52 protein-coding genes (2 of these 52 only partly in view) are annotated in these 57051 nt (G+C 56.9%); 19 read left to right on the forward strand and 33 right to left on the reverse strand.

Features of this window, described 5'->3' with window-relative positions:
* On the forward strand, window positions 1–1109 hold the 3' portion of the coding sequence (locus VJ369_RS11475; RefSeq protein WP_324092203.1) for a hypothetical protein. The gene continues 49 nt to the left of window position 1, outside the view; only the last 1109 of its 1158 coding nucleotides appear in the window; the start codon falls outside the window, past its left edge; the stop codon is at window positions 1107–1109.
* A gap of 131 nt (window positions 1110–1240) precedes the next feature.
* On the opposite strand, the gene VJ369_RS11480 is transcribed toward VJ369_RS11475, so the two are convergent.
* Together VJ369_RS11480 and VJ369_RS11485 are read right to left on the reverse strand one after the other, a co-directional pair.
* Window positions 1241–1948, reverse strand: a complete 708-nt coding sequence (locus VJ369_RS11480) for a FadR/GntR family transcriptional regulator (RefSeq protein WP_096254866.1) — start codon at window positions 1946–1948, stop codon at window positions 1241–1243.
* Between the two features lie 28 nt (window positions 1949–1976).
* On the reverse strand, window positions 1977–3689 hold the full coding sequence (locus VJ369_RS11485) for an L-lactate permease (RefSeq protein ID WP_324092204.1): 1713 nt from the start codon (window positions 3687–3689) through the stop codon (window positions 1977–1979).
* 110 nt (window positions 3690–3799) lie between these two features.
* On the opposite strand from VJ369_RS11485, the gene VJ369_RS11490 reads away from it, so the two are divergent.
* From VJ369_RS11490 to VJ369_RS11500, 3 genes are read left to right on the forward strand one after another with little or no spacing between them, the layout of a single operon-like run.
* On the forward strand, window positions 3800–4564 hold the full coding sequence (locus VJ369_RS11490; protein ID WP_324092205.1) for a (Fe-S)-binding protein: 765 nt from the start codon (window positions 3800–3802) through the stop codon (window positions 4562–4564).
* A gap of 17 nt (window positions 4565–4581) precedes the next feature.
* Window positions 4582–6033 (forward strand): LutB/LldF family L-lactate oxidation iron-sulfur protein, encoded by a 1452-nt coding sequence (locus VJ369_RS11495; protein WP_414652654.1) that lies wholly within the window; start codon window positions 4582–4584, stop codon window positions 6031–6033.
* Window positions 6030–6662, forward strand: a complete 633-nt coding sequence (locus VJ369_RS11500) for a LutC/YkgG family protein (protein ID WP_324092207.1) — start codon at window positions 6030–6032, stop codon at window positions 6660–6662. The genes VJ369_RS11495 and VJ369_RS11500 overlap by 4 nt, the downstream gene beginning before the upstream one ends.
* An 87-nt stretch (window positions 6663–6749) precedes the next feature.
* On the opposite strand, the gene aztD is transcribed toward VJ369_RS11500, so the two are convergent.
* The 4 genes from aztD to aztB are packed head-to-tail and all read right to left on the reverse strand — an operon-like array spanning window position 6750 to window position 10966.
* A complete protein-coding gene (gene aztD, locus VJ369_RS11505) occupies window positions 6750–7916 on the reverse strand; it encodes a zinc metallochaperone AztD (protein WP_324092208.1) in 1167 nt (388 codons plus the stop codon).
* 21 nt (window positions 7917–7937) lie between these two features.
* Complete coding sequence (locus VJ369_RS11510; RefSeq protein WP_324092209.1) at window positions 7938–8849, reverse strand: metal ABC transporter substrate-binding protein; 912 nt, start codon at window positions 8847–8849, stop codon at window positions 7938–7940.
* 12 nt (window positions 8850–8861) lie between these two features.
* Complete coding sequence (locus VJ369_RS11515) at window positions 8862–10115, reverse strand: ABC transporter (RefSeq protein WP_324092210.1); 1254 nt, start codon at window positions 10113–10115, stop codon at window positions 8862–8864.
* A complete protein-coding gene (aztB, locus tag VJ369_RS11520; protein WP_324092211.1) occupies window positions 10112–10966 on the reverse strand; it encodes a zinc ABC transporter permease AztB in 855 nt (284 codons plus the stop codon). The genes VJ369_RS11515 and aztB overlap by 4 nt, the downstream gene beginning before the upstream one ends.
* A 53-nt stretch (window positions 10967–11019) precedes the next feature.
* Between aztB and VJ369_RS11525 the strand changes: the two genes are divergently transcribed.
* A complete protein-coding gene (locus VJ369_RS11525; RefSeq protein ID WP_324092212.1) occupies window positions 11020–11664 on the forward strand; it encodes a metal ABC transporter ATP-binding protein in 645 nt (214 codons plus the stop codon).
* Window positions 11665–11712: 48 nt separating this feature from the next.
* Here VJ369_RS11525 and VJ369_RS11530 read toward each other — a convergent pair whose 3' ends face one another.
* From VJ369_RS11530 to VJ369_RS11545, 4 genes are all read right to left on the reverse strand, one after another.
* Window positions 11713–12348 carry a GntR family transcriptional regulator gene (locus VJ369_RS11530; protein ID WP_324092213.1) on the reverse strand — a complete coding sequence of 212 codons (636 nt, stop codon included), beginning with the start codon at window positions 12346–12348 and terminating at the stop codon, window positions 11713–11715.
* Between the two features lie 81 nt (window positions 12349–12429).
* Entirely contained in the window at window positions 12430–13920 is a 1491-nt protein-coding gene (tcuA, locus tag VJ369_RS11535; protein WP_324092214.1) for an FAD-dependent tricarballylate dehydrogenase TcuA, read from the reverse strand.
* 154 nt (window positions 13921–14074) lie between these two features.
* Window positions 14075–14845: a response regulator gene (locus VJ369_RS11540; protein WP_324092215.1), complete on the reverse strand. Its 771-nt coding sequence runs from the start codon at window positions 14843–14845 to the stop codon at window positions 14075–14077.
* Window positions 14842–16407 carry an ATP-binding protein gene (locus VJ369_RS11545; protein WP_324092216.1) on the reverse strand — a complete coding sequence of 522 codons (1566 nt, stop codon included), beginning with the start codon at window positions 16405–16407 and terminating at the stop codon, window positions 14842–14844. The genes VJ369_RS11540 and VJ369_RS11545 overlap by 4 nt, the downstream gene beginning before the upstream one ends.
* Window positions 16408–16606: 199 nt before the next feature.
* Here VJ369_RS11545 and VJ369_RS11550 point away from each other — a divergent pair, with 199 nt between their 5' ends.
* From VJ369_RS11550 to VJ369_RS11560, 3 genes are read left to right on the forward strand one after another with little or no spacing between them, the layout of a single operon-like run.
* A complete protein-coding gene (locus VJ369_RS11550) occupies window positions 16607–17590 on the forward strand; it encodes a Bug family tripartite tricarboxylate transporter substrate binding protein (RefSeq protein WP_324092217.1) in 984 nt (327 codons plus the stop codon).
* The gene (locus VJ369_RS11555; protein WP_324092218.1) at window positions 17587–18249 is read left to right on the forward strand and encodes a tripartite tricarboxylate transporter TctB family protein; all 663 of its coding nucleotides are present in this window, start codon (window positions 17587–17589) and stop codon (window positions 18247–18249) included. Before VJ369_RS11550 ends, VJ369_RS11555 begins: the two co-directional genes overlap by 4 nt.
* Window position 18250: 1 nt before the next feature.
* Window positions 18251–19795, forward strand: a complete 1545-nt coding sequence (locus VJ369_RS11560) for a tripartite tricarboxylate transporter permease (RefSeq protein ID WP_324092219.1) — start codon at window positions 18251–18253, stop codon at window positions 19793–19795.
* A 64-nt stretch (window positions 19796–19859) separates the two neighbouring features.
* On the opposite strand, the gene VJ369_RS11565 is transcribed toward VJ369_RS11560, so the two are convergent.
* From VJ369_RS11565 to VJ369_RS11575, 3 genes are all read right to left on the reverse strand, one after another.
* Window positions 19860–20654, reverse strand: a complete 795-nt coding sequence (locus tag VJ369_RS11565; RefSeq protein ID WP_324092220.1) for an IclR family transcriptional regulator — start codon at window positions 20652–20654, stop codon at window positions 19860–19862.
* A 93-nt stretch (window positions 20655–20747) separates the two neighbouring features.
* Window positions 20748–22325: an MFS transporter gene (locus tag VJ369_RS11570; protein ID WP_324092221.1), complete on the reverse strand. Its 1578-nt coding sequence runs from the start codon at window positions 22323–22325 to the stop codon at window positions 20748–20750.
* 298 nt (window positions 22326–22623) lie between these two features.
* Window positions 22624–23223 carry a TetR/AcrR family transcriptional regulator gene (locus VJ369_RS11575; RefSeq protein ID WP_324092222.1) on the reverse strand — a complete coding sequence of 200 codons (600 nt, stop codon included), beginning with the start codon at window positions 23221–23223 and terminating at the stop codon, window positions 22624–22626.
* 146 nt (window positions 23224–23369) lie between these two features.
* Here VJ369_RS11575 and VJ369_RS11580 point away from each other — a divergent pair, with 146 nt between their 5' ends.
* Together VJ369_RS11580 and VJ369_RS11585 are read left to right on the forward strand one after the other, a co-directional pair.
* Window positions 23370–25292, forward strand: a complete 1923-nt coding sequence (locus VJ369_RS11580; protein WP_324092223.1) for an FAD-dependent monooxygenase — start codon at window positions 23370–23372, stop codon at window positions 25290–25292.
* Between the two features lie 129 nt (window positions 25293–25421).
* Window positions 25422–26585: an MFS transporter gene (locus VJ369_RS11585; RefSeq protein ID WP_324092224.1), complete on the forward strand. Its 1164-nt coding sequence runs from the start codon at window positions 25422–25424 to the stop codon at window positions 26583–26585.
* On the opposite strand, the gene VJ369_RS11590 is transcribed toward VJ369_RS11585, so the two are convergent.
* Window positions 26582–27241 carry a LysE family translocator gene (locus VJ369_RS11590; RefSeq protein WP_324092225.1) on the reverse strand — a complete coding sequence of 220 codons (660 nt, stop codon included), beginning with the start codon at window positions 27239–27241 and terminating at the stop codon, window positions 26582–26584. The two genes, VJ369_RS11585 and VJ369_RS11590, sit on opposite strands and share 4 nt — an antisense overlap.
* 99 nt (window positions 27242–27340) lie before the next feature.
* Here VJ369_RS11590 and VJ369_RS11595 point away from each other — a divergent pair, with 99 nt between their 5' ends.
* Entirely contained in the window at window positions 27341–27670 is a 330-nt protein-coding gene (locus VJ369_RS11595) for a DUF4190 domain-containing protein (RefSeq protein ID WP_324092226.1), read from the forward strand.
* A gap of 58 nt (window positions 27671–27728) precedes the next feature.
* Window positions 27729–28160 (forward strand): DUF4190 domain-containing protein, encoded by a 432-nt coding sequence (locus VJ369_RS11600; protein WP_324092227.1) that lies wholly within the window; start codon window positions 27729–27731, stop codon window positions 28158–28160.
* A gap of 112 nt (window positions 28161–28272) precedes the next feature.
* Here VJ369_RS11600 and VJ369_RS11605 read toward each other — a convergent pair whose 3' ends face one another.
* A complete protein-coding gene (locus tag VJ369_RS11605; RefSeq protein ID WP_324092228.1) occupies window positions 28273–28830 on the reverse strand; it encodes a YceI family protein in 558 nt (185 codons plus the stop codon).
* Between the two features lie 224 nt (window positions 28831–29054).
* On the opposite strand from VJ369_RS11605, the gene VJ369_RS11610 reads away from it, so the two are divergent.
* Window positions 29055–29213 (forward strand): hypothetical protein, encoded by a 159-nt coding sequence (locus VJ369_RS11610; protein WP_324092229.1) that lies wholly within the window; start codon window positions 29055–29057, stop codon window positions 29211–29213.
* A 195-nt stretch (window positions 29214–29408) separates the two neighbouring features.
* Here VJ369_RS11610 and VJ369_RS11615 read toward each other — a convergent pair whose 3' ends face one another.
* Genes VJ369_RS11615 through VJ369_RS11630 form a run of 4 tightly spaced genes read right to left on the reverse strand, consistent with a single transcriptional unit; the run spans window position 29409 to window position 33001 of the window.
* Window positions 29409–30386: a glycine betaine ABC transporter substrate-binding protein gene (locus VJ369_RS11615; RefSeq protein WP_324092230.1), complete on the reverse strand. Its 978-nt coding sequence runs from the start codon at window positions 30384–30386 to the stop codon at window positions 29409–29411.
* Complete coding sequence (locus VJ369_RS11620) at window positions 30383–31111, reverse strand: ABC transporter permease (RefSeq protein ID WP_096254852.1); 729 nt, start codon at window positions 31109–31111, stop codon at window positions 30383–30385. Before VJ369_RS11620 ends, VJ369_RS11615 begins: the two co-directional genes overlap by 4 nt.
* Window positions 31108–32310 carry an ABC transporter ATP-binding protein gene (locus VJ369_RS11625; protein WP_414652655.1) on the reverse strand — a complete coding sequence of 401 codons (1203 nt, stop codon included), beginning with the start codon at window positions 32308–32310 and terminating at the stop codon, window positions 31108–31110. The genes VJ369_RS11620 and VJ369_RS11625 overlap by 4 nt, the downstream gene beginning before the upstream one ends.
* A gap of 49 nt (window positions 32311–32359) precedes the next feature.
* A complete protein-coding gene (locus VJ369_RS11630) occupies window positions 32360–33001 on the reverse strand; it encodes an ABC transporter permease (protein ID WP_324092232.1) in 642 nt (213 codons plus the stop codon).
* 216 nt (window positions 33002–33217) lie between these two features.
* Between VJ369_RS11630 and VJ369_RS11635 the strand changes: the two genes are divergently transcribed.
* Both VJ369_RS11635 and VJ369_RS11640 read left to right on the forward strand, forming a co-directional pair.
* The gene (locus tag VJ369_RS11635; RefSeq protein WP_324092233.1) at window positions 33218–34069 is read left to right on the forward strand and encodes a fumarylacetoacetate hydrolase family protein; all 852 of its coding nucleotides are present in this window, start codon (window positions 33218–33220) and stop codon (window positions 34067–34069) included.
* 206 nt (window positions 34070–34275) lie between these two features.
* Window positions 34276–35790, forward strand: coding sequence for a sodium:alanine symporter family protein (locus VJ369_RS11640; RefSeq protein WP_324092234.1), 1515 nt, complete (start codon window positions 34276–34278; stop codon window positions 35788–35790).
* Window positions 35791–35940: 150 nt separating this feature from the next.
* Here the strand turns inward: VJ369_RS11640 and VJ369_RS11645 are convergent, their stop codons facing one another.
* From VJ369_RS11645 to VJ369_RS11680, 8 genes are all read right to left on the reverse strand, one after another.
* A complete protein-coding gene (locus tag VJ369_RS11645) occupies window positions 35941–36786 on the reverse strand; it encodes a CoA ester lyase (RefSeq protein WP_324092235.1) in 846 nt (281 codons plus the stop codon).
* Between the two features lie 229 nt (window positions 36787–37015).
* Window positions 37016–37423 carry a DUF4262 domain-containing protein gene (locus VJ369_RS11650; protein WP_324092236.1) on the reverse strand — a complete coding sequence of 136 codons (408 nt, stop codon included), beginning with the start codon at window positions 37421–37423 and terminating at the stop codon, window positions 37016–37018.
* Window positions 37424–37569: 146 nt separating this feature from the next.
* Window positions 37570–38967 carry an LLM class flavin-dependent oxidoreductase gene (locus VJ369_RS11655; protein ID WP_324092237.1) on the reverse strand — a complete coding sequence of 466 codons (1398 nt, stop codon included), beginning with the start codon at window positions 38965–38967 and terminating at the stop codon, window positions 37570–37572.
* On the reverse strand, window positions 38964–40175 hold the full coding sequence (locus VJ369_RS11660; RefSeq protein WP_324092238.1) for an acyl-CoA dehydrogenase family protein: 1212 nt from the start codon (window positions 40173–40175) through the stop codon (window positions 38964–38966). Before VJ369_RS11660 ends, VJ369_RS11655 begins: the two co-directional genes overlap by 4 nt.
* Window positions 40176–40524: 349 nt before the next feature.
* Window positions 40525–42222 carry an ABC transporter ATP-binding protein gene (locus tag VJ369_RS11665; RefSeq protein WP_324092239.1) on the reverse strand — a complete coding sequence of 566 codons (1698 nt, stop codon included), beginning with the start codon at window positions 42220–42222 and terminating at the stop codon, window positions 40525–40527.
* Window positions 42222–43115, reverse strand: a complete 894-nt coding sequence (locus tag VJ369_RS11670) for an ABC transporter permease (RefSeq protein ID WP_324092240.1) — start codon at window positions 43113–43115, stop codon at window positions 42222–42224. The genes VJ369_RS11665 and VJ369_RS11670 overlap by 1 nt, the downstream gene beginning before the upstream one ends.
* 49 nt (window positions 43116–43164) lie before the next feature.
* On the reverse strand, window positions 43165–44163 hold the full coding sequence (locus VJ369_RS11675) for an ABC transporter permease (protein WP_324092241.1): 999 nt from the start codon (window positions 44161–44163) through the stop codon (window positions 43165–43167).
* On the reverse strand, window positions 44160–45887 hold the full coding sequence (locus VJ369_RS11680) for an ABC transporter substrate-binding protein (RefSeq protein WP_324092242.1): 1728 nt from the start codon (window positions 45885–45887) through the stop codon (window positions 44160–44162). The genes VJ369_RS11675 and VJ369_RS11680 overlap by 4 nt, the downstream gene beginning before the upstream one ends.
* A gap of 321 nt (window positions 45888–46208) precedes the next feature.
* On the opposite strand from VJ369_RS11680, the gene VJ369_RS11685 reads away from it, so the two are divergent.
* Window positions 46209–47624, forward strand: a complete 1416-nt coding sequence (locus VJ369_RS11685; RefSeq protein WP_324092243.1) for an NtaA/DmoA family FMN-dependent monooxygenase — start codon at window positions 46209–46211, stop codon at window positions 47622–47624.
* A 118-nt stretch (window positions 47625–47742) separates the two neighbouring features.
* On the opposite strand, the gene VJ369_RS11690 is transcribed toward VJ369_RS11685, so the two are convergent.
* The gene (locus VJ369_RS11690) at window positions 47743–48918 is read right to left on the reverse strand and encodes an NADP-dependent malic enzyme (RefSeq protein WP_324092244.1); all 1176 of its coding nucleotides are present in this window, start codon (window positions 48916–48918) and stop codon (window positions 47743–47745) included.
* A 380-nt stretch (window positions 48919–49298) separates the two neighbouring features.
* On the opposite strand from VJ369_RS11690, the gene VJ369_RS11695 reads away from it, so the two are divergent.
* On the forward strand, window positions 49299–49712 hold the full coding sequence (locus VJ369_RS11695) for a helix-turn-helix domain-containing protein (RefSeq protein ID WP_324092245.1): 414 nt from the start codon (window positions 49299–49301) through the stop codon (window positions 49710–49712).
* Window positions 49713–49846: 134 nt separating this feature from the next.
* Window positions 49847–51094, forward strand: a complete 1248-nt coding sequence (locus tag VJ369_RS11700) for a PLP-dependent aminotransferase family protein (protein ID WP_324092246.1) — start codon at window positions 49847–49849, stop codon at window positions 51092–51094.
* A gap of 15 nt (window positions 51095–51109) precedes the next feature.
* On the opposite strand, the gene VJ369_RS11705 is transcribed toward VJ369_RS11700, so the two are convergent.
* Complete coding sequence (locus tag VJ369_RS11705; RefSeq protein WP_324092247.1) at window positions 51110–52039, reverse strand: LysR substrate-binding domain-containing protein; 930 nt, start codon at window positions 52037–52039, stop codon at window positions 51110–51112.
* Window positions 52040–52110: 71 nt separating this feature from the next.
* On the opposite strand from VJ369_RS11705, the gene VJ369_RS11710 reads away from it, so the two are divergent.
* A complete protein-coding gene (locus VJ369_RS11710) occupies window positions 52111–53172 on the forward strand; it encodes a YeiH family protein (RefSeq protein ID WP_324092248.1) in 1062 nt (353 codons plus the stop codon).
* Between the two features lie 11 nt (window positions 53173–53183).
* Here the strand turns inward: VJ369_RS11710 and VJ369_RS11715 are convergent, their stop codons facing one another.
* The 4 genes in view from VJ369_RS11715 to VJ369_RS11730 are tightly spaced (at most 5 nt apart) and all read right to left on the reverse strand, a layout consistent with a single transcriptional unit that may run on beyond the window.
* A complete protein-coding gene (locus VJ369_RS11715) occupies window positions 53184–54101 on the reverse strand; it encodes an alpha/beta hydrolase (protein ID WP_324092249.1) in 918 nt (305 codons plus the stop codon).
* Window positions 54086–54865: a 3-hydroxybutyrate dehydrogenase gene (locus VJ369_RS11720; protein WP_324092250.1), complete on the reverse strand. Its 780-nt coding sequence runs from the start codon at window positions 54863–54865 to the stop codon at window positions 54086–54088. The genes VJ369_RS11715 and VJ369_RS11720 overlap by 16 nt, the downstream gene beginning before the upstream one ends.
* Window positions 54866–54870: 5 nt before the next feature.
* Entirely contained in the window at window positions 54871–55509 is a 639-nt protein-coding gene (locus tag VJ369_RS11725) for a TetR/AcrR family transcriptional regulator (protein WP_324092251.1), read from the reverse strand.
* 2 nt (window positions 55510–55511) lie between these two features.
* On the reverse strand, window positions 55512–57051 hold the 3' portion of the coding sequence (locus VJ369_RS11730; RefSeq protein ID WP_324092252.1) for a class I adenylate-forming enzyme family protein. Its footprint extends 17 nt past the window's final position; the window shows 1540 of its 1557 coding nt (coding positions 18–1557); the start codon falls outside the window, past its right edge; its stop codon occupies window positions 55512–55514.

Consider the following 57051-nt stretch of genomic DNA (forward strand, 5'->3'; position numbering starts at 1 on the left):
ATCGCCGTGCGTTGATCGAAGTTTTTCACGAGCGATTTCCTGGATTCCCTGAGTCTCGTCTTCAGACAATGGCTCGACAGCAAATCATCAGTCTGATTTTGGAACAGGAAGGATTTAGCGCACCCGAGACTGATGGCGGAGACCTTTCTGCTGCTGTACCCATCCACCGACTTCATTCAGCTAAGGACTACGACCTACCAAAGTCTTTGGCCCCTGCTCAGTCCATGTACTACTGCTGGGAAGATGAGATTTCCACGATTGGTGCAGCAGTGTCACTGGCCAAGGGCGATGTGAGCACTCGCGAGTGGAACCTCGGTGAAGATGTTCTTCCTGGTTCACTTCTGTTGACGGTCTTGAATACGACACCGCCGTTAGTAAGTGCTTTGGAAACTGTCACGCACGTCGACGAGGAAAAAGTTTGGGTCGACCAACTTGCGGTCTTTTCAGATCCCATTTCACTCTATGAGCTTGAGTCCATGATTGATTCCGGACTGCCTCGCTCCTCCAAAGCACTGAGCATCTCCACCGCCAAACGGGTGTTAAAATCTCTCATCAAGCTCACCAAAGTTCCCCGGCCCATGGTTGTCAGTGCAGGACGGTGCGACCCGGACTCTGTTGTTGATGCGAATGACGCGGTTCACGTACTTGCTCTGTTGCAGAGGGACTATGACGACGTGACACTGTGCGATGGATGTGGCCGTGATGTTGACGCGAAAACCAGCATTCATTTCTTCCGTCCGCCTGGGGAGAATCTAAACTGGGACATTCAAGATCATGTGGACGCTGCAGGGCTGCTTTGCGGCCAATGCCATGATTTAGTGCACGGGCCATCTAAGACCCGACTACGACAGATACTTGCCGTTGCTCCACCCTGTCCAGAGTGCGGCGAAGGCAATCCTCGAAAAGCTCTGTGGGGCATGCCTTCCAGTGCCCCTGGCGATGATGAAGTCGCTATGGGATGCGTAATGCCCGTAGGCCCGATGACAGAGTGGATCTGTCGCCACTGCGATACTCCGTACGCGGTGGTTGCGCATCCGGAAAAGTTTATGTCCGAGGAACGAGTTAATTCCATTCTTGAGCAGAGGAACCAGCCGGACCGTACCCAGTGAGTATCGCGAGCAGTAGTCTCGGCTGGCACCCGGGAAATGAGTACTAAATTTTCCAAAAACGCATAGTCGTTACAGCGAAAGCCGTAGCCCTCGATTCGACAGAGTCGAGGGCTACGGCTTTCAAAGCGGTCTTAGCGCGTCTGCGAGTAGAACCAGGTGATGTGTTCTTCTATCAGCTGCGCAGCACGTTCGCGCTGGTTAGTGGCGAAAGCGTGATGGATCGCCTTGTGCTGGCGTCGAAGCACACGCACGACAGGCTGCCAAGATTCATCGTTGGGAATCGATTCAGCAACATAATGGCTGATCGAATGTCTCAAGGATTCCATCATTGACTCCACCACGGTGTTTCCCGCCATGGAGGCTAACAGCACGTGGAATTCTGCATCGATGCGGTGAAATTCCTCGCGAGATAGCTGCGCGTCATCCATGCGCATAATCAACACCGCGGTTCGATCAATGACCTGCTGCGCATGGAGCGGGTTACGTGGAGGCATCTGCGCGGCCCACGTTTCCAACAAAATACGCGACTCAACGATCTCGCGAACGTTGATCCCTTTGGCAGCCAGGTGCATTCGTAGGGCCTGCGAGATTCCGGCGGCAGGGTTGGAGATGATGACGGCACCCGAATTTGGTCCGGATCCCGTTGAAGTCTTCACCAATCCCAGCACATCGAGAATTCTGATGGCATCACGTACCGAGGCACGAGAAATCTGATGCTGCTCCGCGAGCGCACGCTCGCCGGGGAGCTGGTCCCCTAAGGCAAGTTTTCCCGAACGCAGGTCAGACTCGATTGAGTCGAGGACAACTTGGTACGCACGCGGAGCTGGATTTATAGACATCAGTAGACCATTTTAGCCTTTAACTCAATTATGGAAGCATCCAGGACAACACCGGGGTGGACTGCAGGTAAACCAGGGTGCAAAGCACCAGCAGCATACCGACGGACCAGCCAGCGACCTTCTTCAGGATGACCGACTCTTGGCCCTCCATCTTTACCGCGGTGGCGGCGATTGCCAGGTTCTGTGGCGAGATCAGCTTGCCGACCACGCCGCCGGAGGTATTTGCAGCAACCAGCAGAGTTGGGTCGATTCCGGCATTTACGCCGGCGGTCTGCTGTAGCTTGGCGAACAATGCGTTAGCCGAGGTGTCGGAACCGGTCACTGCGGTACCAATCCAGCCCAAGATTGGCGAGAGGAATGCGAAGAATCCTCCGGCGCCAGCAAGCCAGGTACCTACGGTGATTGTCTGTCCGGAAAGGTTCATGACGTAAGCCAGGCCCAGAACCGACAGGATGGTCAACGCTGCGTAACGCATGTTGTAGATGGTCTTGCCAACTTCGGCCAGCCCTTCGCCAAAGGTCATCGCATATTCACCATTGCCGGTATTACGCGAGTAAACAAAGGCAACAATCACGCCGGTAATCAGCAACAAGGTGCCAGGCGATGATAGCCACTGGAAGTTGTAAATCGTGGAAGACACTGGTTCGCCAGCGGCATTCAGGATGTTGCCATCCAGTCCTGGCCAGCCGAACTTGATGTCGGTGCTTGACAGCCATTTAGGAATATCAACGCCCAGTTTCCATAGCTTGGCCACACCGAAGATCACGATGACCAGCAGGTAAGGGAACAATGCCATCCAGGTGTTGGCTCCATGAAGCTTCTGGTTACGCTCAACAGGTTCTGCGGCGGCTTCAGGTGTCAGTACCCGCTGGCGCGCCTCATCGGCACCCTTTGGAGTCCAGAAACGAAGCAGTACAACGGCAGCGGCCAAACCAACGAGCGAGGCAACGATGTCGGTCAGTTCGTAGGAGAAGTAGGTCGCGCAAAGCCACTGGGCGATACCGAAGGAAAGACCAATGGTCAGGGTTGCTGGAAGCGTCTGACGCATACCGCGCCAGCCATCGATAACCAAGACCAAAATCGAAGGAACAAACAATGCCAGCAGCGGTGACTGGTGACCAACAACGGCGCCAATGTCTGCGGCCGGGATTCCGGTCAGTGCACCGGCGGTGGTGATCGGGATAGCAACGGCGCCGAAGGCAACCGGAGCGGTATTAGCGATCAGTACCGCGCAGGCTGCACGCAGTGGGGCCAGACCAAGAGCCAGCAGCATGGTTGCGGTAATTGCCACTGGGGCACCGAAACCTGCCAGCGCTTCAAGCAGACCACCGAAGCAGAAGGCAATCAATACCGCTTGGATGCGAACGTCTCCGCCGCCGATTACGTCAAAGACGCGGCGCAGATCCTCGAACCGACCGGATTTAACCGTCACCTGGTAGAGGAAGATTGCCATGACAACGATCCAGACGATCGGGAAGGCACCGAACACCATGCCCATCACGCCGGAGTTCAGCGCCATCCCGACCGGCATCTGCCAGCCGAAAATTGCGATGATGATGGCAACTACTAAGGAGCCAAGACCGGCAACGTGCGCCTTGGTCTTGATTACTGCCAGCAAAACAAAGAAGGTGAGAAGTGGGATCAAAGCAATAAGTGCCGAGATCGCAACACTTCCTGCTACAGGATCCGTTGTTGGTGTAAACACGGTGTGGGCGTCCTTACTCGAAGTTGGTCTGACCATATGTGGTCCGACCACCTAGCGTACAAGGTGAGGGCCATCACAACAAGTCTTGACTTATAGAAAGTTCAACGCATAGTATGGTCAGACCACACTTCGAAAGAGTTATTACTATGCGGATTGCTCTCTTTGCCACATGCATCGTGGATGCCATGTACCCCGAAACCGCCAAGTCGACCGTGAAAATCCTGGAACGCTTGGGCCATGAAGTCGTATTTCCCAAGGCTCAGGCCTGCTGTGGGCAAATGCACATCAATTCCGGATATATGCCTGAAGCCCTGCCTGTGGTGGAAAACCACATCAATGCCTTTGATACCGATGATTATGATGTCGCGGTGGCCCCGTCCGGTTCCTGCGTCGCTTCGGTCAAGCACCAGCACCCCCGACTAGCCGAACGCCTGGGCAAACCCGAGCTGAAGGAACGCGCGGTCGCGGTGGGCAAACGCACCTATGAACTCTCTCAGCTTCTCGTTGACGTTTTGGGAATAACTGATGCAGCGCAGCAGCTGGGCAGTTACTTGCCGGAGACCATCACCTATCATCCTTCCTGCCACGGCATGCGTTCACTGCAGCTTGGCGACCGTCAGCTAGATCTGCTGAAGACCGTAGGCGGAATCAACGTCGAGGTCCTCCCGGAAGCCGACCAGTGCTGTGGCTTCGGCGGCACCTTCTCGATCAAGAACGCCGACGTGTCTTCGGCCATGCTCGATGACAAGGTGAAGAACATCTGTTCCACCGGTGCTTCGGCCTGCGCCGGCGGCGACGCCTCCTGCCTGATGCACATCGGTGGCGGACTCTCGCGCACCGGTGCCAAACCCAAGACCCTGCACCTAGCCGATATTCTGGCTAGCACCATGGAAGAGACGGTGACACTGTGACTCAGGTATTCCTCGGCATGCCAGCACCCGGACATGGCAACCTCTTCGAAGAAGAGCCATTCCCGCAGGCAGCACACCGCGAACTGGGCAATACCCAGATGCGCAAAAATCTGCGCCACGCGACCCACACCATTCGCGACAAACGACTAAAAGTTGTTGGCGAACTTCCCGACTGGGACGATCTCCGCGACTCCGGTTCGGCCATCAAGAACAACGCCATGGCCAATATCGAAGAGCTGCTACTGCAGTTCGAAAAGAACTTCACCGCCCGCGGCGGCATCGTTCACTGGGCGCGAGATGCGTCCGAGGCGAACAAGATCGTCACGGAACTCGTCAAAGCAACCGGGTCCACCGAGGTGGTCAAGGTCAAGTCCATGGCCACCCAGGAAATCGGCCTGAACGAGCATCTTGAAACCGAAGGCATCGAAGCCTTCGAAACCGACCTCGCCGAACTTATTGTTCAGCTGGGCCACGATAAACCAAGCCACATCCTGGTACCCGCAATCCACAAGAACCGCACCCAGGTGCGCGATATTTTCTTGAAGGAAATGCCGGGGGTGGATCCAACCCTCACCGATGAGCCAGCCAAGCTGGCCGAGGCGGCCCGCTCCCACCTCCGCAGGAAATTCCTCGCCTCCAAGGTTGCGATCTCCGGAGCAAACTTTGCGCTGGCGGATACCGGAACGCTGGGAGTAGTGGAGTCCGAAGGCAACGGCCGGATGTGCCTGACCCTTCCAGAAACCCTCATCACCGTGATGGGTATCGAAAAGGTTCTGCCTCAGTGGGAAGATCTGGAAGTCTTCATGCAACTGCTTCCACGTTCATCCACCGGCGAGCGCATGAACCCTTACACCTCGCTGTGGACCGGTGTCACCGAAGATGACGGCCCACAGAACGTGCACATCGTCTTGCTGGATAACGGACGCACCCGCGCTCTGTCGGATCGTTTTGGACGCACCGCATTGAACTGCATCCGTTGCTCGGCATGTATGAATGTCTGCCCGGTCTACGAGCGCACCGGTGGCCACGCCTACGGTTCAACCTACCCAGGCCCAATCGGCGCGATCCTCTCCCCCCTGATGACAGGCATCGAAGCCGAGGATAACGGCTCACTGCCCTACGCTTCGTCACTGTGCGGCGCCTGCTATGACGCTTGTCCGGTGAAGATTAACATCCCAGAGATACTCGTTCACCTGCGTGGTGAAGATGTGGATGCCAAGCGTGAAACCCATAAACTTCCGACCCAAATGGATCTGCTGATGAAGGGTGGTTCCTGGGCACTGGGCAAGGGGAAGAATATTGGTCTGCTTGAAAAGGCACTTCCGCTGGGCCGCTTGATGGCAGGCAAAGACAAGAAGATCAAAAAGCTTCCGGGCATTGCAGCGGGCTGGACCCAGAGCCGCGATGTTCCTGCCCCGCCAAATAAGTCTTTCCGCGACTGGTGGAGTGACGAGAAGGAGTCCAAGTGAGCGCCAAAGAAGAAATCCTAGGCCGTATCCGCTCGGCACTATCCGACGCACCGGTAGCCGAGCAGACCCCGCGCGAGTACCGCAAGAACTCGGAGATGTCAGAAGAAGAACTCATCGAGATGCTCGTTGACCGCCTGATTGATTACAAGGCCGGCGTTGAGGTGATTGAGTCCGCACAGATTCCCGAAATGGTGGCGGCAAAACTCAAAGACGCGAACTCGGTGGTCTACCCGCACGGGCTGGAACAGCGGTGGTTGTCTCAGCTTCCCACGGGCATTACGGCTATTGCCGATGCACCGGGTGCACGATTGAGCGTTGCCGAGTTGGATCAAACCAGTGCGGTGGTAACCTCCTCGCAGGTTTCCATCGCCGAGTCGGGAACCATAATTCTTGACGGTGAACCAAATCAGGGTCGCCGTGCGATCTCGCTGGTTCCGGATCACCACCTGTGCATCGTTCCGGTCTCCAGCATTGTGCAGTTGCTTCCCGAAGCAATGCCACGGCTGACCATTACCCGTCCGCTGACCTGGATCTCTGGCCCTTCGGCCACCAGCGATATCGAGCTGGAACGCGTTGAGGGTGTTCACGGTCCACGCACCTTGGATGTTTTGCTGGTGCGCGGCCTGTAACTGCCAACTGTATGAAAGCCTTCATGGCCGGATCCCGTTCCTAAACTTCCAAGGGGATCCGGCCGCGAGTCTTTTAATTCTCAGTACCTACTTGCCGGTGAGTGCCATTTCATTCGGCGCGTGTTCTAACTTCACCGAGGACTTCTTCTCACCGGTAGCCAGATCTACCGCATGAATAGATTTGGTTGCCGGGTCAGCCACGTAGGCAGTATTTCCATCGATACGCAGGGAGGGGTGTGGATCCTGCCATTGGGCAGGATCTTCCCAAGGCTCGATGACCTTGAAGTCACGGGTAATCTTCCCGCTGCGCGGATCGATCACGTGAATCTTGCCGTCCATGCCCAGCAAGTAACCCAGATCTTGTGGCCCACGCGCTATCCCCCGCCAGGTGTATTCTGCGCCTTGAGGCAAGTCGACTACCTTGAAGGTTTGCTTGGCGGCATCAATCAGGACGATCTGGTCAAGCAGTGTTCCTTCCGCGTCGGGGTCATCCTTATAATCCCCGATGACCAGTTCGCTAGTCGGCGACACGTAGGCGTTGCCCATCCGCCCGTAGGCATCTGCTGCTTTCAACTTAGTGAACTTAGCATCCGCGTAAAGCAGGGCTCCGTCTTCGCAGCCAAAGACCGCGCGGCCCTGCCCCGTCATTCCTTCACCATGCACGTTCGGGCAATCGGTGTTCCTTGCAGCCTCCTCGCCATTCGCATCTATGAGTCTCACCCCGCTGCGTGAGCTGGCATCTCCGATGGTGGTAAGCAACGATCCATCACCAAGGGCCACCGAAACACCATGATGCGCAGGTGAAGTGATGGTTTTGGTTTCGGGAAGTTGATCTTTGCGCTGGGACAGCGACGCAGTCTCAAAAATCGTGGTGGTACCCGTACCATCGTCAAAGAGCGCTGTCTTTCCTGCATGTGGGACCACGTGTCCGGCGGCGCTTGCGCCGAAAACAGTCTCCCGCAGTGCAGGTTCCACTGCGTCCAGAACTTGGAATCCGGCCGAGGTGGTCAGCAAGAAGTTGCGTCCGTCTCCTGCTGAATTCAGTCGGGTGAATTCCTCGGTTTTAAAGCTTTCGATGACCTCTAGGGTTTCCCCGTCCAGTACCGACACCCCGTTGGCGTATCCCACGGCAACACGAGGCGCGTTAAGTTCTTCCCGTGCGGCGTCACTCTGGGCCCCGCAAGCCGTTGCGCACAGGCCCAGAACCGCCAGCATCACGGTACCGGGCAAGAGGTGATGATTTTTCTTTTTCATTTTTCCCTTCTCGGCTACGCGTTAGCCGCGCAGCGCTTGGCTGATTTGTTCGGTATTCGACTGCATCATCTGCAGGTACGACTCGGCTCCTTGGCCAGCCATGGACAGCGATTCGGTGTACAGATCAATGATTTCCACCTCGATTTTCGTTTCGCCGGCGAGGGCGCGGGCTAATTTGTCGGGCTGAGCCGACTCCACAAAGATTGCGGAGACCTGAGCTTCGCGGATCGCCCCGCTGAGCGAAGCCAAGTCAGCGGCGCTCGGCGAAGCGAGGGTGCTACCCGAGGGGATCACCGCGCCAATAACTTTGAGGTTGAAACGGTCTGCCAGATAGCCGAAAACATGATGGTTCGTCACGAGCTTGCGCTGAGCTGAGGGGATCGCGGAGAACGCGTTGAGCATCTGCGCGTCGAGGTCAACAAGTTTCTGGCGGTAAGTTCCCGTGGCCGCATCAAGTAGCCCGGTTGAAATTCCAGTGATCTGTTTGAGGTCCTGTTCCAATGCGTCAACTACCTGCACAACCCGTGCCGGGTCAGTCCAGAAATGCGGATCCTCTGCTCCGTTCGCCCCGGGCACGCTCAGTAGCTCGATGTGTTCGGTCGCCACAAAGTGGTTGACTCCGGCCTCGTCAACGGCCTTGAGCTGTCGACTTAGCCCTTCTTCCAGGTTCAGGCCATTGGAGACCACAAGATCCGCGTCCTGCAATTGAGCTGCCTGTTGGGCGGAGATCTCAAAGGAATGCGGATCAACGTTGGGCGGCATCAAGGTGTGCACTGTTGCTTGCTCACCTACCAGATTTCTCACCACGTCTGCCAAGATATTTGTGGTCACCACGATGCTCGGTTTTTGTTCTTGTTGTCCTTGGCCTGTACATCCGGTGAGCAATAAAAGCCCGGAAAGTACAAGTGCGATTAGCTTAGTTACGTTTGCCATCTTTTTGATCTTTCAATTTCCGACCTGGGTCATCCAATGCGGTGAGGTTGCAGGTGTTAGGGTGCGTGAGATGCGTGCCGAGTCCGTGAAGTCGATTTCATAGACCTTCTTTTCGCTCGGCGCATTAACATAGGCGCGCTGTGCATCGATGCTCAGGTTAACGCCGCGTAGCGCGTCGGGGTCCTTCACGGTGTGCGCCAGCAGTTCTTTGGTGATGCCCACGCGCTGACCGGATGTTGTTGAATAGACCAGCACTCGTCCGCGATCGTCAAGAGCCACAATGTGCCCCGGTGAATCCCCCACCGCGGAGACTCGTAACAGCTTGTACTCGCTCAATATCCGTTGCAGCTGTAGTGAACGCGTATTCAGTACCCACGCTCCGTGATCTCCTGCCAAGCCCGCAACAGCGGGGCGGGCTTTGCGGTGTTCCAGAGACTCTGCGCGGTCACCGGCCTTGGTCCCTGCCGGGTAGGGAACCAGCTCAAATTCCGCCGAATCATTCGGGGTCTCCGTGGCGACTAAAAACCCCTGGTCGCAGGCGATCACCAACCCGGCAACCGTGGAGGTGGCCCCGGCGGGCTCAGTGCATTGAGCCGAAGCACCGGCGACAGGTTCACCGGTAGCATCTAGATACTGCACGCGCATGTCTGCCGGTTTCTTCCCCGGCCAGCTGGAAATCGCTCCGTCGCCTAGAGGAGCCAGCAAACCCCGGTGAGGATCGTGGTGGGTGGTGAAGCGTTTACTGATTTCACCGTCTGCGAGCCGGGCGTTATCCAGCAATATTCCTTCACCGGTGGCAGGGACGTACACTCCTGTGCTGCCCGCGGTGGAGAGTGGCCCGCCTATGACCACGGCCTTGGGTGCGATATCCAGAGTTCCGATTTTCCGTTCGGTTCCCCGATAGAAATGGAAATGATCGGTGTGGTTCCAGCTCCACACTCCGCTGTCTAAAATCGCGAGCCCTTCACCCGTGGAAACGAAGAGGTACCGCCCATCGCTGTGCAAGGCACTGACCTTGTCCAGCGAGTCGAGGCGTGACTCGGTCTCGTCGAGCAGGTCAAACATCCCGGTAGATCCGTGCTCGTCGATCGTCGCCAGGTGCAGGGGCGCTTCGGGAACCTCACGGGCGCCTGCAACAGCTCCATGCCCGGCCGGTGGTTCGTTGCTCGTTGTTTGAGTTTCTTCAGGGGCACCAGAGGAGAGGCATCCGGTGAGTAAGAGGCTGGCAGCCAGCCCAAGAACTACCGTGCATTTTTTGGATTTCATCGGGCACTTTCTAGTTTCTTGATCGCGGGTACGGTCCTGGCCTGATGCTTGGTTGCCCGGCGTAGCAGTGCAGAGAGGCCGGCAAGGAGTATGGCCGTGCAGGCTATAGAGGGGCCGGCCGCGCTTTGCGCATACCAGGAAATTAACAGGCCGCCGAATACCGACAGCACCCCGAAGACGGCGCCGAGCACCATCACTGCCGGGATTCGAATCATCCATTGTTTAGCCGCAACCACTGGTGCCAGCAGCATCCCAACCACCAGCAGGGTCCCAACGGCGCGGAATGATGCGGTGATCGCCAGGGCAACCAGCCCTACCAACATGATCTGGGCAAGTTGCGGCCTTAACCCCAAGCTCTGCGCTATCCGTGCGTCGAAGGCTGCGGCAACAAAATTCCGGTGGAACAGTTTAGCGATGACTATGCTCACCGCGAGCGCCGCGGCGAGCATCCACAGGTCCGCTGTTCCGATGGCCAAAATATCTCCAAAGAGCATGCTCGTGGCATCTGTGGCGAAACTTTTCGAATGCGATACCACGATGATGCCTACCGAAAGCATTCCTACAAAGACCAAGCCGATGCTGGTGTCATAAGATAATTTTCCTCGCCGTTGCAGCGCGCTCAGCATACCGGTCATGACCAGCGCGCTGGCTCCGGCACCGAGCATGACTGGGAAACCTAGAACAGTAGCCATAGCGACTCCTGGAAGCAGCCCGTGACCGATTGCTTCACCCAAAAATGCCATGCCCCGAATAACCACCCAAGTACCGGCGATGGCACAAATGATAGCCACTAAACTGCCGCCGATGAGGGCACGTTCCATAAAGTCAGAAGAGAAAGGATTTGTCAGCACACAGAGAAGACTAACCTTAAATGAGAATCATTATCAATTGCTATACTCGGAACATGACATGCTCCGATACCCGATTACTCGCTCATTCCCTTTATTTCTCTTACGAAAACCGTGAAATCCTCTCAGACGTGTCGCTGTCGATTCGGGCTGGAGAATTGGTGGCGATCACTGGCGAAAACGGGTCGGGAAAATCCACCCTGCTGGAACTTTTGGCTGGGATTATGGCGCCGGATCGCGGACTGGTTGAGCGATCTTGTCCCGTGTCTCTGGTCGTCCAACGCCCAGCGGTCCCGGACGGACTGCCACTGACGGCGGGGGATGTCGTAGCCATGGGCACCTGGCGGTCAAAAATTACTCGAAAACAGCGGCAGCAAGAGGTAAGCCGCACCCTCGCACACGTCGAACTCCCGGGATTTGAGACGAGGGATTTTACTGAGCTCTCCGGCGGCCAGCGCCAGCGAGTTTTAGTAGCACAAGGACTGGTACAACACACCGGCATCCTGCTGCTTGATGAACCACTGGTTTCCATGGATTCCCCCAGCCGCACGCTGATCCACGAGATCCTGCGTTCCGAAGTACGCCAGGGATTGGCCGTAGTGCTGGTAACCCATGATGAAGATTCCAAGATGCTGGCTGATCGCATCGTGGAGCTGCGTCATCCAGATATAGTGGAACCTGACTTCTTGGCGGCGACGTAGCCTTAAACTCAAAAACCACCGCCGAGGCGGGGGTTTTGAGGTATGTGGCTAGAGGTAAGAGAACATCTTCAGACGCATCGACTTCGCGGTCGCCATATGCGCACGAATCAGCTCTTGGGCATCTTCTGCACGGCGCTCCCTGACCGCAGTGACCACGTTTTGATGTTCATCCAAAGACTCGGTCCATCGTGATCCCACGGACAGCGTCGAAGTGGGTGCGTGCAAATGATGCGTGGCCAACCGCTCCAGAAGATCTTCCAGGACGGTGTTGTGCGCGGCGCGCCAAAGCGCTCGATGGAACTCGATGTTTGTGGTCAGCCGTGTTGCGTCATCCGGTTCGGTCAGTGCGCGGTCGCGGTCAACCAATGCCTGAAGGCGAGTGAGGTCAACCTCCGTGCGTACCGCGGCTGCTTCTTGTGCCGCCTGGCCTTCTAACAGAATCCGCAGATCATAGACCTGCATAATCTGTTCTGGGTCGATCTCGCGGACAAACAGTCCGCGCGCACGGCGCTCAAGCAGCCCTTCGTGGAGCAATCGGGTTAAGGCTTCGCGCACCGGGGTGCGCGAGACGCCAAAGCGTTCAGCCAGCGCGACCTCACGCAACGGGTCACCTGGCGCGAAGGCGCCACTCAGCAAGTCTTCCTTCAACCGCTCGTGAATCGTTTGAGAATCGATCTTTGCCATGCCCCGCCATCCTGCGTTCAAAACTATTAATATGCACTTCCCCCGCACGCGGTGCCGCGTGCGGGGGAAGTGCACTTTGCCTTAGGCCAGATTACCGGCTCGGCGGCCGAATACGACACCAGCGGCAAGACCCGAACCACCTGGGTAGTTGGCCGAGAACAGTCCTCCGAGCATCTCGCCGCAGACGAACAAGCCCGGTACCGGCTGTCCGTCTTCGTTTAAGGCGCGGCCTTCGGTATCGCCCTTCAACCCGCCGAAGGTGAAGGTGATACCGCAGGTGACCGGGTAGGCGTAGTACGGACCGGTGGCCAACGGCGAGGCCCAGTTGCTCTTGACCGGGGTGACCTTGGAGGCGCGTCCGTCCAGCACGTTAGGGTCGAAGGGGATGCTGGTATCGATGCCGGCGTTGAACTCCGTGATGGTCTTGGCCAGCGACGCGGGGTCGACATTGATCTTTTCGGCCAGCTCTTCTACGGTATCGGCAACTACCTCGGAGATTTCCGGCATCTCGTACTCTTCACTGCGCAGCATCGGACGCAAATTTGCGTCGAAGATCTGGTAAGCGACGGAATCGGGCTGTTTCAGGATTTCGCGGCCGTACTTCGCGTAGGTCAAATTGCGGAAATCCGCGCCTTCGTCGAGGAAGCGGTTGCCGAGATTGTTGACGATAATGCCCAGCGGGTAGGACTGGCGGGTCAGGCGGTTGGTCAGTTCGCGGTTCGATTCGTTCTTCGCGGTGAACGCGTCCCACTGCACCGAGTGGCAGGTGCTCCAATCGCCGCCCTTGGCAATGCCGATATCCAGACCGGCCTGGATCATGGCTCCGTGGTTGTACGGGGTGCCGCGAACCTTCGCGTTCTCCCAGCCCTCACCCAAGTGCTCCTTGCGCATCTCGGGGTTGGATTCGAAGCCGCCGGAGCCCAGGACGACCGACTCGGCACGCAATTCCTGAACGCTGCCGTCGGCCTGGCGGACCTTGACTCCCTTAACCGCGCCGTCTTCAACGATCAAACCGAAGACATCCTGCTCGAAGCGGACCTCGGTACCCAACTTTTCAGCCACCGCAAGGTGATCCTTCATCAGGCCTTCTCCGCCGTCCACGTTTCCGACATGCAGACCGCCCCAGAAGAGGAAGGTGCCATCTTCGCGGGCATAGGCCTGGCGCTCGTACATGAGGCGGTACTTCAGCCCCAGGGACTGCAGCCAGCGCAAACCAGGGGCGGCTTCGGTGACAAGAACCTCGGTCAACTCCTTGTCGTTGCGCCCTTCGGTGACCTTGGCCAAGTCACTGGCATAGTCTTGTGCACTGTAGGGCGGAACCTCGGAGACCGGGTGGCGCTCGTCAAATTCAATGAAATCCTGCAGGTCTTCCAGACCGTTGTGCGCAATACGGGTGGCGCCTGCGGTGTAGTAGCTGTTGCCGCCGAACTGGTCGCGTGGAGCTTTCTCCAACAAGAGGACCTTACGGCCACGGGTAACGGCTGCGTGAGCCGCAGTGAAGGCGGCGTTGCCACCGCCTACGACGATGACATCTGCGACTTTGGTGTCTTTTTCCTGGACTGGAGTAGTCATGAGTGGTGACCTTTCGGAATTCACGAATTCGGATGAGCAAAACGTGTGAGACCCACACGAGCCGGCCCCGAATTTGACGTCGGAACGTTGCTTCCTAATTAGTGTATACACAAAAGAACATTAAAAACCACATGTGTGCAGAATATTTTTAAGGTTACCTCCAGCGGTACCTGTGCTCGGGTCTCCCAGCAGCACCGTACCGGGGTTTCAGCTCAGCGAGCTTGCGCTCTACCAGGAAATCCAGATACCGGCGCGCACTTACCCTTGAAATTCCGCAGCCCTCCGCCAGTTCCTTCGCCGAGATTGCTCCGTCCCCTTGCGGCAGGGCTTCGCGCAGGGTCTGGCTGACCAATGCCATGGTCGGCGCGGTAAACCCCTTCGGTAAGCTCGTGGTTTCGGAGGCCGGAGCAGCACCTGCCTCTAAACGTACGGTGGCCCCGGAAGGAACGGGAGCTCGTCCAGTCGCAGCGGCCAGCAATCGGTCCACCTCTGATTGGCCCAGCACGGCCGCCTGATCGGAGGAATGGCGGCGGGCGCGTTGCGCGTAGGCAGCAAGCCGGGCTCGAAAGTCCTGCACGTTAAACGGCTTGACCAGGTAGTCCTCAACACCATGTCCTACCGCTTTGCGTACCGATTCACGCTCGCTATCCGCGGTGATCATGATGATGTCCACAGCAATATTCAATCCACGCACCACCTCGAGCACTTCCAAACCAGTCAGATCCGGCAGGTGCACGTCAAGCAGCACCAGATCCACCTGATGCTCCATGAGGTAGGGGGCGACCGAGCTCCCGCGTTCAAGCACTCCGACCACTTCAAAGCCTTCCATGGTCGCCAAATACCGCCGATGCAGACCGGCCACCGCAAAGTCATCGTCGACGACCAGTGTCCGGATAGCTGGTTCGATGGGAAGCTCATTGCTCATTTTGTCTCATCTCGTAGCGGCCAGCCAGATGGCTGGGGCCGTAATGGCCATGCGGCAATAACTCTGGCACCACCGAGATGCGAATCTTCAAAATGCAAGACTCCTGCACGGCGGTGCACGATACGGTCAACCAAGGTTAATCCGATACCTCGCTCATGTACCGGATCCTGGGGACCGCGCTTGCTGCTAAATCCAAGCTCTAATACTTTAGTTTGCGCCGCCTCGGAGATTCCAGGTCCGGTGTCCTCGACTACTGCTCGCAGTCCCCTACCGTCCGCATTAACCTGGATCAGCACGGTTCCACCATCACCGGCGGCTTCGATGGCGTTGGAGAGGAGGTTTGAAATAACCGTGACGGTGTCTTCGTCCGACACCCAGTCGCGGCCGGTATGCGATCCTTCATGCACCCGCAATTCAACACCTGCCTCGTGCGCCACCGCCAGCTTGGCGCTGAGCAAGGCACCCAAGGTGGGGTCATCCAACAACTGCACCCCGTCGCTTTGATGGGGGCCAACAAATCTTTGAATATGCTCCTCCGCTTCATCCACTTCCCCGATGGACAGCAGACCCGAAATGAGGTGGAGCCGGTTAGTGAATTCATGGGCTTGAGCCCGCAAGGTGTCGGTCAAACCGCGTTGGCCACGCAGTTCACGCAGGGTATTTTCAAGCTCGGTCCGGTCCTTGAGCGTCAAGGTAGTGCCGAAGTGCTGCCCAGAGACTGCGGCCTCACGGCGGGTTGCGATCAGCACCCTCTCGCCGGAGAGTACGTTCTCTGTCAGGTCCCGGTCGTTGCTCGTGTTGCGCAGAAATTGCACCAGGGAGGGCTCAAGAACCTCTTCGATCATTTGCCCTTCGTAATCCCCGGGCAACCCGAGCAAACGAATCGCTTCCTGATTTGCAAGGGTCAGCGTGCCATGCTCATCAACGCCGATGACGCCATCGCCCACCGCATAGAGCACCGCTTCGCGGGCTTGGAGCATTCCATGGATCTGGTCTGGATCAACCCCGTAGATTTTGCGCACCTTGCGCGACGCCAAGCCGGCACCAACAGTTCCCAATGCGCCCGCCAGCAGAATCCACGGAGCGAAAGCCCCCACCATCTCTGCGAGCTGCATGCGGGTCTTACTCTGCAAAATGCCCACCGAGACGGTGCCGACCACTGTCCCGTGATCCCAAATAGGTTGTTTCACTCGAAGCGTCATCCCCAGGGTTCCATCTTCAATTCCGCGGAACGACTGCCCGTCCTGAACCAGTTCGTGGTTGGAGGAAACATGCTTGCCGATCATCTGCGGATTCGGGTGGGCCAGGCGGATGCCATTCATATCGGCAACCGTCACATAGTCCACCCCCGAAACCTGCTGGGCCATCTTGGCCATCGGCGCAATGATCTTTTCCGGGTGCTCGGTTTCAAAGGCGTTCTGGATTTCGGTCAGTTCCACCAGCTCGCTGGCCACGGTTCCGACCTCGTCAAAGGCCGCATTCTGCACCCTGCGCATTTCCACGGCCATCACGCACGCGGCCACCAGCAGCAGGGTGCCAACCACAATCCCCAGCTGCAGCAAGAGAACCTGCGCCCGCAGGCGCTTAGCCGAAGGCCTTCTACGTTGAGAAATTCGAGTTCACCGTTTTCTTTATTTTCTTTATTGCCAGTTATGAACAGAACCCTATTTTAGCTGTGCTCCACGTCACTGCGCCTGCGATGGTTGAACCTCCTCGCCGATCCGGTGAGGCATGTCACTAACAACGAGGTTACGGAGCATCGTGAGTAAACGCATAACGGGCAAGATCGCCTACGGTGCCGTGGTCGCTGTCATCGCTGGGCTTGCCTTCACCAACGCCGCAGCATCTGGCGGCGAATCTTCTGCACGTAGCAAGCTGGTTCTCATGGCCCCCGCAGCTCCCGGCGGTGGCTGGGACGGCTTCTCACGTGAAGCTCAGCAAGCCATCAAATCCATTGGCGGGGTCAACAACGTTCAGGTTACCAACGTCCCGGGTGCCGGCGGCACTATTGGTCTAAGCCAGTTCGCTCAGATGACGGGCCGCCACGACATGCTGATGACAACCGGTGGGGTGATGATCGGCGCGACCGAGCTAGCCAAGAGCGAAACGTCGCTTAAAGACGTGGTTCCCATCGCCCGGCTAGCCGACGATTACGCGGTGCTGGTGGTTCCCTCCAAATCTGATATCAAAACCTTGGACGACTTCGTTGAGCTATGGAAGAAAGATCCAGGCGGAACCTCCATCTCCGGTGGTTCACTGGGGTCTATTGACCACTTGCTCACCGGATTAGTCGCGCAGAAAGTCGGAATTGATCCGGCAGAGACTAACTACATCGCTTATTCCGGTGGCGGCGAGGCTCTGACTTCGATGCTCGCCGGGACCACCGTGGGCGGAATGTCCGGTTACAACGAAGTAGCCGACCAGATCGAGGTAGGCACATTGCGCGCACTGGCGATCTCCTCCCCCGAGCGGCTCGAAGGCGTGGACGTCCCCACCTTCAAGGAACAGGGTGTTGACGCCGAAATGGCGAACTGGCGTGGTTTTGCTGGAGCCCCTGGCATCACCGAAGAACAAGAGCAGGAATTCGTGGAGATCATCACCGAATTCCGTGAATCAGAGCACTGGCAAAGTGCACTGGAACGCAACAGCTGGACCGATAACTTCATGATTGGCGATGAATTCGACAAGTTCATCGACAACGAAACAGCAGTCACCGCAGAAATTGTTAAAGGACTAGGACTATGAGTACCCTCAACGACCAGGAGGCCGGCACCTTGCCCGATGGCACTTCACCGGTCCAACCTGCCGCAGCCCCGCAGAGCTTCTGGACCGGACGAAGCGAATTTGTGGTTCCCGGACTCATCCTTGCACTGGCAATATTCCTGACTTACCAGACGGCCACCATGGAAGTCATGGGCAGCTCGGTCCCGGGACCGCAGTTTTTCCCCACCATCGTGTGTGTACTGCTTTACCTAGTGGCCATCGTGCACATCGTGCAGATCATTCGCCACCCTCAGCCAGCTGACCCCACCAACGACTCGTCGAATCCGGATTTTTCCGCTGAGATGCTCGGAGATCTGGCTTCAGCCACCGACCGCGGCCGCAGCAAAATTGAAGGCCGCACCCCGGATGCAAAACTTCCGCAGAACTGGAAGACCTATTCGGACTGGAAAACGGTGGGCGCAATCGTCGCAGCCGTTGCCGGCTTCGCCCTCTTGCTGAAGCTGGTCGGTTGGATCCTCTGCGCTTCGGCCCTGTTCTGGGTGGTATCCCGCGCGCTGGGCAGCAAACGCGCCATCTTCGACATCAGCATCGCGCTGCTGTTCGCTTCCCTGATCCAGCTGGCGTTCAACGCCGGCCTGGGACTGAACCTGCCAGGCGGCTTCTTGGAAGGACTGCTCTAAAATGGAACAGCTGAATTTACTCTTTGAGGGCTTCCAGCATGCGCTGACGCCCATGAACCTGCTCTGGGTTCTGCTTGGGGCCATCTTGGGCACCGCAGTTGGCGTGCTGCCTGGTCTTGGTTCCTCTATGGCTGTGGCACTCTTGCTGCCCATCACCTTTTCGCTGGACCCTACCGCGGCGTTCATCATGTTTGCCGGTGTTTACTACGGCGGGCTGTTTGGCGATTCGACTTCCGGCATCCTGCTGAACACCCCGGGCAACTCCTCGGCGATCGCTTCGACCTTCGAAGGCCACCGCATGGCCCGCAACGGCTTGGCGGCCAAGGCCTTGGCTACCGCGGCGATGGGCGCATTCATTGGCGGACTGCTGGCCACCACAGTTGTGGTGTTCTTCGCTCCGACACTGGTCAAGCTGGCCACCGCTTTTGGTCCGGCAGAGTACTTCGCGCTGGCTGTATTCGCCTTCCTCGCAATTTCCTCCGTGGTCTCAGAATCAATCGTCAAGGGCCTGATGTCTCTGGGTGTTGGCTTGGCGCTGGCCATGGTAGGAGTCGATGGGCCCAGTGGCACCGTGCGCTACACTCTGGATATTCCGCAGCTTTTTGATGGCATGTCCATCGTGGTTATTACCGTGGGCCTGCTGGCTCTGGGCGAGGTCCTGCACATCGCCTCCCGCATCCACCGCGATCCGGCCGCCGAACGTGTCAAGCCAAATGGACGTCCACGTTTACGCAAGCACGACATCAAGAAGGCAATGCCAGCGTGGTTGCGCGGCACGGCATTTGGGCTGCCTTTCGGCATCATTCCCGCAGGCGGCTCGGAAGTCCCAACTTTCCTGGCCTACGGCACCGAAAAGCGGCTGGCAAAGCGTCGTGGTGATATCGAGTTCGGGCAGATCGGCTCGATTCGAGGCGTAGCTGCTCCCGAAGCCGCGGCTAACGCCACCGCAGGTACCGCAATGGGTGCGCTGCTCGCTCTGGGACTGCCAACCAGTGCCACCGCTGCCATCATGCTCGCTGCATTCCAGCAGTACGGCATGCAGCCAGGCCCGTTGCTCTTCGAACGCAGCGGCGATATGGTTTGGGCTCTTCTTGCCTCACTGTTTATCGGCTTGGTCATCCTGCTCATCTTGAATATGCAGTTTGCGGTGCTCTGGGCGAAGCTGCTGATGGTTCCGCGCCACTACCTATATGCGGGCATCACGGTCTTCTCGGTGCTTGGTGTCTACGCTATTAGCTCTTCGACTCTTGACCTGTGGGTACTGCTCGGTATCGCCTTGATCGGTTTTGTGATGCGCCGCTACGACCTGCCTCTGGCACCCGTACTGATCGCGGTGATCCTTGGCCCACTGGCAGAGACGGAACTACGCCGCGCTTTGACGGTCTCCGAAGGCGATGTGACCGCATTGGTCTCCAGCCCGACGACGATCATCCTGTACGGCATCTTGCTTGCTGCACTGCTCTTCAGCGGTGCAAAGCACCTGCACCGCCGAGCACGTCAACGCACTGATGACAGTGAAGGAAATAAAGAACTGATTGACGCTTAGCGGTTACTGCACTGCCAATGGATCGGATCTGGGACTGTTCCCCAGGTCCGATCCATTTTTGTGCTCAGTGCCCTGCCACGAAGTCTGCGAGCACTGCCTCGATGTTCATTTTGGATTCAAAGACCGCGGCTACCAGACCGGCGTCGAAGCGCTGGCGAAAACGCACCGGCGGAATCGAAACGCTCAACCCAGCGATCACCTCACCGGCGCCATCGCGCAAGGCCACGCCCAGTGCGTTGGTTCCGGCTTCGGTCTGCTCAAAGTTCACCGAAAAACCAACATTCCGCGCCGCCATGAGATCCTGCTCCAGACCAGCGAACCAGCTTTCATTAAGCGGCTTCTGCGAAATCCTTGATTCCCGTACATATAGTTCCCGCACCGTCGTTTCGCCTAGCTGAGCGAGGATGGCTTTGCCTGCCGAGGCCGCGTGCGCGTCCATTACCTCCCCTTGGCGATCTCCCACCCGCAATGGCCTTGAGCCTTGAACGGTAGCCAAGAACCTGACCTGTGTTCCGGCGCGCACCATCAGGTTGACCGTTTCATCGATCTCCGTGGAAAGTATTTTCATCTGCGGCACAACTCGTTTGCGTAGTTCAGCAGTCCAGGACATGCCTGCAGGTGCAACCCCGAGGGCCGGGCCTGGAATGTAACGCTGCGCAGTATCTTGGGCTGCAAATCCGCGGTAGACCAGCATGGACAGTAAACGGTGCGCGGTAGACCGGGAAACGCCGAGTTCCACGGCAGCATCGCTCAACCGTACTGCCCCAAAGTCACGCAGCAACTCGATTAATGCCAGCGCGTTGTCCACCGATTCGATGGGATACGCCGGCGGCTTACGTCGAGGTTTATTAGGCTGCATAGCTTGAATTTTACGACGGAACCTCGGGCATCACGAAAGGGCGAGAGGTACAAGCCTCTCGCCCTTCTGCGGAGCGTATTAGATTACCTGATGTCAGTCGACGAGCTGCTCCGTTTGTTCTTTCGATCCGTGCAGACCAATGAATGCGAGTAATGCTGCTGCGAGTGCTGCAATGGCAATCACCAGATAAGCCGAGGTGAATCCCGACCCCAGAGCTTGCATGGCCAATTCCCCTGCCGCCGATCCAGGTGCACCCTCCGGCAAAGAATTTACCGCCAAGGGGCCGCCGAGTTGAGCGATCTGCGTAGCTGCCCCGAGCTGCTCGGCGGCCAGACCTGATCCTGGCAGCGCCGCAAGCAAATGGCCGCCCGCCGAACTGAGCGCCACCGCGCCGACGATTACCGGACCCAATGCGAAGCCGAGGTCACGCAGCATATTTGTGGTTGCGCTGGCCATCCCTGCCTGCTGACGTGGCACTGCGTTCACCGCCATCGCGGTCATCGGGCTCAACGTCAAAGCGAATCCGAGGCCCACCAGCAAGGTCGGCACGACGAAAGGTGTTATTGAACGGTTAGTGACATCAAATCCAGACATGATCCAAGCCCCCACGGCCATCAGCAGGAATCCTGCGGTAAGCAGCCAGCGCGAATCAACACGTGCCTGCAGACGGCCAACTACACCACTGAGCACAAACGTTGGTCCCTGCAGCAGCAAGAACAGCAGCCCAAGATAGAGCGCGTTCTGATGCTGGACCGGCCCCAGCCACATGCTCGTGGAGAAGCAGGCTCCGAGGAAAGCAAACATTCCGACCACGGCGACGATCGACGAGACCGTGAAACGGCGGTTCAGGAACAACCTCAGATCAAGCAGTGGTTCTTCGACTTTTAATTCAATGATGATGAAAATTGCCAAAAGCGCCACCCCACCAATGAGTCCAGCCAAGACGTATGGCGAGCTCCATCCGGCTTCCGGTCCCTGGACCAGCCCAAAGAGCAACGCGATCAGGCCCACCGCAAAGGTGATCTGACCCCACAGATCTGGGCGGCGGCTCGCAGCTTTCTCGGTTTCTACCGCACGCAGCACGGCTACTAGCAGGGCAGCCAGGGCGAACACAGCGACCGCCAGATAGGCCGGACGCCATGAACCGAAGCCCGCAAAAAGTCCGCCAAGCAAGGGTGAGAGCGCCGAACCAGCGGAGAGGAACCCTGCCCAGATCGCGATGCCGCGAATTCGCTCGGCCATCGTTTTCGAGGTTGCCGCAATCAAGGCCAGAGAGGCCGGGTAGATTGCGCCTGCGCCCAGTCCGTTGAGTGCCGAACCGATCCACATCATCATGATATTCGGAGCTGTGAAGCAGATCAGCGAGCCAATCACGATAAGACCCGCACCGCCAAGCACGAGCTTGCGGTGGCCAAATTTGTCGCCTAATACCCCGAAGGTGAGCTCAAAGACGACTACCGGAATCATGAAGGCTGCGGTAATCCAGGTCAGTTGGGATCCAAAGGCATTAAAGGTGATTTGGAATTCACCGTTCAGCGCGCCGGGCAAGGCATTGGCGATCTGTGCAACCATCACCGCCAGTGAGGCCGCAAGCAATGTTCCGCTCAGTTTGCGGCGCGGTCGTCTCGCCGAAGCCTGTCGGGATACAGCTATCCCCTGCTGGTTGGTCATGGGTACTCCTAGTAACAAGTGTGGAGGCGACTGGGCGTCGGGTGCGAGTGTGTGTTCGTTGCGCTTCTTCGACATTTGCTGTGGCGTGAATCACTGGCGAACGACTCAAGCATGCACTTGGGTATACAGGGTGTCAAGTGAGTTCCGTCGAGTGAATTGAACATAATGTTATGTTAAAGTCTCAGAAAATCCTTGAGTTTTCAATGATTTCATGGCGCTGGATTCACGAGAATTTTCAGCCAAAAAATTATTTAAAGTCTGATTTATTAAGTGACTAGGAGTCGCAATTCAAACGGAATTAGGATTCGCTGCGGTCACATAGAAGCTGGCACCAGGCGTCCGCCATCGTTTCAAGAGCCACCCGCTCGGAGACCACCCAGCCTAAACGAATCCAGCGCATGGAAAAGAACTCAAGCTGCCCAAAAGCCAAGGTGCAACGAATGCGCCTGCTGTCCGCCTCGAACCTTTCGGTGCGTTCCAATCCTGACTGCATCTGACCAATCGCCACATCAAACCAGCCATCGAGCATCGCTTGGATCTCCGGCTCCACCGAAGCAGCCTGGTGAATCACCACAAGGTGCGATTTGATCTGTGCCCATTGATGAAACTTTCGTGCGATCCACGTACGGATGATCTCCCGATCATTGGAAGCAACGACCTCATCTAATGGTGGCTGATCTGCGGCAACAAGCACCGTATCCGCATGCTCCACCAAAGAGCGCACCAACTCCGCCTTGGAAGAAAAGTGCAGATAAAAGGTGGCTCGGGTAGCCCCTGCCGCGCGTGCAATCCGATCCACTGACGTGGTGGCATAACCGTGTTCCATCATGCATGCCAGACCGTTATCAATTAGCAGCTGTCGAGTCATCTGTTTTTGGGCCTGCCGCAGGTTGGTCATCCATTCACTGTATCCAGTCTGCCGAGCCGGCAATCGGGGCGACACTCAGGATTCTGTTCCGCAAGGCAGAACTCCATAGCTAGATTGTGCCTTGCAACACTATGGTCGGTAGAAGTCCAGCACGCCAAAACCTCAGGAGTTGCACCATGCAGTACTACGAAAATGGATACCACCCCGGCGACCCGGAACTCCAGCCAGCTAACCCGGCGCGGGACCACTCGGAGACGATCCCCGAACAGGTAGATGTTCTCGTAGTAGGTACCGGCCCGGCCGGTGCGGTGCTTTCCGCTCAGCTCTCCGAATTCCAGGAAATCTCTACCCTCATCGTGGAGCGTAACGCCGAACCGCTTAAGCTCGGGCACGCCGACGGCGTCGCATGCCGAACGGTGGAGATGTTCAACGCCTTCGGCTTGGCAGATCGGCTGATGCGTGAAGCCTATTCGGTGAACGAGACCGTCTTCTGGCGTCCGGATGAAAATGAACGCGAAAATATCTCGCGCAGCGGCAGAGTGAAAGACGTTGCCGAGGGACTGAGCGAATACCCGCACCTGATTGTTAATCAGGCTCGCCTTCAGGAATTCCTCTTCGAGAAAATGGCTAAAAATCCGAGCCGTCTCGCGCCCCACTATGGTGTCGAGCTGCTTAGTGTCGAAGACACCGAAGAGGGTGACTACCCGCTGCGAGCACAGCTTCGCCGTGGCGGCGAACAGGGTGAAGAATTTACCGTGCAGGCCAAATACGTTGTTGGTGCCGACGGCGCCCGTTCAAACGTACGCCGTTCCATGGGCATTAAGCTCGAAGGCGACGCTAAAAACCATGCGTGGGGCGTGATGGACATTCTTGCCACCACCACTTTTCCCGATATCCGCTTCAAGGCTGCCATTCAATCGGCAGACGGTGGCAATATCTTGTTGATCCCACGCGAGGGTGGACATATGGTCCGCCTGTACGTGGATCTTGGAAAGCTTGACCCCACCGACCGCGAGGCGCGTAGTCGCTTCACCTCGGATCAACTCATCGATACGGCACGTCGCATCATGCACCCGTACACCTTGGACGTTAAGGAAATCGCCTGGTGGTCCGTCTACGAGGTAGGTCAGCGGCTAGCTGGCCGATTCGACAATTTGACCGCCGACTCGCCCAAGGATGCCGAGCCTCGAATCTTCATCGCCGGGGACGCTTGCCACACGCACTCGGCCAAGGCAGGCCAGGGCATGAACGTTTCCATGCAGGACGCATTCAACCTTGGTTGGAAGCTGGCCGCGGTACTTCGCGGACAAAGCCCGCAGTCTCTGCTGCGTACGTATTCTCAAGAACGTCAGGTTATTGCCCAGGAACTGATCGATTTTGACACCAAATGGTCCAAGACCATGTCCACTGCCCCGAAGGACCCAAATAATCCTGAAGCTGGTGGAATGGATCCGGAAGAAGTTCAGGCGCAGTTCGTTCAGGGTGGTCGGTTCACCGCAGGGTTCGGAACGCAATACACGAAGTCCTTACTCACCGGCGGCACCACCCATCAGCATCTAGCTGCTGGGTTCCCGGTAGGCGAACGTTTTTATTCCTCGCCGGTCACGCGGATTGCCGATGCACACCAAGTCGGGCTGGGACACACCGCCAAGGCCGACGGCCGCTGGCGACTGTACGCGTTCGCCGATCAGAACACCTATGGCGCTTCGCCGAAGTTCGATGCACTAATGAAATTCCTAGCTCAGCACGCGCAGTCACCGTTGAATGCTTTCACAGCAGCTGGCGCCAGCACAGATTCCGTATTTGATCTCAAAGGGATTTTCCAAGGTTCCCACACCGGCACTACGGTGGGGCAGCTACCAGCAGTGTTGTTGCCCAAGGTGGGTTCTTTGCAGCTCACCGACTACGAAAAGGCCTATTGCTCAGAGCTTCTTGATGGCCAAGAAATTTTCGAAGCCCGTTCCATAAGCCGTGAAAATGGCGCCATGGTCGTAGTACGTCCAGATCAGTACGTGGCACAGGTTCTACCACTGACTGCAACCGCAGAACTTACCGAATTCTTCAGCGCGTTCATGAACCCTGCACTGGTCAAGATCTAAATTCTGTACGTTCTACTTTGGCCTGAGCCGTCATCCGACGGCTCAGGCCATGTCATCTTCGTCAATGATTTGGCCTACCTTGAGAACATAAGATGTTCGTAGATCATGGGTTCAACGGTAGGAAAAATAGTGAGCAAGTCACCGGCTGTGGCACCTCGGCAGCTGCCCGACTCGGCGTTGCGTTTTGTTGGTTTTTTAGCATTCTTTGACCGGTATGGCACACCGCCCATGTTCGTAGCCCTCTCGTTGAGCACGGCACTATCGTTGTCTCAAGCGGTAGAGCTTGTGGCCGGATACTCCTTGCTTTACGCATTGGGGCAGCCGCTTTGGGGGCTGCTAAGCGATCGATTCGGCCGGCTCACGGTGCTTCGCTGTGCATTGTTAGGTGCTGCCCTAGGCGCAATCGCCAGCACGCTATTCACGTCTTTTCTCGCCCTGCTGATAGCCCGAGCGCTAACCGGGCTAATGTTCGGTGCCCTCTATCCCACATTGCTGACGTTGCTGGGCGATACCCGCGTTGGGCTTGCTAAGGCCCGTGGGCTCTCGGATCTGCAGATCTTTTCGTCCTTGGGCACCACGTTGGCGACGCTCGTTGCCGGTGCCATTGCCACATCCATTGATTGGCGCTTGGTCTTCCTACTTCCCGCATTCGGAGCCATCGCTGCACTCTGGTCGTTACGCCATGTGGCGGAGCCGCAACGCGAACAAACCACCCGGAATTTCAAAGCTGCCTTTGGCCGGGAGAATTTGCTGCTCTACGCGGTGGTCTTCCTCGAAGGCGGGCTGCTCATGGGCTTCTTGACGTATATCGTGCCAGCCTTACAAAGCGTAGGGATGGGAATCTGGCTCGCCGGTGTTCTGGGATGCGGTTTTGCGATCGGCGTGATTCTCGGAGCACGGTTCATGCGGATACTCGTACCGCGCTTTTCTCGCACATGGCTTATCGGAATCGGCGGGCTCATCCTGACTCTCAGTTTTGCACCTTCCGCGTTGTGGTCCTCCGCAGTGGCCTATACCGTGACGGCGTTCCTCATCGGTGCGGCTAACGCGATTATGCATTCCTCGATGCAAGGCTGGGCCACCGAAGTGGCACCTCAAGCTCGTGCCACAACGGTCTCGTTCTTCGTCTTCGCACTGTTCTTTGGAGCTTCGGCGGCCACTTACCTGACTGCGGATCTCGCAGAACAAGGAAACTACACACAGATTTTCGCAATAGGTTTCTGGCTGAGCATTCTCCTGGTGGCCGTTGCTACTTGGCTGCATGCGCATTGGTACGCAAAGCAACCAATTTAGAACAGCGTACTGAGCAGCACGCCAAGACCCATGGCGGTCAACGCTATACAGGCGACTAATTCTAGGCGCAGCGTGACCTCAGGCTTCTTGAACCAATGCATGGCTTTCGCGGCGACTGCGCTCAGGATCAGCAGGTAAATAAAGCCGACCGCGGCAAAGACCGCACCTAGTCCCATTCCCCACCACAAGGTATTTGAACCTTTAGGGATGAAACTTGGCATCATCGCTAGAAACAACAACCCTAGCTTTGGATTCAGTGCCGCCGAAAGAACACCAGCGATAAATGCTTGCCGGCCCGTCCGCCGCGGCTTTGTCTTAGCGTGAACATTTCGCGTCTCGGTACGTGCAATCGCGTTATCCGCATTGGCGACGGTCCGGGAATTGCGGAATCCAGAGATTCCCAAATACATCAGATAGAGTCCGCCAAGAATGGCGATGGCCGTTTCAACCACCGGATAGCGCTGCATCACTGAGGCCGCGCCTGCACCGGCTAAGGTAGCCCACGCAAATATGGCCGTCACCATGCCAAGCGCCGCAACGATACCGTGAAACTGGCGCACCAGAGAGAAACGAAGCACTAAGAACGTGTCCGGCCCTGGCGAGAGAGTGACCATCACGCATACCCCGAGGTATGCCAGAAATGAAGCCCAAGTCATGATCTTCAATTATAGAAATCAGTCATGAGGGTGCGGGAATTCATGACGCTGGCCTAGCATTAGAAGAACAGTATCAAGGCGCAGAGGAGGCGAAGAAGAATGACGCAGTCACCATGGTCACCGCAACCCGAATGGCAAGCGCCCGCCTCCACGCAGAACGCTTACCCCTTGGCGAATCCAGGGTATTCCCTCGCCCAAACCTCGATGGTCCTCGGGATCCTTTCACTTTTTGTTGTCGGAGTGATTCTCGGTCCAATCGCTCTGATGAAAGCGCACGAAGCCGAACGAGATTATGGAGTTCAAGCCACGGTTGGCAAGGTTACCGGGCTAATCGGGTTGATTTTTGGGGCGCTGCAAGTTCTGGCAGTTGTCGGGTATTTCCTTCTCATGCTGTTCCTAATTCCAGCCTCGATCTATGGTTCCAATTAGCCAGAGCACGGCTGAGGCCTTGATTTACCAACCATTCTTTTAGTTTTAGGAGTCTCCAATGAGCACCGAAAATAACGAACCGACCAACCCTTACAGCTCCGGCAACTCCGGCCAACCGCCGCAGTACTCCAGCCAGTACCCAAATCAATACCCGAACCAGTACCCAGGACAGAATCAGCAGTTCGCAGGCACTCCGGGATACCCGGCGTACGGCTACAATCCGCAACAGGCCGAAGGTGCGCAACTCGCGCAAACATCGATGATCTTAGGGATCATTTCGCTCTTCGTCGTAGGCATTATTCTGGGACCTATAGCCATCGTGAAGGCCAAGAAAGCCGAACGAGAATTTAACACCGATGCCACCGTTGGAAAAGTCACCGGTTGGATCGGAACGATCTTCGGAATTCTCGGCGTTCTTTATATCATCTTCCTGATCGTTGTTGCTTTCTCGTTTGCCGGAACCTCCATGATGTATTCGGACTACTCGTAGTTCGCACTGGCACAAGAGCCGACGAAGCCCCGGTCACTACACATGATGTGTAGTGACCGGGGCTTCGTCTGTATCGGCCCTTATCCATCCCCCATGGAAGGATACGGGAAACTTATTCTGCGGTTGGCAGGACGAACGATGCGTCGATCTCGATCTTGACCTTGTCGCTGACCAATACGCCGCCTGCTTCGAGTGCAGCGTTCCAGGTGATGCCGAATTCCTTGCGGGAGATGGTGGTCGAGGCAAAGAAGCCAGCGCGGGTTGCACCGAAAGCGTCAACAACCTGGCCTCCGAGCTCAGCCTTGAATTCAACCTGCTTGGTAACGCCGCGGACGGTCAAGTCGCCAACCAAAACGAACTCTTCGCCTTCACCCTTAACTCCGGTGGACTTGAAGGTCATTTCTGGGAATTCTTCGGCGTTGAAGAAGTCGCCGCTCTTCAGGTGACCGTCGCGGTTTGCGTCCTTGGTGTTGACCGAGTCGATCTTCACGGTAGCTTCTACCGAAGATTCTGCGAGGGTCTGGCCAATGGTCAAGGTTGCGTCGAATTCCTGGAAGCTGCCGCGGACCTTGGAAACGCCTGCGTGGCGAACCGAGAAGCCGATTTCCGAGTGCGATGGATCCAGGTTCCAGGTACCGGCGGTCAGTGGTGAAGTTGCAGTTGAAGTCATTTTCAAATCCTTTTCCTCGGCGCCAACCATGTAGTTGACGTTTCAATTTGTTTTGCTGATACAAGTATTGCACTGTTTAAGTTGAAGCGTCAACCACCTTGCGCAAGAAATCTTCAAAATCTTTCGAAGCAAACCACCTAAGTTCTAGCTGACTAGTAATTTAGCTTTCAAAATTTCTTCAAGAAAGTCTTATCTCCCGTCAATCTGATGGCTAGACTGGCCGCATGAGCACCCTTGAGAACAGCCCAGACAAACAAGAACAAGAAGCTGAACTAGCAGCAGACCTTGAACAGATCTGGCAAGAAGAGTCCCCAGACACCGCCAAGACCACCAAGTTCGCCGACGAAGTAGACGGAGAACTTGGGACCCGCGAGGGCGCCTAGGAGCACTTATTTGTGATACTTCCATGGACCCTGAAGCAATGAGCCTTACCTGCTTCATCAGTGTTTCAGGGTAAGCATCAGCAAAGAACCAACTTCACGTAAACATTGTGCATGCGCTGCTTCGATCGGGTTAACGGCAAACGACCGCCTTTAGAGGAATCCTCCGAAGGCGATCGCTTGGTGTTAACTTGGTGCTTAGGGGGCAGTTATTAGACCCTCGTTGAGCATCCATTCATAAGCTACGTCGGCCGGTTCGCGTCCCTCGACGTCCACCTGATAATTAAGGTCCAGAAGAACCTCATCGGTAAGTAGGGGCGCAATCTGCGCCATCACATCTTTGACACCCGGGTTCTTTTCCAAGAACGCCGCGTTGAAGGCAGGCGCTGCGTTATAGCTTGGGAAGTATTGTTTATCATCTTCCAATACCGTCAGATCTAACGCCTTGATACGTCCATCAGTCGTGAAGACCTCACCAAAGTTACAGGCACCTTCTGCGGTCGCTTGGTAGATTGCGCCGACATCGTAAAGGCCAATGTTGTCCTCCTTGACCTGGCTTCCGCGCTTCATCCCGTAATGCTCAAGCATTGGAGTTAGCCCGTCACGACGCGAGTTGAACTCCGGATCGACGCAGAAGGTCAGCTCTTTTGAATCCAACTTGGACATCTCAGAAAGCTTTGTAATACCCAAGCGATCGGCCACCTCGCGGTTCATGGCCATGGCATATGTGTTGTTCAACGGAGCTGGTTTGCCCCACACAATCCCATTGGCTACGTCCTCATCATGCACTGCTTGCCACTGCTTTTCAGCACCAACGATGGGCTTTTCATGCCCGAGGTAGGTCAGCCAGGCAGTTCCTGTGTACTCCCACAATGCGCTGGCATCTCCCGAGAGCAACAACTGACGTGCTGGCTGTGAGCCTGGCACGTTAGTCAGGTCCGTGACGTTGTAACCGGCAACGTCCAAAGCGATCACCGAAATCTTGCCCAAGAGCAGCTGTTCGGTAAAGGACTTCGAGGTGACAGTCACCTTGGCGTCTTTGTCCAGCGACTGGTCTGCTTTGATAATCCCGGGATTAGCATCTGGCACCGTACCGGTTGCCGGGCTCAACCCACACCCGGTTAAGCCAAGGAGCGCTGCGAAGGATAGGGCCCCAAATTTCAGTTTGCGATTCATGAGAGTCCTTTCGGCCGAGCGACCTGTTCCACGACTCGCCCCAGCCAGTCGATGGTCAGCGCAAGTAGTGCAACCAGCAGCGAACCGGCAATCAACACCGCGTTCAAGTTCAGGTTCACCCCGGTGGTAATGAGAATTCCCAGTCCACCACCATTAATGAAGGTCGCCAAAGTGGCCGTTCCAACGAGCAGCACCAAAGCGGTTCGAATTCCGGACAGCATCACCGGAACCGCAAGCGGCAGCTCCACCTTGAAGAGGACCGCCGATTGGCTCATACCGATACCGCGCCCTGCTTCTACGAGCCGCTCGTCAACTTGCTGTAAGCCGACGATGGTGTTTGAAAGTACCGGAAGGATCGCATAGATCACCAAGGAGACAATTGCCGTGACTGGGCCGAATCCCAGCCAGAAGGCCAGAAGCACGATTACACCAATGGCCGGTGCCGCCTGGCCGAAGTTTGCAATTGCGCGCACCACGGGTGCCGCCTTGCGAAAAGCAGGACGGGTGAGAATGACACCAAGCGGAATCGCAATGATCAGAACGATCACCGCTGAAATCAGCGTGATTTCTAAGTGCTCCTTCGTGTATCCCCAGATTGTTGCCGGGTCCAGCGTTTGTCTTTCTGTCTCGGTGAGGTTGGCGTTAACCAGCCAGATCACCAGGATTCCGAAAGCTGCTGCGATACCTAACAGCTGGTAAATCAGTCCGCGTTTTTCTGCGTTCACGAAGTCTCACCACCAGATTGCCGACTATCCAACTCGATATCCTGCAGGTTGATTGCACCGGAGTTCAATCCCACCGGTGCGTCATGGTCCCCATCCATATTGGAGTTAGTGGCGGCGATCGCTTCCATTACCGTCTGCACGGTGATGATTCCCTTGAGCACATCGCGGCGCCCAGTGACCAAGGCAGACTCCGTGCTGGCAACCAGCATGGTGTCCAACGCATCGTTGAGCGTGGCCTGTTCACCGACTACCGGCAAATCCGGATCGTAAGTACCGTCAATGATTTCCGCACGTGAAAGCTGACGGCGGTTTAAACGGCGCACCGGACGTCCGCGTGAATCGAGTACCACGACGTATTTGCGGCCCGCACCCTGCAATTGCGACAGTACATCCGAGGCATTCTTTCCTGCGGTGGTAGTAATCGCCTCGGAGAGTTCCACCTGGTTCACGCGAGTCAGCGTCAGCTGCTTCAGTCCGGCACCGGAGCCGATGAAGTTCTCCACAAACTCGCTGGCCGGGTTAGCCAGAATACGTTCCGGGGAATCGTACTGCTCTAGTTGCGCGCCTTCGTTGAAGATCGCGATCCAATCTCCCAGCTTCACGGCTTCATCGAAGTCGTGGGTCACGCAAACAATTGTTTTCTGGACTTCAGACTGAATGTTGAGCAGCTCGTCCTGCAAACGCTGACGCGTGATCGGATCCACCGCGCCGAATGGCTCGTCCATCAACAGCACCGGTGGATCTGCCGCCAAGGCACGCGCTACACCCACGCGTTGCTGCTGTCCACCGGAAAGCTCCTTCGGGAAGCGATCGCGGTAGAGCTCAGGATCCAGCGATACGAGTTCAAGCAGCTCATCTACGCGGGCCGCAATTTTTTCTTTGGACCAACCCAGCATCTTGGGCACCATGGCGATATTAGTAGCCACGGTCATGTGCGGGAAGAGGCCTCCGGCCTGGATGACATACCCGATACGGCGGCGCAGTTCGTCGCCATCCATATCTGTCACGTCTTCTCCGTTGATGATAATTTCGCCAGAGGTTGGCTCGATCAGCCGGTTGATCATTTTCAGCGTTGTGGTTTTGCCGCAACCCGAGGGACCAACAAACATCACGATGGAGCCTGCAGGAATCTCAAGAGTCAGGCCGCCAACCGCAGGTTTTTTCTGTCCCGGGTAAGTCTTGGTGACTTCCTGGAGCATGATCGACGCTCCGGTGACGTTCTGTTCGGTACTGGTTTCGACTTTATTTTCAGACACGGATACCTCGCGGGATAGTCAGTCGGCCAACGCCGAGCAAGATCAAATCAAGAATGAGCGCCAAGATGACAACGCCAACCACGCCGGTGACGACTGATTCTAAGGCGTTTGCGCCACCCAGCCGGGATAGGCCCGAAAAGATATAACCGCCAAGCCCAGGCCCCAGCGCGTAGGAGACAACTGCGGCCACACCCATAACCATCTGCGCTGAGATGCGCACGCCGGTTAGGATCACGGGCCAGGCCATGGGCAGTTCGACGGAGAGCAGGGTTTTCATGCGGCTCATGCCGATGCCCTTCGCCGATTCAACGACCGTCGGTTCGATGTTGTTCAGTCCCACGATGGCATTTCTTAGAATCGGGAGGGCAGCGAAGAACGTCACGACGATCACCGCCGGTAGAACACCAAAGCCGAAAGGAACGATCAGAATACCGATCAGTGCAAAGGACGGGATAGTCAGCCCAATCGCACTAATGCCATTGGCCAAACCAGCCAGTGATTTGCTGCGATACACCAGCACGGCGATCAGCACTGCAATGATTGTCGCCAGGACGAGGCATTGGGCTACGAGCCACAAATGCTGCCAGGAGGCGAATAGGATTTGGCGATATCTTTCGCCGAAAAAGTCACCCACATTAAGACCTGCTTCACTTTAGTTTCGTTTCATCCACTGAGCTGGAATCGGTACCTTGACTCAGCATTCGCCCCAAGTTTACCGGCCTTCACGCTCATCATTCGGTATCATTTCGATAAATCTTCAGCTGACTTGGTCAGTTACGAGTGTCGGTTTGGTCTATCAGCATGGCGCAACATGCTAGCCAAGACGGTGCGAATGTAGTGAGATAGAAACATGAAACTAGCTACCGTGCGACTGACCACCGAACCCGGACTAACAACGGCCGCCGTCATTGAAGATGGCCGACTGTACTACCTGGAAAACTTGTCGAACATTCAGAAGTTCCTACGGCTCGATTACCCAACCCAGCAGGAAGTCGTCGCACGAGCCTTAGTCGGTGACTCGATTGCCGAAGCTGAGGCTGATTATGCCCCATTGATCCCCAATCCGGCCAAGGTCTACTGCATAGGCCTGAACTACCGTAACCACATAGCCGAGGTGGGTGCCGAGGAACCAGAGTTTCCCACGGTTTTCGCAAAGTTCGCGTCCACACTATGCGGAGCAAATGACGCTGTTGAAATCCCGGCCGAGGATCACCGCATGGATTATGAAGGCGAACTCGCCATCGTCATCGGTACCGCCGGTCGCCGCATCTCCGTCGAAGATGCGGCCGCACACATTGCTGGTTATGCGGTTTCAAACGATGTTTCCATGCGAGGCTTCCAGGGTCGAACCACCGAATGGCTGCAGGGCAAGGCATGGGACAAGTCGACTCCGGTGGGCCCCTGGTTGGTCACCACCGACGAATTCAGCGCCGGCGCGAAGATCACCACCAAGGTCAACGGTGAGGTAGTTCAGGAAGATTCCACCGACGATCTGGTGTTTTCCGCGGCGGAGCTAGTCTCCTACCTCTCGGTCATCAATGAGCTGCAGCCAGGCGATTTGATTCTCACCGGAACCCCTGCCGGGGTGGCCTTGGGCCGACGTGATGAGCATGGCCGCCGCCCATGGCTGAAAGCCGGAGACGTGCTTGAAACTAGCATCGATGGTCTGGGCACTTCCAGGATTAAGTTCGCTTCCGTATAGCTACTAACTCGTCAAAGTCCCCGCGTCAGCTTTTGACGCGGGGACATCTTTTTAAACCTCTTTTCAGCCTGCCAATGCGACACGAAACAGCGGTTGTGACTTGACTCTCAGCATCACGTATGATGGCTCACAATGTCACTTCGACTGGCAGTCATCACCATCATCATCATCATCATCATTCACTCGCATCGAAGGATCTAGAAGTCATGGATGATTTGGGAACACTCTTCGGAGATATCTCCTCGGTTATTTGGGGGCCGTTTGTCCTCATCCCGCTGCTCTTGGGCACCGGGTTGTATCTGACCATTCGCTTGGGCGGTTTGCAGTTCTTCAAGCTCGCAGCAGCGCTTCGTCTGGGCCTGCTCAAGCGCAAAGACGACGAAGCTGAAGGCGACATCTCGCAGTTTCAGGCACTGACCACGGCATTGGCCGCAACTGTCGGTACCGGTAACATCGTGGGCGTGGCTACCGCCATCGGCATCGGTGGACCGGGCGCACTATTTTGGATGTGGGTCACCGGCCTGCTCGGTATGGCATCAAAGTACACCGAAGCCTACTTGGGCGTACGATTCCGCGGAACCGACGCAGCTGGCGAAAAATCCGGCGGTCCGCAGTACTACCTAGAACGCGGCATCAAGGGACCTTTCGGTAAGTTCTTGGCACTGTTCTTCGCCATCGCCGCAACCCTGGCCTGCTTCGGCATCGGTAACATGACTCAGGGCAACTCCATCGCGATTAACCTTGAGAGCTCATTCAACGTCACCCCATGGGTTACCGGCGTGATTCTGACCGTATTGTCCATCGCTGTTCTTGTTGGTGGCATCAAGTCCATCGGTAAGGTCACCGCTGGCTTCGTTCCAGTCATGATCGTCTTCTACGTGGCAGCCTCGATCTATATCCTGATTGCTAACGTAGGTGGAATCCCCGCTGCGTTCAGTGAAATCTTCACCGACGCTTTCACCGGCACCTCGGCTGTCGGCGGCTTCACCGGTTCGGCAATCATCATCGCCGTTCAGTTCGGTGTCGCCCGCGGTATCTTCTCCAACGAGTCCGGCATGGGTTCGGCTGCCATCGCTGCAGCTTCGGCGCAGACCACCCACCCGGTTCGCCAGGGCTTGGTTTCCATGACCCAGACGTTCATTGACACCCTCATCGTGGTTACCTGCACCGGTCTGGTTATCATCACCACCGGTTCCTGGAAGCTGGTCGATGAAGCAACCGGTGAGCAGATCTCCGCTGCACTGATGACAGGTGAAGCCTTCACTAACGGCCTGCCAGGCGAATGGGGACACTGGATCGTCACCATCGGCTTGGTCATGTTTGCCTTCTCCACCATCCTCGGCTGGTGCTACTACGGTGAACGAAATATCGAGCGCCTATTCGGACGCAAGCTGGTCATGCCATTCCGCATCGTCTTCTCGCTGGTCGTTTACGTAGGTTGCACCACCGAGCTGACCGCAGTGTGGAACTTCTCGGATATGATGAACGGTTTGATGGCACTGCCGAACTTGATCGGTCTGCTGATTCTCTCCGGCATGGTGGCTCGCGAAACCCGCTGGTACCTGAAGAATGATCCAAAGCTGGAAGCCAACAAGGCTGACATTGAGAACTTCATGTCGGGTCGGCCAGGCTGGGCAGAATGGAAGGCTGGTGACGTGATTGGTTCTTCCAAGAACCGTGGCGCTCACCAGGCTGCACAGGATCCGGATCCAGTGCGCTAGGCTCCGGATACACTCCTGATAACTAACACCGGTGGCGGCGATGGCAACCTTGCAGGTTTCCATCGCCGCCACCGGTTTGTCTTAAGATACAGCAATGGCTGGAGTCCACTGTGAGGTGAATTCCAGCCTTTGCTGTATTGCTTGTGAAGTCTAGGCGTTCCACAATCCGTAAGAATCGGCCAGATCGGCAATCTTCTGCGCGCGAGCCAGTCGAGGCAAGTACGAACCATCGCCCACTGAGGCGCCCGCAGCGTGTGCTTCGAGCAGCTCCATGGCCCAGGAGAGCTCGTCCTCGCTTGGAGCCAGTGCAGCGTTGATACCATCAACGTGTTCGCTGGATAGGGAAAGCTTCCCGGTCATCCCCATGGACGCGGTGACCAGTGTTTCCTCGGTAACCTTGGCAGCATTTGCGCCGGCAGGCGGCGGACCGTCGATAGCGCCTGGCAGCTTACCCACACGGGATGCAATCACGAGCTTTCCGCGAGCATAGGCCAACGCCATCGGGTCATCAGAAACACCGGTGTCTTTACGGAAGTCATTAACGCCGAAGGCCAAACGGAAGGTGCCCGGAGCCGAGGCGATGTTGGTGGCGTTTTCAATACCTACGGCGGTTTCGATCAGCGCGAGCACCGGGGTACCTGCACGCAAACGCATTGCGGTGTAGGTGACCTGCTCTGGCTTTTCGGTCATTGCGAGCATGACGCCGCGTAGGCCAGGCGTCTCAGACAATGCTGCAAGGTCATCCGCCCAGAAGTCGGTGTCGGTACCGTTAACGCGGACCCAGGCGGTCATGCCGTTGGAAAGTGCACGCACCACGTTGTCACGGGCGAAGGCTTTCTTGTCGTCAGGAACTGCTGCTTCCATATCAAAAATCACCGAATCAGCTTCACAAGCTAAACCGGGACCGAAGTCTTCTTCTCTGGCAGCGTTAACCAGGAGCCACGAACGGGATAATTTTGCTGGGAGGGCCGCAGCGCGACGATTTCGGAAAGCCATATGACAAGCCTACTCACTTTTCACGCCGGTCATCTACCGACACCCACCAGCATCTATCACTTGCACCGAAGCTCACAGATGATGCTAAATACAGGGCCGTGTGGTCAGACCAAAGAAGTCAATAATTCATAGATTTCACCGTAAAATTTATGCCCTAATCCACAGACGAAATCATGCAGGCTTCAATTCTTCGGCACCAGCCTAAAGCCCACATCGGCAAGTTTTCACGCTAATTTTGGTTGGCCTGCAGCGCTCCAAGTGGAAATTCATCACCGCCAAAAAGGATCTCCAGCACTCGCACCGATTCGCCGTAGCGCCTGTATGCAAAGGGCACCTGCAACCGGATCCCTGTAGAAATACCGGAGAAAACCAGAAGCCGCCCGTCTTTCCAGCAAGAGGTATGCGCGTGAGCAAAGTACTCATGATTCTCAAGTACGGATGCTGAAAATCCATTCAACATCTGCATGCTGTCTTCCATGTCCAAACCGCGGACGAGAAACTCCGGGTGCCCGATTTTGCTCAAACCGACGGTGTAGGCATAGGGCTCGTAGCATTCGTCGCCCTCGACATAAATAATCTCCCTGCCGTAATCTCGAATGCGTTGAGCCGTGCGGGCTTCTACCTGCTTGCGAGTCATTCCATTGCACATATCGCACATGATGCTTCTCCTTGGTTTGCCAACCTTCAACTGGCATTCCAAGTGTTGGCCCATTGCAGGGCGTGGCGGGAAGCTATCTCAAAATTGTGGATAACTTCCCGTCATTATGCGATAAACCCTCCGCGTCAGTGTGACGATTCGAACTTGACGTTTGCCTCGTCCGGTACGTTACTGAACACCCCGCGGTAGGAGGCACCGAGGTGTTCCTTCGGAAGAAAATCATGACCGAATAGTTTCTGGCGCAATGTGCCGGGAGCATATTCGGTTTTAGCTAACCCACGTCGTTGAAGTTCTGGCAACAAGAGTTCATTAAATTCTTCATAGCTGCCCGGGAGTCTCCAGTTGATCACGTTGATTCCATCCACCCCTGCGGCCTGCCATGCTTCGAGCTGGTCCGCGATTTGGGCCGGGGTGCCGGCAGCGTAGCCGCGCCGGATCCGGCTATCGGCAAGATCCGCCAGGGTCGGTTCACGTTCCGGGGTCGCGTCGCGAAGCCACTGGACGTGCGCTTGTCCTCCATTGTTCGGGATATCTATCAGGCGAGTGCCATCCGGCAACCGGGTTCCGTCTGGCAAAATTCCCAAGGATGCGTGGGTCAAAAATCCGGTCGTCGAAGCGTACTGGAGGTATTCGGCTTCCTTGGCTTTGACCTCCGCTTCGTCTTCCCCGATAACCAGTGAGATCCCCTGAAAGAACTTGACCGACTGCGGATCTCTCCCCGCCTGGGCAACCAACGCCCGTGTGCGGTCGATGTGTTCCTTAGCGACTTGAGGGTTAGGGGTCATAATGAATTGGCATTCGGCGTGCGTAGCAGCGAATTTAATGCCACGGGCGGACCCTCCTGCTTGAAAGAGCACCGGCGTACGCTGTGGTGAGGGCGATGGCAGGTGAGGCCCCTCGACCTTGTAGCGCTTGCCCTCGTGGTAGATCTTATGGATCTTGGCTGGATCCGCGTAGCGCCCGCCTTCTTTGTCTTTCAGCAAGGCTCCCTCGTCCCATGATCCTTCCCAAAGCTTGTAAACAACTTCAAGATATTCATCGGCCCAGTCGTAGCGTTCGTCATGGTCGGGCAGGCATTCCAGCCCGTAGTTTCGTGCCGCGTTCTCCTGCGTGGAGGTGACGATATTCCAGGCGATACGGCCCTTGGATATATGGTCCAGAGTGCTCAGCTGACGGGCAAAATTAAACGGGTGGTTCTGCATCATGTTCGAGGTGGTCGCCAAACCGATGTGTTTGGTCGCCACCGCCAGTGCACCGAGCAGCACCGTGGGGTCGTTGGAAGGGATCTGTAATCCCTCATGCACGTTGTCCACATACTGCCCATCTGCAGGACCATAGAGGCCCGAAACGTCGGCGAAGAACATGGCATCAAACAAACCTTCTTCGAGGGTCTTGGCGACCTGAAGCCAAGTTTTGATGTCGTTGAATTCGGCCTGGTTAGCCTCGGGATGACGCCATTGGCCATGCTGAATGTGGCTGGCGGTGTTCATGACGAAGGCATTGAAAAACAGTGGCTTACTCATGCGTTGCTCCTAGTGTTTTGCTTGGCGGTGCCCACATAGACCACGTGGATATTTGCGTCTCCGCTGATGAGGTGCTGACCGATCTCGCGGGCACGGTAGATCAATGGGTTGTGGCTAGCGATCACCCGAGCGTTTCGCCAGTGGCGGTCAAGCCGGCGTGACTCGCTGACCGCGGAGGCTCCGCCAACTTCGAAAAGCTGTGTGGCGATTTCCGGGACTGCCTCACCGATGAGCAATTGAGCCTGGGCCACGTTGAAGTGCAGCTCCGCGGCGGTCTCTGCGTCGAGGATCCCCGAATTTTCCAAGCTCAAGGTGTTCTCCAGCTGTTCGGACGCTGCGCGAAGTGCCGCTTCTACACCAAATACCTTTGCTCCAAGACGACCCACGGTTTCTTCCACCAATGGATCACGCTGCGGACTATCACCTACGCCGTGGTCGAAGGTGCGGGTACGTCCCTGCACATATTCCACGGCGTCGCGGCGTACCGCCCGGGCGATTCCGGTCAGTGCGGCGAGCAGCACCAGCTGCACATAGGAGGTAAACACTTCCGGGAGTGATTCGCGGCTATGGTCTTGGACGTTGGCCGGGTCCACCAACACCCGGGTGAAAAGAGTGGTGCCCGAAGCGGTCAGCCGCTGGCCGAAACCATCCCAGTCGTCCAGGCGTCCCACTCCGGCATCGTCGCGGTGCACGATCACCCGTACCCCGGAGCCTGACTCGCGGTCCGCCGAAACGCTGATCCAATCGGCGTAGAGACTCCCGGTGGAGTAGAACTTCGTGCCTTCAAGCCATAACTGTCCGCCATCCTCAAACAACGTGGTGTTGTTCTGGCCCGGCTGGTTGCCTTTCTCGGTGGTGGCGTTTCCGAAGATCTCCCCGGCTACGATCCGCGGTAGCCAACGGGCCTGCGCGGCCTCGTCCGCCTGCAGGAATGACTCGACGCTGGTGAAGTGGGCGCGCAAGGCCTGGACAAGATTCGAGTCGGCTTCGCCGAGCCGGGTCAGCAGGTCAAAAAACTGCGAAATGCTCGCGCCGCTCCCGCCAAATTTAACCGGCACACGCACGGCGGTGAATCCGCTATCCGCAAGCAGAGCCACCGCCTCGTGGGCCAGCTGGCGTTCCGATTCACGAGCCACCGCACCGGCAGCGATCTGGTTGAATACCGGAGCGAAGCGTTCGCGCAGGGCCTGACGTGTTGGGTCGCTCATTTGTTCTCCTTGAAATAAGTTCGGTGAGTATGTTGTCTCTTCGACTTCAGCTTCGCCCTGGAAGCTGCCTTGGAATAGTTCCTCGGGAGGTGTACCGATCAGCGGCTTTGACCGGTCAAATTTTTGGACGTAACCCCGTGCTATTACTCAGATAGGCCCGCACTGTATGCAGGCAAGATCCGTTCGTTGGTTTCTAGCAAACCCCGCAGGGCACCTGAGTCTCAAATGAGATTTCAAGCGGCGTAGGCCCGCGCAATATGACGACTTATGGGACTGAACCAGCGCCGGGATACCGCGTCATTATTGGTCATCAAACCTCCTTTATGACGCAGTAATCCGGTGCTCCCCTCTAGCTCTGGACAACTGCCAGTTTGGGCGCGGCCGAAAGAAGCTTGCGAGTGTATTGTTCGGCAGGATGAGCGAAGACCTCGCTGGTACGTCCGGCCTCAACGACCCGACCGGATTCCATCACGACGACTTCGTCACTGATATGCTGCACAACCCCTAAATCATGGGAAATGAACAGGTAGCTGAGCCCAAACTCGCGTTGCAATTCATCAAGTAGGTCCAGCACCTGGGCCTGAATCGATACATCCAGCGCGGAAACCGGCTCATCACAGATGATCACCTCGGGTCCCGGGGCGATAGCTCGGGCGATGGCGATACGCTGACGCTGTCCTCCGGATAACCGCAGAGGTAACCGCGAGGCCACCGAGTCATCTAGTCCAACAATCTGCAAGAGCCGTTTGATCTCTTCGCGCCGTTGTGTGCGTGAAAGGTTCTGTCCGGCACCCAACGCCTCGCCCAGAATCCGGGCCACATCCCACTGGGGGTCAAAAGATCCCAGCGGGTCTTGATAAATGGTGGTGATCTTAGAACGGTGGGGCCGACGCTGCTTTTCCTTCAGCGAGCTCCACTCCTGGCCCAGCAACCGCACGGTACCTCGATCTGTTGGAGTCAACCCCAGTGCCATCCGTGCCACGGTGCTCTTTCCAGAACCCGATTCGCCCACAATGCCCAAGGTTTTGCCGCGGTTCAGCGCAAAAGAAACATCTTGGACCGCTACTCGTGGGCTGCCGTCCGGATTGCGGTAAATCTTGCGCAGGTTTTCCCCTACCAAGACCGGAAGTCCGGCATCGACCGCTTGCCCTTTGCCCCGGCTGCTGGCGATCAGTTCGTGGTGCCGCTCGGAGATCGTCACGGTTCCGGTAGATAATTTGGTGCCGCGAGGCTTGTTGGTGGGAACGGCCTTTAGCAACCCCTTGGTGTACTCGTGCTGCGGGTTGCTCAGCACCGCTTCCGTCCGCCCCACCTCCACCAGTTCGCCGGCGCGCATTACGGCGATACGATCTGCCAGCTTCCCCACCACCGCCAGGTCATGGCTGATCAAAAGCAAGGAGGTACCGGCCCGCTTACGCGCGGCGAGCAGATCAAGAATTTGGGCTTGAACCGTGGCATCCAAGGCTGTAGTGGGTTCGTCGGCTATGAGCAGCGCGGGGTCCAGCGCGATGGCTGCTGCAATCAACGCGCGCTGACGCAAGCCGCCGGATAGTTCTCCGGAGCGTTGGTTGATTCGTTGTTGCGGTTCGGGCACACCGACGGCTTCCAACAGGTCAAGTACCTTCGCGGTGCGGTCCGCCGAGGAAAGCTTGGTATGGATGCGCAGTGCGTCTGAAATTTCCTGGCCTATGGTGCGCAATGGATCCAGCGAAACCAGCGCGTCTTGCAGCACGTAGCCGATCTGGGGCCCGCGTACGGTGCGCCAGGTTCGCTCGGACGCACTGCGCAGATCTTGACCGTTCAGTTCGAGGGCTTTCGCTTGGATCTGAGCATTGGTCCCGTTCAGCCCGAGCAGAGTTCGCGCGGTCACCGATTTTCCTGAACCTGATTCGCCCACGATAGCCAGGCATTCACCCGGATAAATTTCGAAGCTGACCCCGTGCACGGTTTGTTTGACCCGCTGTTTTGAACCGAATCCGATCAACAGGTCCTCGACCTTGATCACCGGCTGCGATTTTTTATCCAGTATTTGGGTAGTTTGCTGCATTATCTGTCCTTGAGCTTGCGTTGGATACCGTGGCCGAGCAGCGTGGTGCTGGCGGCGCTGAGCACGATAAATAATCCGGGGAAGAACGTCAGCCACCAAGCGTTGCCAATATAAAGACGTCCTTGGGAGAGCATGGAACCCCACTCGGGATCCGGCGGGGTGGCACCCAAGCCGAGGAAGCTCAGTGACGAAGCCCAGACGATGGCTTGGCCTACCCCGAGTGTTGCCAATACAAAGAGCGGTGCCGCCACATTGGGCAGAATATGGCGAACAATGATGTAACCACCGGATTTACCCTGCACGATGGCTGCCTCCACATATCCGGAGCGGCGAATCGACAGGACCTGCGAACGGATCATCCGCGCGTAGCCGGGCGCCGCCGATAATCCCACGGCAATCGTGGTGGTGACAACGCCCGGGCCGAGGATAGTGATCACCAGCAAAGCCAGCAGCAATCCGGGGAAGGCAAAGAGCACTTCGAGGAAACGTGAGACCCCGAAGTCCACTGCTTTAGTTCCCAGTCCTGCCAACGCGCCGAGTACCAGCGCGACGCCGAGCCCAATCAACGTAGCCAGCACGCCGATCAGCAACGAGCTGCGCGTCCCAAAAATAACCCGGGAGAAAACATCTCGCCCAGACTCGTCGGTACCGAACCAGTGCGCGGCGCCCGGTGCGGCGAACGCTTGGGCCGGATCCATATCTAACGCCCCGGTGGTCGCGATCCAGGACGGGAGCACCGCCGCGATCACCAGCCCTATCAGGACGATGAATGGAAGAACGATCCCCAGCCCAAGCGTGGGAAGCCTGCGGGAGCTCCCTGGTGTGTCTCTTCGAGTTGGTTCCGCGGCGAGGTGCCGCGTTTCAATTTCAGGTGCTTCGATTCCTTGTGTCATGGCTGCCTTTGGTAAAAATCATTAGAAGGATAGGTGACTGGCCTCTGGCTCATTGCGCACGCAACCGTGGATCTGCCAGTCGTTCGGCCAGATCACTGAGCAGAGTGACGATGATGTAAATCGCCGCCACCAGCACCACGCACCCAAGGACGACCGGGACATCGCGCACCAGCACCGATTGCAACAAGGTGCGCCCAATGCCCGGGCGGGCAAAGACCGTCTCGACGACTACCGCACCGCTAATCAACGAGCCCATAGCCCACCCGGATAGTCCGATGCCCGGCAACGCCGCATGGCGAAGCGCGTGACGCAGGCTCAGCTGGATTTCCGATTCGCCGCGGGCCCGGGCAGAGATGGCGAAGGGCGAAGTCATCGCTATGAGCATCGACTCGCGCATCACCTGACCTAAAAACCCAGCCAGCGGGATGGCTAAGGTCAGCACCGGGAGGATCAGACTGTCGATTCCTGGGGCGCCGCTGGTTGCGGGCAGCAGTTGCAGATTTACGCTGAACACGAGAATCAGCAGGCTACCAAGCCAGAAATGTGGCACAGCGGCGGAGATAACCTCCAACAGATTTCCCACGACTGCCGCAATACGCCCACCGCGCGAGGCCCACAGGGCCAAACCGAGGGCCAGCACCCAAGCGGTCGCCAACGCAAGCACCGCCAACAGCAAGGTATTACCTAATTGATCTGCCAGTACCTGAGCCACCGGTTCGCGCAGCTGGTAGGAGTCTCCCAAATCTCCGGTGACCAGTTTCCCCAGGTACGTGCCGTATTGGACTAGTAGTGGCTTGTCCAAACCGGCAAGTTCACGGGTCGTATTGCGCACTTCCTCGGTGGCGTTATTTCCCGGACCGCCAAGCAGTGCGTCTACCGGGTCACCCGGGACCAGACGCATAGCGAAGAACGCTAAGGTCGCTACCGCCAACAGAACTCCGGCAGCTCCTAGGACACGCGAACCGATGACCTTGAGGAAAGTTTTTCGTTTGGCATGTTGCTCTGCTCCGGGCGACAACTGCTGTACTTCTTTGATCTCTAGGCTCATGATCGGTCCAACCAGGTTTCGTAGAAGGTGGGCATGCCCAAGGGAGAGAGCAATTCGAGACCCAACACATCCGAGCGCAAACCAAGCCTGGTCTGCTGGTCAAAGATCGGTAGTGAAAGGTATTGCTCGTCGACAAGTTTCTGCGCTTTTTTATACAAGCGGCCGCGTTCTTTTTCACTGCCGGTGGTCGCTGCCTGACGCAACGCGTGATCAATGGCCTGCGCTGCCGGACCCGTCAACCCATTGTTATTCGCGTGGTATCCGCCCTCGATAACCGAGGGAATGTTCGCGGAGTCGTAAACAATATTGAGCACCTGCGGAGAGTTTTTCGTATAGTACAGCGGCGCGATCCCGTATTCCCAGGCGTAACGGCGCTCGTTGAACGTGGACGCTTCTTCTTGATTGATCAGCAGTTCAAAGCCCACAGCTTTCGCGCTGTGTTGGAACTGTTCGAGCACTGATACCGGAACGAGGATCGAATCGTTCTGGATAACAGTAGTGCTCAGACGTTGCCCGTCCTTGGTGCGGTAACCTTCCGAGTCTCTTTCCTGCCAGCCCGCTTCGTCAAGCAAGCGGTTGGCTTTGCCGACATCCTGAGCGTAGTTTTCCGGATTCTGGACGTTGAACTTGGTGATGGAACTCAGCGTTGAATTTGAACGGGGTACGGTACTCATGAAAATGCTCTTCAGCGCTGCATCCACATCTACCGCCCGGACAAAGGCCTCACGCACTCGGCGGTCCGCCAGTGCTCCGGTGGTGGTATTCAGCGTCAGATTCACTACATGGCCAGGTCGCGAACCGATCAGCGTTTCCAGTGCAGGATCCGTCTCAGCAGCCACTGCGTTTTGTGGCTGCAGTACATCGATCACGTCCACCTCACGAGATTGCAAGGCGGCGAATCGTGCTGCATGATCCGGCAGAAATCGCCAGATAATTTTCTCCAGATAGGCGGGGCCTTCGTGCTTCGCCGTCGGCGCCGGGGTGTTGTAGTCCTCGTTGCGTACAAGCACTACCTCCTGCTGCTTGGACCAGCTTTGGACTTTGAAGGGACCGGTACCTACCGGGGCGAGACAATTTTCTTCCATGCCGCGGTCCAGGGCCTTCTGCGATTGGATCGGAACCCAGACCTGGGCGAAATGCTCCAGCAGGGCATTATCCGGTTCAGACAGGTGCACCCGTGCGGTGAATTCGTCGATTATCTCAACCGAAGAAACCTTTTCCACGGCCAGGATGCCGGTGCTTGAGAGGGTCTTTGGATCCTTGATGTAGTCAATATTCTTCGCAATGGTCTGCGCATTGAGCTGCTGCCCGTCGGTGAAGTACACATCTTGGCGAACCGTGATATCCAGTGCGAGCCGGTCCTCGGCCCACTTCCAGCTCTTGGCCAGCCACGGCTGAATCTCTCCACTGTCATCTTGGAAGAACAACGGTTCAAGGTACTGGGTGGATACAAGTGCCTGCGGCACATTACCCGAAACGATTGGATCCAAGCAGGTAGGTTCCACGTCCCCTGTCGCGTAGACCAAGGTGCCTCCGGAAATCGGCTGCCCGTGGGAGGTCCCAGCGGTAGTGTCAGCGCCGCAAGCGGTTAATGCGCCGAGCAGCACGACAAGGCTTGCCGCCAGGGTTCCTCGCGTCGCGAATCTCTTCACGGTGCTGCGCTGACGCGCCGTTTTTGCAGCGCTGTGCGTGTCTGTCGAATACGCCGGCTGGCGATTTGTCACGGTGGTACTCCCCTGTAGTGGATGATGCGAAAGCTAAAGATTTGAACAGCGACGATGGTCCGTTCGCTCTGCACTCAGTTTCATCCGTGTCCTGTCAGCAGGACAATGCGCTGCTCAACCTCGCTTTGCACAACTTCGCGCGGGGACGCGGCACGTCACCTAAGGACATAAAAGCCGCTTCACATTCCGTTCATAAATCATTTTCCGCGTCACATGACGAAGTACCGCGACCAGCTACTTCGTATTGTTCGCTGCTCCGCAAGAGCACTGAAAGCATCGGAGCAAGAGAACGCATTACAACCGAGGATCTGAGAACACACCATGGGAAAACCACTTCATTTCAATGCCTTCGTCATGAACACCACCAGCCATATCCAGCACGGTCAGTGGCGCCGCCCCGATGCCGGGCAAACTGAATTCAACGACGTTAATACCTGGATCAATCTCGCCAAGATTCTGGAGGAGGCAAAGTTCGACGCGATGTTCTTCGCCGATGTCTCCGGACTTTACGGCGATACGGAAGCCGACTATGACGTGTACGCCCATGAAGGCCTGCAGATCCCGTCCAATGACCCCACCGTGTTGCTCGGTGCTTTGGCGGTGCACACCACGCAGATAGGTTTGGCCACCACCTCAAACATCGTGCAGAACCACCCGTTTAACTTTGCCCGGCAGATATCCACCCTGGACCACATCTCCAATGGGCGCATCGCCTGGAATGTTGTCACCGGCATCAACGAAAACGCCTCGCGCAACTACGGTCTGCCAGCGTTGACCGACCATACCGAACGTTATGCCTGGGCCGACGAGTACATCGATGTCACCTACAAACTCTGGGAAGGTTCGTGGGATGAAGGCGCCTTGCTCAAAGACAAGAAAAATGGGCGGTACGCGGATCCGGCCAAGATCAACAAGATCTATCACCAGTCAAAGCGCTACCGAGTCGAAGGACCCCACCTGCCTTCGCCCTCCAAGCAGCGCACACCGGTGCTTTTCCAAGCCGGGTCTTCCGCATCGGGCCGGGATTTTGCAGCGCGCAATGCCGAGGCGACGTTCATTATTGCTCCGACACCTGGCGTCGCCAAAGAACTGATCGACGAAACCCGGCGGTTGGCTGTTTCCCATGGGCGCCGGGCAGAAGATATCAAGTTCTTCCAGGGACTATCTTTCGTTATTGGCGACACCGAGGAAGAAGCCCGAGAAAAGTCCAAGTACTACGACGAGTTCATTAGCGTCGACGGCTACCTGGCCCACATGGCCATACTCGATAGGACCGGACGCGTGTATCCAAAGGAAACCAAGCTCAAGGACCTTGATACCAACACCTCCAAGGGCATGGCCGAATGGGCCGGGAAGCACATTACCGACCGTGAACCGACTCTCGAGGATGTTGCCACGCTCCAGTCGCACAGCACCCGCTTGGTAGGCACACCCGAGCAGATCGCGGATCAGCTGGAAACTTGGCAGGACGCTGGGGTTGATGGCATCAACGTCATCAATTGGGTGATCCCAGGTTCCTTCCAAGAATTTGCCGACAAGGTGTTGCCGGTTCTCCGCGCGCGTGGTTTGGCACAGTCCGAATATTCCGAAGGCACCTTGCGTCAGAAGATGTTCGGCGAAGGCGACCTGCTCAATGAGCGCCACCCGGCCGCCCGCTACCGTGGAGCATTTACCCAGGGCCCACGTACTTGGGACGAAGCCGATGCGCTGCGGGACAAGGCAGCCGCCACCGTCTAATTAGAACTGTGCTTAAACAAGTGGGCGTCCAAGAATCATCACTGATTCTTGGACGCTCACCTTGGTCTGTCAACGATTACTGTTGCGACCTAATGCGTATGCTTCCCCGGTGGAGGAATTATTTAGTCTCTTCAGCCAGCGCGCCCACTGCGGCGGCAACCGCTGGCATCACACGATCATCGATGGCAGAAGGAATGATGTAATCGGCAGCCAGATCGTCACCGACAAGTTCAGCAATGGCGTGCGCCGCGGCGACCTTCATTGCTTCGGTGATCTTCTTGGCACCCGAGTCCAGGGCTCCACGGAAGATACCTGGGAAAGCGAGCACGTTATTGATCTGGTTCGGGAAATCACTGCGTCCGGTGGCTACTACTGCTGCGTACTTTTTAGCAACATCTGGCATGATTTCCGGGGTTGGGTTCGACAGCGCGAAGATGATGGCGTCCTTGTTCATCTTGGATACCGCTGCCTCGTCAAACTGCGAAGACGACAAACCAACAACAACATCGGCGCCTTCCAATGCTTCGGCGAGGCCGCCCATGACGTCCTCACGATTGGTGCGTCCGGCAAGTTCTGCCTTGACCGCGTTGAGATCATTGCGTTCACGGTGAATGGTTCCGCGTGAATCGAGCACGATTACGTCATCCACACCAGCTTGCAGCAGCAGGTTGGTCACCGCTACGCCGGCCGAGCCTGCGCCGGAGATGACAACCTTCAGCGAGCTGATTTCACGCTTGGTGTGACGGGCCGCGCCAATCAGTGCCGCCAGGACCACGACGGCGGTGCCGTGCTGGTCATCGTGCATCACCGGGCAGTCCAAGGCTTCGATCAGGCGCTTTTCAATTTCAAAGCAGCGCGGTGCCGAGATGTCTTCGAGGTTGACCGCACCAAAGCTTGGGCGTAGGCGAATCACCGTTTCAACGATTTCATCAACGTCGGTGGTGTTCAGCACCAGTGGGATTGAATCCAGACCGCCGAATTCTTTGAAGAGCGCGCTCTTGCCTTCCATGACCGGGAGCGATGCTGCGGCGCCGATATTGCCTAGTCCAAGGACTGCGGTTCCATCAGAGATTACCGCGACCAGGCGTGAAGCCCAGGTGTGGGTAGCGTGCTTTGCCGGGTCATCTGCAATTGCCTGGGACACCTTGGCGACGCCGGGGGTGTAGGCAATGGAGAGGTCACGCTTGGAATTCAGGGGCATCTTCGATTCAACGGAGAGCTTGCCGCCAAGATGGGCGTTGAAGATCTCTTCGTCGGTGATGGTGGTCAGGTCTGAGGTAGTTTCAATAGACATTAAAAGTATCTGCTTTCAAGAAAGTTCTGATTCACGAAAACGCAGTACCCACGAAACTTGTGGCATAGCGTAGGAACGCGCATGACCATTCATCCGACCGCAAAGGAACCCGAACCAACGCATTTAAGGTGGACATCAGGCTTCCCTATACACAATTCCCACTCCGTCGTTGCCAGGTAAGGCGAAACGCTCCGTCGTGGTGTGCCGGAAGATGGCTGGTCAGTACTTTCTTTAGACCTACAATTTCCACCATACGGGAACCGTTGATCGTTTTACAACCCCCGTTCGTCGTATTGGGGTAATAATCGATAAATGCTTCAGCAGGTTTCTTGGCGACCAAATTCTATGCATTCTCCGCTTTTCTCAGGCAAGATGAACATATGGCATCACCTACTTCCGCACTTGGCCGGGTCCGTACCTTTGAAGCACTAGACGCGAAAACTACCGAGCGATTACACCGCGCTTTGGCCGAGTCTGAGGACACGACGGTTTTCGTCAACGGCACCGCATTACAACTGCCTAAAGACGCACATGACGCCTTGCTTGAGGTGCTCAATCGCTTCGCAGCTGGCGAGTCGGTCAGCATCGGGACTACCGAGCTGCTGCTCAACACCTCACAGGCGGCGCAGATGGCTGGAATCTCAAATTCGTATCTGCGCAAGCTGGCCGATGCGGGCATCATTCCCGTGGAGTACCGTGGAACTCACCGGCGCATACGCCCGAGCGCCATTCAGGCTTGGCTTGATCAACGCCCGGCGAAAGAATCCGAAGCTAAAGACTTACCTACCGGATAATTTTGATCCCTTGCCATCTGGTAAATTTACTGCTGGAATACTAAAGTATTCCAGTAGAAAACTTCGCTGGGTTACCCCCAAAGGCGATGCCACACTTCCTGCAACCAGCGGGTAGCTGCCGGTCAAGGAGGACCATGTCAACGAACCAGCCAGTCGACGCGTTGTTAACAACCCACGAAGCGCTGTTCTCCGAACGCGCGGCCGGGATCAAGCAGTCCGCAGTTCGCGACGTCTTCGAATTGTCACTGGACCCCTCCCTTGTTTCGCTGGCAGGGGGCAATCCATACCTGCAGGTACTTCCCCTGGAAAAAATTGGTGACATCGCCAAGCGCATCATCACCGAGCAGGGCCCGGTGGCTTTGCAATATGGTTCAGGCCTAGGAACTCCTGAACTGCGCGAACAAATCCTTGAAGTGATGGCTGCCGAGGGCATCACCAATGTCTCGGTTGACGATGTTGTCGTGACCAACGGTTCCCAGTCCGCGCAGGATATGGCCTGTAAGGTTTTCTGCAACCCCGGCGACACCGTACTCTGCGAAGACCCAACCTACGTCGGTGCACTGAATACCTTCGAGGCCTACCAAGTGAAAGCCGCTCCGGTACTCACCGATGAACACGGACTGGTTCCAGAAGCGCTACGTTCTAAGATTCACGAATTACGCGCCGCGGGCGAAACTATCAAGTTCCTCTACACGATTCCAAACTTCAATAACCCGTCAGGCATCACCCTAGCCGCCGAACGACGTCCGGAAATCGTGCAGATCTGCCGTGAAGAAGGCGTGCTGATCCTTGAAGATAACCCGTATGGCATGCTGCGTTATGAGGGTGAGGCAGCCCCAACGTTGCGTAGCCTGGACGAAACGAATGTCATCTATATGGGTTCATTCTCCAAGATCTTCTCCCCCGGCCTGCGCATCGGCTGGGCTGCGCTGCCAACTCATTTGTTCCGCCGCTTCTACCTTGCCGGCGAGGCGGTGGCACTATGCCCGCCAACGTTGAATCAGATGATCATCAGCTCGTACCTCACCGAGCATGACTGGCGAGGACAGATCCAGACCTACAACGATCTCTACCGGTCCCGGCGCGACGCGATGCTCGAAGCGCTGGCCGCCCATCTACCGGCCGGAATTACCCATACACACCCCGAGGGCGGATTCTTCATCTGGCTAACCCTGCCAGCAGGAATTGATACCTACGAGCTTCTGCAAAAAGGCGTTGAAGCCGGTGTTATCTTCATTCCCGGTGCAGCTTTCAGCTCTTCCGAATCGGCACACCACAAACTTCGTCTGGCCTTCTGCGCCGTGGATGAAGCAACTATTACCGAAGGTGTCCGCCGTCTTTCTGCACTGCTGGAAACCGAAATCTCCAAGCTCACCAGCTAGGCGCGTGGTTGGGCGCTAGCTGGGCCGGCCTGCAAAGCTCGCTATCTCAAGCATCCTTAGTTCGGTCGCGCTTAAGGTGTGGTTCCGTGACCAGATGGCACGGAACTCACGCAGCAGGCTTGGTCCTTCAAACTCAACTTCCACAAGCTTGCCTTGCTCAAGTGATCCAGCAACGGCTAACTGGCTAAGCACTGCCGGTCCCATTCCAGCAGCTACACACTGGCAAATTGTCGAATTACTGTTAAATTCTGCAATCGGCTCGGGCCGTTCGGCATGGGAAATATAATCCAGGAATGCCCGAGTTCCAGAACCGTCCTCACGCTCAATGAGCGCGGTACTCTGTAACTCATGCACGCTGAGCGGAGAGCTTCGCTGCGCCCAGGGATGAGAAGGAGCTACGACCACCGCCATGGCGTCATCCCAGACCTTGTGATAGCGCAAGGACTGAGGAATCTGCGGGGTCTCCACAAATCCGAACGTCAGTTCACCATTTTGCACCGCGGCGATCACATCTTGGGAATTCATAATGCGCATACGCGGTTTCACCTGTGGCAGATTTCGGTGAAGCGTGCCGATCCAGGATGGCGCCAGGTATTCGGCCACGGTCATGCTGGCCGCGAAGACCAATTCGGCTCCTCCTTCACTTGCCAAGGTGCGCGCCCCAGCGGCCAAATTATCAAGGGAAGCCAGGACCTCTCGGGCCCATTGCACGGTGAGGACACCTTCGGCGGTCAGTGTGGATCCAGTGGTTTTTCGGATAACTAGTGGGTAGCCCAGCCGTCGTTCCAGGGTCTTCAAAGCGCGGGTGGCATTGGGCTGCGCAACGCCGACGGCTCGCGCTCCTGCACTCAGACTCCCATGGTCCGCGATTCCTACTAGCAGCGTCAGCGATGAAACCTGAATCCATTGGGCAATATCTTGTAAGTCATTGGGAGGACGATCCATATCATGATCATATGCCCGTGATAGCAGATCAAGGAATACCGAACCAGACGCCACCGTGAGAAATTGAATATATGCAGAACAAGAGCCAGTCCCCAGACACAGACGATCCGCAACGTGAACCGTTGCCAGCGACACGGCTATCGGCCTTCGCCAGCATAAAATCTGTGGCCCCCGGGCTCGCCGTTTGTCTCGTCACCGGACTGTTGTGTATTTTCGCCAGCCGATTCCTCAGCGGATTCAGTGCTCTCCTTTTAGCTATCCTGCTCGGTGCGATCTGGCGCAACCTGGCCCCGGTACCCCAGGCGCTGAACCCTGGCATCGCGATCGCGTCAAAAAAATTACTTCGCCTGGGCATCGTGTTCCTCGGTCTGCAGCTGTCCTTGGGTACCATCATTGGACTCGGCCCCGGGGTACTTTTGGTGGTGCTGCTTTCAGTCGGCGTGACCTTTGCAGCCACCTTGTGGATCGGTGGAAAAATGGGCATCGAACTTCCCCAGCGACTCTTGATCGCCACCGGCTTTTCAATTTGTGGCGCAGCCGCAGTGGCAGGAACCGAAGGCGTCACCCGAGCCAAACAAGATCAGGTCGCCACCGCTATCGGACTGGTGGTACTTTTCGGCACGCTCATGATTCCAGCTATGCCGTTGCTGGGTGCCCTATTAGGTTTTGACGATCGCAGCACCGGGATGTTAATCGGCGCTTCAACCCATGAGGTCGCGCAAGTGGTGGCGGCCGGTGGATCGGTTAGTGCCGCAGCCTTGGCCGTCGCAGTGACAGTCAAGCTGGCCCGAGTGGTGCTGCTAGCGCCAATCATTGCTGGTCTTGGACTCTACATGCGGCGCAAGCACTCGGTAGAAGGCGGGAAAAATCCGCCGCTGATCCCACTGTTCGTTCTAGGATTCATCGTGGCAATGCTGCTGCGCACCACCGGGCTTTTACCCGAATCGGTGCTTTCGATGATGCAGAACCTGCAGACTCTCTTACTGGCGGCCGCGATGTTCGCATTGGGCCTAGGCGTGCACCTGCGCAGCATCGTGAAGTCCGGAGGCAAAGCACTGGTGCTGGGTCTATGCGGCACCCTGGTGATAATTGTTGTGGCCACCGCCGGCACCATGCTTTTCCCTCCCGCATAAACAGCCAGGCGTTAGATCACCGGGGCGGAATGTCCAAGCATCTTCTGGATATGCTTGGCCACCACATCTCGTCCGGGAGTATCCATCACTATCGTGTAATGGTTGGTATCTGGCACTTCTTCGATTTGCAGCCCGCGCAATTTCTGTCCCCACGACTGCACATACTCTTTTGTATACAGCCCAGGTTCGGCACCCATCAGTCCCTTCGGCGAGCGCAAGAAGGTCACCGGATGGCGCAATTTTTCCAGAGCTTTAAACAGTGAAGCTCCCCGGTGCAGTTCGGCCGTGTCCTCGGCCAATGCCTGATATTTCGTCGCCGGGCGCAGTTGCGGCGCAACTCCGTCGAGGTCGTATTTAATGTATTCCTCGACCAACTCGTTCCAGTTTTCGCTGAAGGCCGGGTGTGGTTTCCAAAACTCCCGGTACGCAGCCACCGATTCGAAAGTCATCGACAAGCGTTGCGCTGCTGGGCCCAACACTGCCTCGATAATTTGTTCGTCATCCAAACCCTCGGGCACCTGTAACGGCAGTCCCCCATCGACAAGCAACAGCAAGGAAACGAGCTCCGGATACATGTCCGCGAATACCAGGGAAACAAAAGCACCCATCGAGTGGCCAATCACCGGGATCGGGCCGCTGGCAAAGTGTTCCACTACCTGTGCAAGGTCAGCCGCGTGTATCGGCATCCCGTAGGGTCCAGGTAACTGGTTGCTTCGTCCCCGGCCACGCAAATCCGGTGCAATTACCCGCACCCCGGGCAGGGCTTGAGCAACCATGGCCCAGGCGATATGCGAGGCGGTCACTCCGTGGATGAGCAATACCGTCGGCGCCTGCGGATCTTCGGGTCCCCACAAGCCCACCTGCAGCGGGCCACCTGTAACGTTTACGGTTTCGGTGCGGTAGTCGGTGGCAATCATCGGGCGCTCCACCCACCATCCATGGTGTAGGACGCGCCGGTGACCATTCCCGCTTCATCTTGAGCTAACCATGCCACCAGGGAAGCTACCTCTTCGGGCTCCACCAAGCGTTTGACCGCAGCCTCGGTAAGCATAATCTTCTCCACCACCTCGGAAGGGGCAATCCCGTGCATCTTGGCCTGATCTTGAATCTGCTTCTCCACCAACGCGGTGCGGACATATCCGGGATTAACGCAGTTGCTTGTCACCCCATGCTCTGCGCCTTCCAGCGCGGTGACCTTCGATAGGCCTTCCAAACCATGCTTGGCCGAGACGTACGCGCTTTTGTAGGCGCTGGCTCGCAAACCATGCACGCTCGAAAGGTTGATGATCCGACCAAAACCACGTTCGTACATCCCGGGAAGGGCCGCACGGATGAGCAGGAAGGGGGATTCAAGCATCAGCCGGTGAATGAGCCGCCACGCTTCGGGATCAAACTCGTGAATCGGTGCTACGCGTTGCACCCCGGCGTTATTGATCAGAATGTCTGTATTAATGCTTAGCTCTTCCAAAGCTTTAGTATCTGCCAGATCTACCGCCCAGGATTCACCGCCCAGATCTTTAGCCACCTGATCAGCGGCGGCCGCATTTAGATCTGCCACGGTGACAATTGCCCCCTGCGCGCTGAGCTTCTTCGCGCAGGCCAGTCCGATCCCTGAGGCACCTCCGGTGATCAGCGCGGTACGCCCGGCCAACGAGCCCGAGGTAGAGCCAAGTATTGTTTTAGTTTCAGTCATCAGGCTCAACCTTTCACAGGCAGTTGTGCGCCCTCGGGCGCCAACGCACGATCAATAAAGTTCATCATTTCTTCAAATACTTCCTCGGGCACCTGGGGCCGGTGCCCCTCAGCGTCCTCGGTTCCTTCCCAAAGCACCCAGCGCATACCCACTAATTCGCCAATACCCATCAGGGCCCATGCAGCCACCTCAGGGTCCATCGCCCGGATTTCACCGGTCCGCTGTGAAGCCTCAAGGCCTTGGATGTAGCCCTCAACGATTTTGCTGTAGTGGTTGCGTAATGCTCCGGGTGACACAAACTCGGCCTGCCGAATGATCCGGTAAAGGGCGGGATGCTGCGCAGTGAAATGGAAGAAGGCCTTGAACCCTGCCCGCTCGGCGGCAAACCTATTTTCTGCTGCAGCGGAAGCTTCGGTCATTGCCATGCGCACGCGCCGGTTCAGATCTTCCACTACCTCATCAAAGATCTCCTGCTTGCCCGCAAAATACAGGTAGAAGGTACCCAGCCCCACTCCGGCGCATTCGGTGATCTTCACAATCGACGCGTCGTGATAGCCGGAGGTGGCAAACACCTTTTCTGCAGCCGCCAGAATCTTGCTGCGGGTACGAGTCCCACGTTGTGTCCGAGGTGTCACTGTACTCATGGCTATTCCTCCTCCCGTAGTGAAAGTTGTGCTGTCCTGCTCTGGTTACGTAGTTGCTGGCGAGAAACCTTTTCAATTCCGACTCGAGGAAGCCTCGGGGTGAATTTGAAGGTGTCCGGAATCTTAAACCGTGCGAGTTTGCTGGCGCAATGCGCCTCCAGCTCCGTGGCATCAACGTGAGCATGCGCTTGTAAAACCACCCACGCTTGCCCCACCTCGCCCCACTGATCATCCGGAACTCCGATCACCGCGACTTCAGCCACCGCCGGATGAGTCAACAGCACTTGTTCAACTTCGGTAGGTGAGATGTTTTCACCTCCGGAGATGTAAAGATCCTTGATCCGGTCAATGATCTTCAGATATCCCTCGGTGTCCCGGTGAACTAAATCTCCGGTATACAGCCACCCATCAACAAAAGTCTGGGCGCTGGCAGAACTGTCACGGAAATAACCCGGAGATACGCTCGGGCCGCTGACCAGCAATTCCCCGTCCCCGGCCCCATGAATTTCTTCGCCGGTCACCACATCAACGAGCTTCACATTCACATGCGGGTAGGGCCTACCGGCAAACCCAATTTTCTTCATTGCTTCTTCGCTAGCCAGACATAGAACATTCGGTCCGGCTTCACTCAGCCCATAACCCTGGACCAGCGCCACACCGCGGCCATGCCAGCATCGCAGCAGGCTCGGCGCCATCGGGGCCCCGCCAACCACTGCCAACTTCAAGGCAGCTAAATCGGTGGAGTCAAAGTCTGGATGGGTAGCTAACATCCGGTAGTGCGCTGGTACGCCCATCATCTTGGTGACCCGGCGGTCTTCCAGTAATTGCAGGGCGCGTCCGGCCTCAAAGGTCCGCTCCAGCACTACCGTGGCACCAACCCACCAGGCTAACAACGGCTGAATATTCCAGCCGCCCAAGTGGTATTGCGGAAGCACCGCCAGAATGGTGTCCGCACTGGTCAGGTCCAGGGTGCGCGAAAGTGCCAAATTATTCCAGAAACAGTTAGCGTGGGTCAGCACCACCGCCTTAGGTTTGCCCTCGGAACCCGAGGTGAACACCATCAGCAGCGGATCGTCATCGGTCGGAGTCTGTCCACGTAGTTCGGTGTCTAACCGAACGACTCGTTCGACACTTGCCTCAACGCCTGCCGGCCCCATGGCAACCGTGGGCACCGGAACGATCAGCTGCGCGTTGCATTGTTCGGCTAGTCTCTGAAACTCATCTTCAACGACCCAAAGCGCCGGATCAGCTATCGATAATTGCTCCCCCAACTCTGCTGGGGTCAGCCGCCAGGAAAGAGGCACCAGCACTAGTCCGGCCTTGGCACAAGCGAAAAACAATACCACCTGATCGGCACTGTTTCCCGAGAGCGTAGCGATCCTGTCCCCCACACCAAAACCCGCAGTGACGAGTTTCTGGGCCAAGCAGACCGCGCGGCGTTCCAGTTCCCGGTAAGTGGTCCGCACCCCACGATCATCAATTGCGATACGTTCCGGAGTGCTCAGCGACCGGTCCGTAGTCCAGCGCCCCAGTGTGTGCAGC

Origin of the sequence: Glutamicibacter sp. (assembly GCF_035257265.1) — a bacterium.
Classification (GTDB): Bacteria; Actinomycetota; Actinomycetes; order Actinomycetales; family Micrococcaceae; genus Glutamicibacter.

Bases quoted from the DNA above. Each gene is read 5' to 3' on its own strand.
- VJ369_RS11480 (WP_096254866.1), bottom strand. From the start codon at position 1,948: ATGTCTATAAATCCAGCTCCGCGTGCGTACCAAGTTGTCCTCGACTCA.
- VJ369_RS11485 (WP_324092204.1), bottom strand. From the start codon at position 3,689: ATGGTCAGACCAACTTCGAGTAAGGACGCCCACACCGTGTTTACACCA.
- VJ369_RS11490 (WP_324092205.1), top strand. From the start codon at position 3,800: ATGCGGATTGCTCTCTTTGCCACATGCATCGTGGATGCCATGTACCCC.
- VJ369_RS11495 (WP_414652654.1), top strand. From the start codon at position 4,582: ATGCCAGCACCCGGACATGGCAACCTCTTCGAAGAAGAGCCATTCCCG.
- aztD (WP_324092208.1), bottom strand. From the start codon at position 7,916: ATGAAAAAGAAAAATCATCACCTCTTGCCCGGTACCGTGATGCTGGCG.
- VJ369_RS11510 (WP_324092209.1), bottom strand. From the start codon at position 8,849: ATGGCAAACGTAACTAAGCTAATCGCACTTGTACTTTCCGGGCTTTTA.
- VJ369_RS11515 (WP_324092210.1), bottom strand. From the start codon at position 10,115: ATGAAATCCAAAAAATGCACGGTAGTTCTTGGGCTGGCTGCCAGCCTC.
- VJ369_RS11525 (WP_324092212.1), top strand. From the start codon at position 11,020: ATGACATGCTCCGATACCCGATTACTCGCTCATTCCCTTTATTTCTCT.
- VJ369_RS11530 (WP_324092213.1), bottom strand. From the start codon at position 12,348: ATGGCAAAGATCGATTCTCAAACGATTCACGAGCGGTTGAAGGAAGAC.
- tcuA (WP_324092214.1), bottom strand. From the start codon at position 13,920: ATGACTACTCCAGTCCAGGAAAAAGACACCAAAGTCGCAGATGTCATC.
- VJ369_RS11540 (WP_324092215.1), bottom strand. From the start codon at position 14,845: ATGAGCAATGAGCTTCCCATCGAACCAGCTATCCGGACACTGGTCGTC.
- VJ369_RS11555 (WP_324092218.1), top strand. From the start codon at position 17,587: ATGAGTACCCTCAACGACCAGGAGGCCGGCACCTTGCCCGATGGCACT.
- VJ369_RS11560 (WP_324092219.1), top strand. From the start codon at position 18,251: ATGGAACAGCTGAATTTACTCTTTGAGGGCTTCCAGCATGCGCTGACG.
- VJ369_RS11565 (WP_324092220.1), bottom strand. From the start codon at position 20,654: ATGCAGCCTAATAAACCTCGACGTAAGCCGCCGGCGTATCCCATCGAA.
- VJ369_RS11570 (WP_324092221.1), bottom strand. From the start codon at position 22,325: ATGACCAACCAGCAGGGGATAGCTGTATCCCGACAGGCTTCGGCGAGA.
- VJ369_RS11575 (WP_324092222.1), bottom strand. From the start codon at position 23,223: ATGACCAACCTGCGGCAGGCCCAAAAACAGATGACTCGACAGCTGCTA.
- VJ369_RS11580 (WP_324092223.1), top strand. From the start codon at position 23,370: ATGCAGTACTACGAAAATGGATACCACCCCGGCGACCCGGAACTCCAG.
- VJ369_RS11590 (WP_324092225.1), bottom strand. From the start codon at position 27,241: ATGACTTGGGCTTCATTTCTGGCATACCTCGGGGTATGCGTGATGGTC.
- VJ369_RS11595 (WP_324092226.1), top strand. From the start codon at position 27,341: ATGACGCAGTCACCATGGTCACCGCAACCCGAATGGCAAGCGCCCGCC.
- VJ369_RS11600 (WP_324092227.1), top strand. From the start codon at position 27,729: ATGAGCACCGAAAATAACGAACCGACCAACCCTTACAGCTCCGGCAAC.
- VJ369_RS11605 (WP_324092228.1), bottom strand. From the start codon at position 28,830: ATGACTTCAACTGCAACTTCACCACTGACCGCCGGTACCTGGAACCTG.
- VJ369_RS11610 (WP_324092229.1), top strand. From the start codon at position 29,055: ATGAGCACCCTTGAGAACAGCCCAGACAAACAAGAACAAGAAGCTGAA.
- VJ369_RS11615 (WP_324092230.1), bottom strand. From the start codon at position 30,386: ATGAATCGCAAACTGAAATTTGGGGCCCTATCCTTCGCAGCGCTCCTT.
- VJ369_RS11625 (WP_414652655.1), bottom strand. From the start codon at position 32,310: ATGCTCCAGGAAGTCACCAAGACTTACCCGGGACAGAAAAAACCTGCG.
- VJ369_RS11635 (WP_324092233.1), top strand. From the start codon at position 33,218: ATGAAACTAGCTACCGTGCGACTGACCACCGAACCCGGACTAACAACG.
- VJ369_RS11640 (WP_324092234.1), top strand. From the start codon at position 34,276: ATGGATGATTTGGGAACACTCTTCGGAGATATCTCCTCGGTTATTTGG.
- VJ369_RS11645 (WP_324092235.1), bottom strand. From the start codon at position 36,786: ATGGCTTTCCGAAATCGTCGCGCTGCGGCCCTCCCAGCAAAATTATCC.
- VJ369_RS11650 (WP_324092236.1), bottom strand. From the start codon at position 37,423: ATGACTCGCAAGCAGGTAGAAGCCCGCACGGCTCAACGCATTCGAGAT.
- VJ369_RS11655 (WP_324092237.1), bottom strand. From the start codon at position 38,967: ATGAGTAAGCCACTGTTTTTCAATGCCTTCGTCATGAACACCGCCAGC.
- VJ369_RS11660 (WP_324092238.1), bottom strand. From the start codon at position 40,175: ATGAGCGACCCAACACGTCAGGCCCTGCGCGAACGCTTCGCTCCGGTA.
- VJ369_RS11665 (WP_324092239.1), bottom strand. From the start codon at position 42,222: ATGCAGCAAACTACCCAAATACTGGATAAAAAATCGCAGCCGGTGATC.
- VJ369_RS11670 (WP_324092240.1), bottom strand. From the start codon at position 43,115: ATGACACAAGGAATCGAAGCACCTGAAATTGAAACGCGGCACCTCGCC.
- VJ369_RS11675 (WP_324092241.1), bottom strand. From the start codon at position 44,163: ATGAGCCTAGAGATCAAAGAAGTACAGCAGTTGTCGCCCGGAGCAGAG.
- VJ369_RS11685 (WP_324092243.1), top strand. From the start codon at position 46,209: ATGGGAAAACCACTTCATTTCAATGCCTTCGTCATGAACACCACCAGC.
- VJ369_RS11690 (WP_324092244.1), bottom strand. From the start codon at position 48,918: ATGTCTATTGAAACTACCTCAGACCTGACCACCATCACCGACGAAGAG.
- VJ369_RS11695 (WP_324092245.1), top strand. From the start codon at position 49,299: ATGGCATCACCTACTTCCGCACTTGGCCGGGTCCGTACCTTTGAAGCA.
- VJ369_RS11700 (WP_324092246.1), top strand. From the start codon at position 49,847: ATGTCAACGAACCAGCCAGTCGACGCGTTGTTAACAACCCACGAAGCG.
- VJ369_RS11705 (WP_324092247.1), bottom strand. From the start codon at position 52,039: ATGGATCGTCCTCCCAATGACTTACAAGATATTGCCCAATGGATTCAG.
- VJ369_RS11710 (WP_324092248.1), top strand. From the start codon at position 52,111: ATGCAGAACAAGAGCCAGTCCCCAGACACAGACGATCCGCAACGTGAA.
- VJ369_RS11720 (WP_324092250.1), bottom strand. From the start codon at position 54,865: ATGACTGAAACTAAAACAATACTTGGCTCTACCTCGGGCTCGTTGGCC.
- VJ369_RS11725 (WP_324092251.1), bottom strand. From the start codon at position 55,509: ATGAGTACAGTGACACCTCGGACACAACGTGGGACTCGTACCCGCAGC.